Annotated in this window: 63 protein-coding genes and 1 tRNA gene (2 of these 64 running past the window's edge); 25 read left to right on the top strand and 39 right to left on the bottom strand. The window is 62.3% G+C overall.

Going from position 1 to position 54,243, the window contains the following annotated elements:
* Nucleotides 1-212 carry the 5' portion of a hypothetical protein gene (locus MHM97_RS12360; RefSeq protein WP_239322656.1) on the bottom strand. The gene continues 241 nt to the left of window position 1, outside the view, so only the first 212 of its 453 coding nucleotides appear in the window; its start codon is at nt 210-212; the stop codon falls past the left edge of the window.
* A 525-nt stretch (nt 213-737) separates the two neighbouring features.
* Between MHM97_RS12360 and MHM97_RS12355 the strand changes: the two genes are divergently transcribed.
* Nucleotides 738-1,550: a hypothetical protein gene (locus MHM97_RS12355; RefSeq protein ID WP_239322655.1), complete on the top strand. Its 813-nt coding sequence runs from the start codon at nt 738-740 to the stop codon at nt 1,548-1,550.
* Between the two features lie 299 nt (nt 1,551-1,849).
* On the opposite strand, the gene MHM97_RS12350 is transcribed toward MHM97_RS12355, so the two are convergent.
* The 5 genes from MHM97_RS12350 to MHM97_RS12330 form a co-directional block, all read right to left on the bottom strand.
* Nucleotides 1,850-2,584 (bottom strand): hypothetical protein, encoded by a 735-nt coding sequence (locus MHM97_RS12350; protein ID WP_239322654.1) that lies wholly within the window; start codon nt 2,582-2,584, stop codon nt 1,850-1,852.
* Nucleotides 2,581-3,165: a hypothetical protein gene (locus tag MHM97_RS12345; protein ID WP_239322653.1), complete on the bottom strand. Its 585-nt coding sequence runs from the start codon at nt 3,163-3,165 to the stop codon at nt 2,581-2,583. Before MHM97_RS12345 ends, MHM97_RS12350 begins: the two co-directional genes overlap by 4 nt.
* Nucleotides 3,166-3,336: 171 nt before the next feature.
* A complete protein-coding gene (locus tag MHM97_RS12340; protein WP_239322652.1) occupies nt 3,337-3,984 on the bottom strand; it encodes a hypothetical protein in 648 nt (215 codons plus the stop codon).
* Nucleotides 3,984-4,250: a hypothetical protein gene (locus MHM97_RS12335; RefSeq protein ID WP_239322651.1), complete on the bottom strand. Its 267-nt coding sequence runs from the start codon at nt 4,248-4,250 to the stop codon at nt 3,984-3,986. Before MHM97_RS12335 ends, MHM97_RS12340 begins: the two co-directional genes overlap by 1 nt.
* On the bottom strand, nt 4,247-4,570 hold the full coding sequence (locus MHM97_RS12330; protein ID WP_239322650.1) for a hypothetical protein: 324 nt from the start codon (nt 4,568-4,570) through the stop codon (nt 4,247-4,249). The genes MHM97_RS12335 and MHM97_RS12330 overlap by 4 nt, the downstream gene beginning before the upstream one ends.
* 304 nt (nt 4,571-4,874) lie before the next feature.
* Here MHM97_RS12330 and MHM97_RS12325 point away from each other — a divergent pair, with 304 nt between their 5' ends.
* From MHM97_RS12325 to MHM97_RS12305, 5 genes are all read left to right on the top strand, one after another.
* Nucleotides 4,875-5,138, top strand: coding sequence for a helix-turn-helix domain-containing protein (locus tag MHM97_RS12325; protein WP_065332141.1), 264 nt, complete (start codon nt 4,875-4,877; stop codon nt 5,136-5,138).
* A 311-nt stretch (nt 5,139-5,449) separates the two neighbouring features.
* The gene (locus MHM97_RS12320; protein ID WP_239322649.1) at nt 5,450-5,731 is read left to right on the top strand and encodes a hypothetical protein; all 282 of its coding nucleotides are present in this window, start codon (nt 5,450-5,452) and stop codon (nt 5,729-5,731) included.
* Between the two features lie 116 nt (nt 5,732-5,847).
* Nucleotides 5,848-6,255, top strand: coding sequence for a hypothetical protein (locus tag MHM97_RS12315; RefSeq protein ID WP_239322648.1), 408 nt, complete (start codon nt 5,848-5,850; stop codon nt 6,253-6,255).
* Nucleotides 6,256-6,562: 307 nt separating this feature from the next.
* Nucleotides 6,563-6,754 carry a hypothetical protein gene (locus MHM97_RS12310; RefSeq protein ID WP_239322647.1) on the top strand — a complete coding sequence of 64 codons (192 nt, stop codon included), beginning with the start codon at nt 6,563-6,565 and terminating at the stop codon, nt 6,752-6,754.
* On the top strand, nt 6,744-7,790 hold the full coding sequence (locus tag MHM97_RS12305) for a tyrosine-type recombinase/integrase (protein ID WP_239322646.1): 1,047 nt from the start codon (nt 6,744-6,746) through the stop codon (nt 7,788-7,790). Before MHM97_RS12310 ends, MHM97_RS12305 begins: the two co-directional genes overlap by 11 nt.
* A 56-nt stretch (nt 7,791-7,846) precedes the next feature.
* Here the strand turns inward: MHM97_RS12305 and MHM97_RS12300 are convergent.
* From MHM97_RS12300 to MHM97_RS12285, 4 genes are all read right to left on the bottom strand, one after another.
* A tRNA-Trp gene (locus MHM97_RS12300) sits at nt 7,847-7,922 on the bottom strand.
* A 251-nt stretch (nt 7,923-8,173) separates the two neighbouring features.
* On the bottom strand, nt 8,174-9,349 hold the full coding sequence (tuf, locus tag MHM97_RS12295; protein WP_239322645.1) for an elongation factor Tu: 1,176 nt from the start codon (nt 9,347-9,349) through the stop codon (nt 8,174-8,176).
* A gap of 113 nt (nt 9,350-9,462) precedes the next feature.
* The gene (locus tag MHM97_RS12290) at nt 9,463-10,059 is read right to left on the bottom strand and encodes a hypothetical protein (protein WP_239322644.1); all 597 of its coding nucleotides are present in this window, start codon (nt 10,057-10,059) and stop codon (nt 9,463-9,465) included.
* Between the two features lie 134 nt (nt 10,060-10,193).
* The gene (locus MHM97_RS12285) at nt 10,194-12,542 is read right to left on the bottom strand and encodes a DNA topoisomerase IV subunit A (protein WP_239322643.1); all 2,349 of its coding nucleotides are present in this window, start codon (nt 12,540-12,542) and stop codon (nt 10,194-10,196) included.
* A gap of 314 nt (nt 12,543-12,856) precedes the next feature.
* On the opposite strand from MHM97_RS12285, the gene MHM97_RS12280 reads away from it, so the two are divergent.
* From MHM97_RS12280 to MHM97_RS12255, 6 genes are all read left to right on the top strand, one after another.
* Nucleotides 12,857-13,501, top strand: a complete 645-nt coding sequence (locus MHM97_RS12280) for an SH3 domain-containing protein (RefSeq protein ID WP_239322642.1) — start codon at nt 12,857-12,859, stop codon at nt 13,499-13,501.
* A gap of 32 nt (nt 13,502-13,533) precedes the next feature.
* Nucleotides 13,534-14,364 carry an SDR family NAD(P)-dependent oxidoreductase gene (locus MHM97_RS12275; RefSeq protein WP_239322641.1) on the top strand — a complete coding sequence of 277 codons (831 nt, stop codon included), beginning with the start codon at nt 13,534-13,536 and terminating at the stop codon, nt 14,362-14,364.
* 69 nt (nt 14,365-14,433) lie between these two features.
* A complete protein-coding gene (locus MHM97_RS12270; protein ID WP_239322640.1) occupies nt 14,434-14,637 on the top strand; it encodes a twin transmembrane helix small protein in 204 nt (67 codons plus the stop codon).
* 3 nt (nt 14,638-14,640) lie between these two features.
* Complete coding sequence (locus MHM97_RS12265; protein WP_239322639.1) at nt 14,641-15,213, top strand: cob(I)yrinic acid a,c-diamide adenosyltransferase; 573 nt, start codon at nt 14,641-14,643, stop codon at nt 15,211-15,213.
* A gap of 273 nt (nt 15,214-15,486) precedes the next feature.
* Nucleotides 15,487-16,245, top strand: coding sequence for an electron transfer flavoprotein subunit beta/FixA family protein (locus tag MHM97_RS12260; RefSeq protein WP_239322638.1), 759 nt, complete (start codon nt 15,487-15,489; stop codon nt 16,243-16,245).
* Nucleotides 16,245-17,174, top strand: a complete 930-nt coding sequence (locus MHM97_RS12255; protein ID WP_239322637.1) for an electron transfer flavoprotein subunit alpha/FixB family protein — start codon at nt 16,245-16,247, stop codon at nt 17,172-17,174. Before MHM97_RS12260 ends, MHM97_RS12255 begins: the two co-directional genes overlap by 1 nt.
* A 105-nt stretch (nt 17,175-17,279) precedes the next feature.
* On the opposite strand, the gene MHM97_RS12250 is transcribed toward MHM97_RS12255, so the two are convergent.
* Complete coding sequence (locus MHM97_RS12250; protein WP_239322636.1) at nt 17,280-18,104, bottom strand: DUF6473 family protein; 825 nt, start codon at nt 18,102-18,104, stop codon at nt 17,280-17,282.
* A 168-nt stretch (nt 18,105-18,272) separates the two neighbouring features.
* Here MHM97_RS12250 and MHM97_RS12245 point away from each other — a divergent pair, with 168 nt between their 5' ends.
* Nucleotides 18,273-19,148, top strand: a complete 876-nt coding sequence (locus MHM97_RS12245; protein ID WP_239322635.1) for a 3-hydroxybutyryl-CoA dehydrogenase — start codon at nt 18,273-18,275, stop codon at nt 19,146-19,148.
* Between the two features lie 213 nt (nt 19,149-19,361).
* On the opposite strand, the gene MHM97_RS12240 is transcribed toward MHM97_RS12245, so the two are convergent.
* Genes MHM97_RS12240 through MHM97_RS12210 form a run of 7 tightly spaced genes read right to left on the bottom strand, consistent with a single transcriptional unit; the run spans nt 19,362 to nt 24,818 of the window.
* Nucleotides 19,362-20,270: a lysophospholipid acyltransferase family protein gene (locus tag MHM97_RS12240; protein ID WP_239322670.1), complete on the bottom strand. Its 909-nt coding sequence runs from the start codon at nt 20,268-20,270 to the stop codon at nt 19,362-19,364.
* A gap of 37 nt (nt 20,271-20,307) precedes the next feature.
* A complete protein-coding gene (locus tag MHM97_RS12235; protein WP_239322634.1) occupies nt 20,308-20,577 on the bottom strand; it encodes an HPr family phosphocarrier protein in 270 nt (89 codons plus the stop codon).
* The gene (locus MHM97_RS12230) at nt 20,578-20,985 is read right to left on the bottom strand and encodes a PTS sugar transporter subunit IIA (RefSeq protein WP_239322633.1); all 408 of its coding nucleotides are present in this window, start codon (nt 20,983-20,985) and stop codon (nt 20,578-20,580) included. It lies immediately after the preceding gene.
* Between the two features lie 9 nt (nt 20,986-20,994).
* Nucleotides 20,995-21,894 carry an RNase adapter RapZ gene (rapZ, locus tag MHM97_RS12225; protein ID WP_239322669.1) on the bottom strand — a complete coding sequence of 300 codons (900 nt, stop codon included), beginning with the start codon at nt 21,892-21,894 and terminating at the stop codon, nt 20,995-20,997.
* Nucleotides 21,878-22,330: an HPr kinase/phosphorylase gene (locus MHM97_RS12220; RefSeq protein WP_239322668.1), complete on the bottom strand. Its 453-nt coding sequence runs from the start codon at nt 22,328-22,330 to the stop codon at nt 21,878-21,880. Before MHM97_RS12220 ends, rapZ begins: the two co-directional genes overlap by 17 nt.
* 10 nt (nt 22,331-22,340) lie before the next feature.
* Complete coding sequence (locus MHM97_RS12215) at nt 22,341-24,077, bottom strand: sensor N-terminal transmembrane domain-containing protein (RefSeq protein WP_239322632.1); 1,737 nt, start codon at nt 24,075-24,077, stop codon at nt 22,341-22,343.
* Between the two features lie 39 nt (nt 24,078-24,116).
* Nucleotides 24,117-24,818, bottom strand: a complete 702-nt coding sequence (locus MHM97_RS12210; protein WP_239322631.1) for a response regulator transcription factor — start codon at nt 24,816-24,818, stop codon at nt 24,117-24,119.
* Nucleotides 24,819-25,205: 387 nt separating this feature from the next.
* On the opposite strand from MHM97_RS12210, the gene MHM97_RS12205 reads away from it, so the two are divergent.
* On the top strand, nt 25,206-26,804 hold the full coding sequence (locus MHM97_RS12205; RefSeq protein ID WP_239322630.1) for a phosphoenolpyruvate carboxykinase: 1,599 nt from the start codon (nt 25,206-25,208) through the stop codon (nt 26,802-26,804).
* A 100-nt stretch (nt 26,805-26,904) separates the two neighbouring features.
* Here MHM97_RS12205 and MHM97_RS12200 read toward each other — a convergent pair whose 3' ends face one another.
* Nucleotides 26,905-27,597: an SGNH/GDSL hydrolase family protein gene (locus MHM97_RS12200; RefSeq protein ID WP_239322629.1), complete on the bottom strand. Its 693-nt coding sequence runs from the start codon at nt 27,595-27,597 to the stop codon at nt 26,905-26,907.
* A 113-nt stretch (nt 27,598-27,710) separates the two neighbouring features.
* Nucleotides 27,711-29,408, bottom strand: a complete 1,698-nt coding sequence (locus MHM97_RS12195) for an acyl-CoA dehydrogenase family protein (protein WP_239322628.1) — start codon at nt 29,406-29,408, stop codon at nt 27,711-27,713.
* A 144-nt stretch (nt 29,409-29,552) separates the two neighbouring features.
* Between MHM97_RS12195 and MHM97_RS12190 the strand changes: the two genes are divergently transcribed.
* The 3 genes from MHM97_RS12190 (at nt 29,553) to dgt (ending at nt 32,829) form a co-directional block, all read left to right on the top strand.
* Entirely contained in the window at nt 29,553-30,320 is a 768-nt protein-coding gene (locus MHM97_RS12190; RefSeq protein ID WP_239322627.1) for a sulfite exporter TauE/SafE family protein, read from the top strand.
* A gap of 4 nt (nt 30,321-30,324) precedes the next feature.
* Nucleotides 30,325-31,239, top strand: a complete 915-nt coding sequence (locus MHM97_RS12185; RefSeq protein WP_239322626.1) for a cation diffusion facilitator family transporter — start codon at nt 30,325-30,327, stop codon at nt 31,237-31,239.
* Between the two features lie 213 nt (nt 31,240-31,452).
* Nucleotides 31,453-32,829, top strand: coding sequence for a dGTP triphosphohydrolase (gene dgt / locus MHM97_RS12180; protein WP_239322625.1), 1,377 nt, complete (start codon nt 31,453-31,455; stop codon nt 32,827-32,829).
* Between the two features lie 190 nt (nt 32,830-33,019).
* Here the strand turns inward: dgt and MHM97_RS12175 are convergent, their stop codons facing one another.
* Nucleotides 33,020-34,903 (bottom strand): PhoX family protein, encoded by a 1,884-nt coding sequence (locus tag MHM97_RS12175; RefSeq protein WP_239322624.1) that lies wholly within the window; start codon nt 34,901-34,903, stop codon nt 33,020-33,022.
* 322 nt (nt 34,904-35,225) lie between these two features.
* Between MHM97_RS12175 and MHM97_RS12170 the strand changes: the two genes are divergently transcribed.
* Nucleotides 35,226-36,152 carry a ricin-type beta-trefoil lectin domain protein gene (locus tag MHM97_RS12170; RefSeq protein ID WP_239322623.1) on the top strand — a complete coding sequence of 309 codons (927 nt, stop codon included), beginning with the start codon at nt 35,226-35,228 and terminating at the stop codon, nt 36,150-36,152.
* Nucleotides 36,153-36,175: 23 nt separating this feature from the next.
* Here the strand turns inward: MHM97_RS12170 and recO are convergent, their stop codons facing one another.
* The 14 genes from recO to folK form a co-directional block, all read right to left on the bottom strand.
* Nucleotides 36,176-36,901 carry a DNA repair protein RecO gene (gene recO, locus MHM97_RS12165; RefSeq protein WP_239322622.1) on the bottom strand — a complete coding sequence of 242 codons (726 nt, stop codon included), beginning with the start codon at nt 36,899-36,901 and terminating at the stop codon, nt 36,176-36,178.
* A gap of 3 nt (nt 36,902-36,904) precedes the next feature.
* Nucleotides 36,905-37,234, bottom strand: coding sequence for a DUF1491 family protein (locus tag MHM97_RS12160; RefSeq protein WP_239322621.1), 330 nt, complete (start codon nt 37,232-37,234; stop codon nt 36,905-36,907).
* A 211-nt stretch (nt 37,235-37,445) separates the two neighbouring features.
* Nucleotides 37,446-38,351: a GTPase Era gene (gene era, locus MHM97_RS12155; protein WP_239322620.1), complete on the bottom strand. Its 906-nt coding sequence runs from the start codon at nt 38,349-38,351 to the stop codon at nt 37,446-37,448.
* Nucleotides 38,348-39,034 carry a ribonuclease III gene (gene rnc / locus MHM97_RS12150; protein WP_239322619.1) on the bottom strand — a complete coding sequence of 229 codons (687 nt, stop codon included), beginning with the start codon at nt 39,032-39,034 and terminating at the stop codon, nt 38,348-38,350. The genes era and rnc overlap by 4 nt, the downstream gene beginning before the upstream one ends.
* 222 nt (nt 39,035-39,256) lie before the next feature.
* On the bottom strand, nt 39,257-40,093 hold the full coding sequence (gene lepB / locus MHM97_RS12145; protein ID WP_239322618.1) for a signal peptidase I: 837 nt from the start codon (nt 40,091-40,093) through the stop codon (nt 39,257-39,259).
* A gap of 345 nt (nt 40,094-40,438) precedes the next feature.
* Nucleotides 40,439-40,870, bottom strand: a complete 432-nt coding sequence (acpS, locus tag MHM97_RS12140) for a holo-ACP synthase (RefSeq protein ID WP_239322617.1) — start codon at nt 40,868-40,870, stop codon at nt 40,439-40,441.
* Nucleotides 40,871-40,889: 19 nt separating this feature from the next.
* A complete protein-coding gene (locus MHM97_RS12135) occupies nt 40,890-41,519 on the bottom strand; it encodes a LysE family transporter (RefSeq protein ID WP_239322616.1) in 630 nt (209 codons plus the stop codon).
* 23 nt (nt 41,520-41,542) lie between these two features.
* Nucleotides 41,543-42,169: a LysE family translocator gene (locus MHM97_RS12130; RefSeq protein ID WP_239322615.1), complete on the bottom strand. Its 627-nt coding sequence runs from the start codon at nt 42,167-42,169 to the stop codon at nt 41,543-41,545.
* 23 nt (nt 42,170-42,192) lie between these two features.
* Nucleotides 42,193-42,630 carry an ABZJ_00895 family protein gene (locus MHM97_RS12125; RefSeq protein ID WP_239322614.1) on the bottom strand — a complete coding sequence of 146 codons (438 nt, stop codon included), beginning with the start codon at nt 42,628-42,630 and terminating at the stop codon, nt 42,193-42,195.
* On the bottom strand, nt 42,627-43,385 hold the full coding sequence (locus MHM97_RS12120) for a pyridoxine 5'-phosphate synthase (protein WP_239322613.1): 759 nt from the start codon (nt 43,383-43,385) through the stop codon (nt 42,627-42,629). Before MHM97_RS12120 ends, MHM97_RS12125 begins: the two co-directional genes overlap by 4 nt.
* Nucleotides 43,386-43,559: 174 nt before the next feature.
* On the bottom strand, nt 43,560-44,264 hold the full coding sequence (locus MHM97_RS12115) for a DUF2062 domain-containing protein (protein ID WP_239322612.1): 705 nt from the start codon (nt 44,262-44,264) through the stop codon (nt 43,560-43,562).
* 31 nt (nt 44,265-44,295) lie between these two features.
* On the bottom strand, nt 44,296-46,428 hold the full coding sequence (locus tag MHM97_RS12110) for a RelA/SpoT family protein (protein ID WP_239322611.1): 2,133 nt from the start codon (nt 46,426-46,428) through the stop codon (nt 44,296-44,298).
* A gap of 36 nt (nt 46,429-46,464) precedes the next feature.
* Complete coding sequence (gene rpoZ / locus MHM97_RS12105; RefSeq protein ID WP_005615037.1) at nt 46,465-46,818, bottom strand: DNA-directed RNA polymerase subunit omega; 354 nt, start codon at nt 46,816-46,818, stop codon at nt 46,465-46,467.
* Nucleotides 46,819-46,931: 113 nt separating this feature from the next.
* Nucleotides 46,932-47,501 carry a 2-amino-4-hydroxy-6-hydroxymethyldihydropteridine diphosphokinase gene (gene folK / locus MHM97_RS12100; RefSeq protein WP_239322610.1) on the bottom strand — a complete coding sequence of 190 codons (570 nt, stop codon included), beginning with the start codon at nt 47,499-47,501 and terminating at the stop codon, nt 46,932-46,934.
* A 138-nt stretch (nt 47,502-47,639) separates the two neighbouring features.
* On the opposite strand from folK, the gene MHM97_RS12095 reads away from it, so the two are divergent.
* The 7 genes from MHM97_RS12095 to MHM97_RS12065 all read left to right on the top strand — a co-directional run bounded on the left by MHM97_RS12095 (nt 47,640) and on the right by MHM97_RS12065 (nt 52,316).
* The gene (locus MHM97_RS12095; protein WP_239322609.1) at nt 47,640-48,209 is read left to right on the top strand and encodes a LabA-like NYN domain-containing protein; all 570 of its coding nucleotides are present in this window, start codon (nt 47,640-47,642) and stop codon (nt 48,207-48,209) included.
* Nucleotides 48,210-48,369: 160 nt separating this feature from the next.
* Nucleotides 48,370-49,320: a 4-hydroxy-3-methylbut-2-enyl diphosphate reductase gene (ispH, locus tag MHM97_RS12090; RefSeq protein WP_239322608.1), complete on the top strand. Its 951-nt coding sequence runs from the start codon at nt 48,370-48,372 to the stop codon at nt 49,318-49,320.
* A gap of 139 nt (nt 49,321-49,459) precedes the next feature.
* A complete protein-coding gene (locus tag MHM97_RS12085) occupies nt 49,460-50,077 on the top strand; it encodes a LysE family translocator (RefSeq protein ID WP_239322607.1) in 618 nt (205 codons plus the stop codon).
* A complete protein-coding gene (locus tag MHM97_RS12080) occupies nt 50,077-50,535 on the top strand; it encodes a DUF3429 domain-containing protein (protein WP_239322606.1) in 459 nt (152 codons plus the stop codon). Before MHM97_RS12085 ends, MHM97_RS12080 begins: the two co-directional genes overlap by 1 nt.
* Nucleotides 50,532-51,131, top strand: coding sequence for a class I SAM-dependent methyltransferase (locus tag MHM97_RS12075; RefSeq protein WP_239322605.1), 600 nt, complete (start codon nt 50,532-50,534; stop codon nt 51,129-51,131). The genes MHM97_RS12080 and MHM97_RS12075 overlap by 4 nt, the downstream gene beginning before the upstream one ends.
* Complete coding sequence (gene rnhA, locus MHM97_RS12070) at nt 51,124-51,597, top strand: ribonuclease HI (RefSeq protein WP_239322604.1); 474 nt, start codon at nt 51,124-51,126, stop codon at nt 51,595-51,597. Before MHM97_RS12075 ends, rnhA begins: the two co-directional genes overlap by 8 nt.
* A 95-nt stretch (nt 51,598-51,692) precedes the next feature.
* Complete coding sequence (locus MHM97_RS12065; RefSeq protein ID WP_239322603.1) at nt 51,693-52,316, top strand: trimeric intracellular cation channel family protein; 624 nt, start codon at nt 51,693-51,695, stop codon at nt 52,314-52,316.
* Nucleotides 52,317-52,501: 185 nt separating this feature from the next.
* Here MHM97_RS12065 and MHM97_RS12060 read toward each other — a convergent pair whose 3' ends face one another.
* The 4 genes from MHM97_RS12060 to def all read right to left on the bottom strand — a co-directional run.
* Complete coding sequence (locus MHM97_RS12060) at nt 52,502-52,738, bottom strand: GlsB/YeaQ/YmgE family stress response membrane protein (protein WP_239322602.1); 237 nt, start codon at nt 52,736-52,738, stop codon at nt 52,502-52,504.
* A gap of 74 nt (nt 52,739-52,812) precedes the next feature.
* Complete coding sequence (locus MHM97_RS12055) at nt 52,813-53,049, bottom strand: hypothetical protein (RefSeq protein WP_239322601.1); 237 nt, start codon at nt 53,047-53,049, stop codon at nt 52,813-52,815.
* Nucleotides 53,046-53,972, bottom strand: a complete 927-nt coding sequence (fmt, locus tag MHM97_RS12050; protein ID WP_239322600.1) for a methionyl-tRNA formyltransferase — start codon at nt 53,970-53,972, stop codon at nt 53,046-53,048. The genes MHM97_RS12055 and fmt overlap by 4 nt, the downstream gene beginning before the upstream one ends.
* 168 nt (nt 53,973-54,140) lie before the next feature.
* Nucleotides 54,141-54,243: the 3' end of a peptide deformylase gene (gene def, locus MHM97_RS12045; protein ID WP_239322599.1), read on the bottom strand. Its footprint extends 395 nt past the window's final position; the window shows 103 of its 498 coding nt (coding positions 396-498); its start codon lies off the right edge, out of view; its stop codon occupies nt 54,141-54,143.

The raw sequence follows: 54,243 nt of genomic DNA, 5'->3' as shown, positions 1-54,243 counted from the left end.
GCACGCTTAGCATCCTCCGGAAATGCTGCTATGAGCTTCTCAAAGGCAGCCAAATCCTGATCGCGTGATCCGCCGCAGGCCCATTTGATGGCGATTGGCTGCAAGACGAAATCGAATCCAAAAAAGATATTCGGGGCCAGATTGGTCTGAGCTGATGCAGCCGAAACCATCAAACCAGAGAAGAGCATTACCTGCTTTGTGGTTCTGAACATTCTACACTCGATCAAGAAAGCGCCATTAAGGTCAAGTTGCTGCAGTTGAACCTCATTCGCAACCCCCGCGGGAAAATTGAGTTCCCCAGACCGGACGTTTGTCGAAAGCGCGGCATTGGTGGATATGGGCTCACTGCCGACTTGCGGCAGCGCGGCAGCGGGTTGGTGGGCTACCGCACCTGGTCTCCGCCGCCAGATGACGTCAGCCAGCCCAACTACGACATTTATGCGAGGCGCAGCGAAATCTCTTCTGCATGTGTGAAGGGTTCCCAAAAGATGCCATTCAGAAAGCGGCGGCTGCTCTTTCGTATGCTGCGGTCAGCACCAGGGGCGGTGAAGCGCAGATAGCGCCCTTCACAAAGTCAGCCACTCAGCAGGTTTTGTTGGCGCCCTTGGGGGCTATGATCATCTAGAAGTCCTCCTTTGTAGCAATGCCCCGGATGAGCTGTCGGTGGAAGTTTCGGTCGTTCACAATGCTCGTCTTCCACTGTACTCTCGCCCAAACTTTAGGATGAGGATGTTAGGATGTGGGGTTGGATTAAAATCAACTGGGAACGAAGCTTTTTGTTTTTGATCGCACTCGTGTTTCTGGCATTCAGCATCCGGTTTTTGATCATGAATGACGTAGCTGGAGCCACTGCAACCTTTGTCATGGCCTTTCTTTGTTTGGTTTATGGTAACGTCTCTCGCTTCAAGCGGTTCAAGGGATTGGGATTTGAAGCCGAGCTCTGGGAAGACAAACAGAAAGAAGCCGCTGATCTCATTGATCGCTTGAAAAACATTGTGCAAGTTTACACTCGTGAAATTGTGATGATGAAAGTAATGACCGGGAGGTTTGGGGGAGGCTCAGAATGGCCTGATCGCTGGGCCCTGTATGAAGAACTTGTCGGCCAGCACGACACGCTTGGTCAGAAGATTGACTTTCTTCCGCTAAAGGAAAAGGTCTATAGGGTGATGGTGTTTGATGCTGTATCTTTCCTGTCTGAAAGGATTCAGAGAACTCTCACGCCTGCGTATTCGAAAGCGCAAGACGCCATCACTGCAGAATTTGGCAACCCTGCAACGGATCAGGAGGGCCATAAAAAGCGCCGCGAGGAGCTTAAAGCGCTACATTTTGAAATGCGTGATCTATTCAAGGTTTCTGAAACGGAAAATGTTGCACACTATGTTCTAAGCAATGTAGAAAAAACTGCGAAGGGGCTGCGGGAAAATTTTGAAGTTGAAGTCGAATTGCCCGCCGACGCAATGAAAAATCTAAGGAAAATCGATGCGTTGTTTAGGGTTGGAGACTTCCACGCTGAACCAGAGCTAATGCAATGGGCAGATCGAGAAGGCTAAGCTCGCCACCGCCGATATGCTTCGTTCAGACAAATTTCCACCTCTTTCCCATCATAGGTGCGCTTGTATCGAGTGGCCGCTTTTCCTACTGCTCGTGCAACCTGGGGCCGCCGCTCCACAGGTCAAAATCACGACTTTGCAAAGCTCGCGTTCTGCGCTTTGCTGGCATCTGAGCTGAGCGCGGCATCGCCCTGGTCATCGGAGCCTTTCGAAGGTCGGCTCTCAGGAGATCGTTCGCGCTTGCAGCAAAGATATCGCTGCACCTTGCATGAGTGTCGTATTTGGGCTGATTTCAGCCCTCACCAAACCATCCGCTCCAACACCTCAGCCAAAGCCTGCCGCAACGCTCCTGAGGTCTGCCCCCGCACACTCCACCCATTTGCCCGCAATACCGCGCTGATCGGCTTGTCCTCCAGACACACCATATCCACCAGCCGCCGATCCGTGATGTTCACGCGTGAGCCACGCTTGGACGGGCGGATCTTGCGCACGGCCATGGCAGTGCCAGTGCCGATGCGCCTTTGGATCCACTCGATCTCTTCGCGATCCCGCAGCACTGCATCGATGAAGCTGCCACTGCCACCACCACCGCCACTGCGGATGGCTTCGACAGACGAACACCGGACACCGGCAGAGGCGTGGCGTTCGACCAGATCCCGATAATACCGCCCTGCGGCCACCTGCGCGCGGGTAAATGGCGCGGGCTTGCCGTTGCTGGCCGCTTTGGCCGTCATCACGTCGAACACATCCGCCCGCTGCATGGCTGACCGGCCACGGTAGCCCGAGGGGCAGGCTTTCCAGTCGTTTTCACCTTCAGGAAACAGGCTCATCGGTTGGAACACGCGGATCGCTCCCCGGGCCGGCGCCTCGGGGATGGCATCGCCGCAGACCTCCGGCACATAGCCCTGCTCTTTCACCGCCTGGATTCGGTCCTCCTCCGCCTGCAATCGCCGTTGGCGCGCCGCCATAAACTTTGCCACCGGGGTCAGATCCGCCACGCCATCGGGGGCCACGATCACAACATGCTCACTCATGCTGCTGCACCCCGCTGCGCCTGGTCTGCGATCTCGCGACATTTCTGCAGTGCTTCAGACCTGCGGGCGCGAAAGCTCTCATCCTCGGTCGACAGGTGATCCCCGCGCCCTGCCCGCATTTCGATGTCCGCGATCCGCCGCACCGCCTCATCCGCCTCATTGCGGATCTGGGTGATGGTGTAGCGACCCGGCCATTCCCGCGCGCCCCTCAGATAGCGCAGCAGCTCGGGCGCCCAGCCGCCGGCCATCGCCTCCTGCCCCAGCGGATGGCCGAATACCTTGAGCATCAGCGGCGATGGCCCGCTCTCCGGCGGTTGGATCTCGCGCGCCTTGTTCAGGATCTTGAGCCCAATCGGGAACCGATCCTTGTCCTTGCCACCGGGGTGCGCCTCAACCCAATCCCGCAGCACTGCGATGCTGGCGGGCGACATATACGCCAGCTTCTGGCGCAGCTCGCCCAGCATCACCGCAAACTGCGCCTTGGTCAGCGTCGAGGGCCGCGCCAGCCCCAGCGCCTCCAGCGGTGTGATCAACACCTCCTGCACCCGCGCCTCACCGGCGGCCTGTTCCTTTGCATCCATTTCTGCACCTCATTTCTCAGCAAATCCGAGTTATCCACAGCCGCCGACTTCAATGTGTCCGGCAACTGTCCTTCTGTTTTGTTATGTCTCTGTCTCTATCCCTGTCGTGCAGGACAGTCTGAGACTGTCCGAGACTGTCTTGAACTGTCCGCCGGACAGTCTTGGACAGTGTCAGGACAATGTTCGGTGAGTTCCGGAGCGCGCTTGGCCGAGGTCAAACATATGTGTCGACCAGGACTGCATCGCGCGTTCGATCCAGGTGGCGTTGCGGTATTCGCAGCCCTCCTGGACAAGCCATTCATCCATCCAGCGGATGGCGGCGTCATTCTTCGCGAGCTCGGCGTGATAGCCCGCCACGGTCGAGCGCAAGCGCTGCAAGCGCTTGGCCGCATTGGCCGCCTCGTGCTTGGCGCGATTGTCCTCTTTCCGCGACAGCGCCTCGGTCAGCGTGCGCAGCACCATCGGGTGCATCAGACGCACCTCGCCGCCCTCGCAGATACAGGGTGTCCATTTGTGCAGTGGGCCATAGTCCAGCTTGCACAGCGCACGAAAATGCCCGGGATCCACCAGCAGCAGCTTGGCCAGCGTCTCCAGATCCTGCGGCACCGTGCCGACCGGCGTCTGATCGTATGAGATATTGATCAGATCAAAGTAGAGCGCCCGACATTCCGGCGTGCCCTTGAGGCGCATATCCGAGTTGAGCCAGCGCCGCCGTTCCCAGGCCATGAAGTAATGGCTGTCGAGCCGATCCTCAGACCCCAGCGGATACTCCGGCAGATCATCGGTCGGGACCGGCTGCAAACCTGCTGCATTCAACATCAGGCCGCCTCCCCAAACAGAGCGGACAGCTCACCATCCAGCGCCTCGATCATCCGCGGGCCGCACTCTGCCGCGGGTCTCTGCGCCATTTTGCGATAGGCCCCGGCCCAGCCGCGATGGCGGCAGATCTGGGTGCAGGTGCGCATCGAAGCGCCGGTAAACTCCGCCATATCCCGCAGGGTGCATTCGCCGGCACTGTCCTGGATCAGCCACCAGATCTGATAGGCGATCCGCTCGATCCGGGGTGAGGAATTCTGCGCCATCATGCGGCCCTCGCCAATTGATCCTGAAAGAACGCCGCCGCGCCGGGATCGGTCAGGATCATCAGCAAGGCGGTATGGCTGGCGGGTGCTGTCATCGCGCCCCACCAGTTGAGCGCGGTCTGAAACGAGACATCGCAAAACAGCGCCACCTCGCGCGGGCTGTGAAACCGCGCGTGGAAATAGGCCGACCAAAGGTCAGGCGCGCTGACCTTCAGCGCATGAGGGTCCAACTGATTTGACCAAGACGCTTGGTCAGCTGACGTGCCAGGCTGGTCGCATGGCACATCATTGTTCACGATCAGGGTTAGACGCGGGCGGCTCATGCGGCTGCGTCCTTCTGCGAGGAAGGTCGCACCATCGCGAACCATGCGGTTTCGCATTTCACGCCCCGAGCCTCGCACAAGATCTTGATGCTCAGATACCAGGACGCCGGAAAGGCCCCCCGCGCTATCGCATTGCTCACGGCTGTAGGCCCAACGCTGACAGTATCTGCGATCTCTTTTCTGCCGATCATGTCGGCTATCTGGGAAACGTTCATCATAAGCGCAATATCCACGTTTTGTGGATTCACTCAAGTCCACATTTTGTGGTTTGCCCAAAATTCACAAAATGTGATCCAAAGAGCCTATGAACATAGCCAACAAATCCTACCCTGAGATCGCTGATCGCCTAGTCGCCATTCGCAAAGCGTTCGCTCCCGACGCGAACCAGAAGGAATGGGCTGCCAAGCACGGCTTCAACGCGACTCAAGTGAACAACTGGGAGAAAGGTCTCCGGCGAATCCCCGTAGAAAGCGCCGAGAGACTCTGTGAAACCTACGGTGTAACGTTGGATTTCATATACCGGGGCAGAAGGGATGGCCTCTCCGAGACTGCCTCAAAAGCCCTCTGATCGCTCCGGCCGATGTGCTTCACCACGTGATCCAGAGGCACGTCCAACTCGTCTGCAATCTCGATCATCCTGTCTAACCTCTTATCCACTACCTTCATACGCTCTTTTGCCTGTTGCGTGTTCCGTTTTTGTTCCATGAATAGAACTTCGTCCTAACACAGGTCAATCGATCTTCTGAGGTGTCGGGAACCCTCGCTTTGCAGAGCATTGAATCACTTGATGAAACCCGAAAATCCACAAATTGTGTTTTTAGTATTGCAATATCCACTTTTTGTGAATTATCGTTCGATCATCAACCGATGGAGGATTGAATGCAAGACAGACTGGAAACCGTGCTGCGGGACGCGCAGCAGATCGCAGGCTCACCCGAGGAACACCTCGACAGCCCGCACCTGTTCACAACAGCCTGGGCAACACTGAAGGCCGCACGCGGCCAGGGCTTTGACCCAGCACGCTTGCGCGCTGCGCATCTGATCGAGCGCCCGGCGCCGACGCCGGAACCGACCGAGCAGGTTCTCGACCGCGTCGGCCAGAAGGTCCGCCGTGTTATGGCAGATCGCCAGATCACCCCGCACGGCCCCCATGCGGCGTAAGGCAAGGCGCACCCGCAATGACAAACCCTATCTCTCACGCTTCCGCATCCATGGCGGACGCATCCCGAGGGCCCCGCCCCTCTGAGACCAATGAACACACGCGGCGCGTTCGAGGATTGCGCGCCGCCGACTGTCCCGAGGTTTCGCACCGCTCCTGCGGTGCGGATCTGGCGCGGGCGGATCAATCCTCCAAGTTGCCCACCGCCCGCGCATCATCTACCGAGATCAACACCCTCGCGCTCTATGCCGCGACGGAGATACTCAAGGCGACGCCGATGCATCAAAGGTCCGAACAGCTCTCAGACCTCGGCGGGCGCATCACTGCGCCCATGACAGATGCATGGACCCACGATGAGGCGCTCTGGCTGGTCGAGCTGATGGGCATTCAATGCACCGGCACGTCCCGCCAAAGCGCCCTGAGCAACTGGATCAAGACCGCCTCTGCGCGCGTGCCCCGCCGGGCCAGCGATGGCCGCCCGGATTGTCCCTACAACGGGCAATTGCCTGCGCCAGCACCGCGCTGACCACCACTCACACACACGCGCCGCACCCCAAAACGATGGATGTAGCAATGCCGCCTCTTCCGAAGCCGCTGCCCTGTACAGTGGCCGCCACTACACAGACACCGCCTCAGCCGAAGCGCAGAAACCAGCCATTTGGCCTAAAGGCCATGTGGCTTCATTTCGCGCAAGACGCGGAGCTGCGCCGACTAGCAAAGCTCCACGTGCGGATCGAACTAAAGAAAGCGAATCTGTCTGACCTCATCAGTGAGCGCCAAACAATCATGAACCGTTGCATTCGGAGAATGCGCAGATCTGAAGGGAAAAACTGATGGCCAGAAAACAGCAGTTCACCGCCGCACAAATTCAGCGCTTCATCAACGCAGCACGCACCAACGACCCCAGAGCAGTTGTGGAGATCGTGACCGATGCAGGAACTGTGCGTTTCCTGCCGGAAAATGAGCAAGCTGCGATCCCGGCCTCCCCCTTCGACGAATGGAAGACAAAACAACATGCGAGTTAAGCTAAAGGGCATCAACAAGGTTACGTCCAGATTGGCCAGCGGCGCGAAGGTCACTTACTACTACGCGTGGAAGGGCGGACCGCGCCTTCCCGGGAAGCCGGGCGATCCCGAGTTCATGGCAGCATACAACGACGCTGTTCAGCAGAAGGTGACGCACAACAAAGATAACCTTCAAGCCATACTCAATCAGTATCAAGACACACCAAAGTGGGCAGGCCTCGCGGAACGAACACGCCGTGACTACGTGGGACATATTCGGAGGATTGAGGAACGGTTTGGGGACTTTCCCATAAAGGCCCTCACCGACCGCAGAGCTCGAGCGGAGTTTTTGTCTTGGCGCGATGAGATGGCGCTCAAATCGCGACGTCAGGCCGACTATGTCTTCGCCACCTTTGCCTCGATTCTCGCTTGGGCGTATGATCGCGGCTTGACCGATGCCAACCCGTGCGAAAGGCCGGGGAAACTGTATCGCGCGAAACGCTCCGAAAGCATATGGACGCACGCCGATGAGGCGGCCTTCCTCAAAATAGCGCCGCAGAGGCTCTGCCTTGCGTATCTGATGGCCGTGTGGACCGGACAGAGGCAAGGTGACCTTCTACGGCTCACCTGGAGCGCCTACGATGGCACACACATTCGCCTGCGACAGAGCAAGACCCAGCGCCGGGTGGTTATTCCCATCGCAACGCCCCTGCGGGCGGCACTGGATGCCTTGGAAAAGAGCGAGACTGCCGAAACCATTCTGACGACCATTCACGGCACGTCTTGGACCAGCCAAGGCTTTAGCGCCTCATGGCGCAAAGCTGTCGCTAAAGCAAAGATCGTCGGGCTTACGTTCCACGACTTGCGCGGCACGGCTGTGACACGCCTCGCCATCGCTGGCTGCTCTGAAGCTGAGATTGCGACCATCACCGGGCACAGCATGAAGGACGTCGGCGCCATCCTGGACGAACACTATCTAAGCCGGGATTCGGAGCTTGCTGAATCGGCTATCAAAAAGCTGGAAATGTTCGGAAACAGCGGCAAAGTTCCCAAATGAACTCCCAAACGCAGGTGCTGCGCTCTCGGTCACTCGGCCTATGTCGTTGATTTTACTGGCAGGGGCAGCAGGGTTCGAACCCGCGACCTACGGTTTTGGAGACCGTCGCTCTACCAACTGAGCTATACCCCTGTAGTGCGGCAGTTCCTATGCCAGACGGACAGCCTGTGCAAGAGGGAAGTTGGCGTTCCGTGCAGGGAATTTGCCCTCAGCGCATGACGCAGCTCAGTGCAGCACCGGCGACCGGGCACAACACGTGGCAGGCTTCCTGACACCATAAAAAAGGGCCTCCCGTTGGGAGGCCCTCTCTATTCTCAGATTTTCGCGAGACTTACGCGAGGATCTTCGACACAGTCCGTATGGCGCGTCAATGCGATCCTGGCTTACGCCAGGATCTTGGACACAACGCCAGCGCCGACGGTGCGGCCGCCTTCGCGGATGGCGAAACGCAGACCGTCTTCCATCGCGATCGGCGCTATCAGTTCAACTTCGAACTTCAGGTTGTCGCCCGGCATCACCATCTCGGTGCCTTCCGGCAGGGTCACGGTGCCGGTCACGTCGGTGGTGCGGAAGTAGAACTGCGGACGGTAGTTCGCAAAGAACGGGGTGTGACGGCCACCTTCTTCTTTGGTCAGAATGTAGGCTTCTGCCTCGAATTTGGTGTGCGGGGTCACGGAGCCCGGCTTACACAGAACCTGACCACGCTCAACGCCGTCACGGTCGACACCGCGCAGCAGGGCGCCGATGTTGTCGCCGGCTTCACCGCGGTCCAGCAGCTTGCGGAACATTTCCACACCGGTGCAGGTGGTTTTCTTGGTGTCGTGGATGCCGACGATTTCGATTTCGTCGCCAACGTTGATCACGCCACGCTCCACACGGCCGGTCACAACGGTACCGCGGCCGGAGATCGAGAACACGTCTTCGATCGGCATCAGGAACGGCTGGTCGACAGCGCGCTCGGGGGTCGGGATGTAGTCATCCACGGCCGCCATCAGTTCCTTGATCTTCTCTTCGCCGATTTCCGGGTTGTTGCCTTCCATCGCCGCCAGCGCGGAGCCCGCGATGATCGGGATATCGTCGCCCGGGAAGTCGTAGGAGGACAGCAGTTCGCGGATTTCCATCTCGACGAGCTCCAGCAGCTCTTCGTCGTCGACCTGGTCCACCTTGTTCATGAACACGACCAACGCAGGAACGCCAACCTGACGCGCCAGCAGGATGTGCTCGCGGGTCTGGGGCATCGGGCCGTCGGCTGCGTTCACAACCAGGATGGCGCCGTCCATCTGCGCCGCACCGGTGATCATGTTTTTCACATAGTCAGCGTGGCCGGGGCAGTCGACGTGCGCGTAGTGGCGGGTCTCGGTTTCATATTCCACGTGGGCGGTGGAGATGGTGATACCGCGAGCTTTTTCCTCCGGTGCGCCGTCGATCTGGTCGTAGGCGCGGAAGTCGCCGAAGTATTTGGTGATTGCTGCGGTCAGCGTGGTTTTACCGTGGTCAACGTGGCCAACGGTGCCGATGTTGACGTGCGGTTTATTACGCTCAAACTTTTCCTTTGCCATTCCTTAGGCGCCCCTTTGAAAATTGGGGGGTCCGACCGGACCCGGTTTCCTCTGCGCGCGCGGCTTATTTGGTTTACGCGCAAAAATCAAGCGGTTCGTTCTTGACAAACGCGCTACTCGCTGGCCGGGGTCGCATCCGCCTGCGGCGGTGCCTCTGCGGCCTCCGGGGCATCGGGCGCGAACCAGCCGTTTTCCTGGTGCTGCTCCGCCATCCAGACCTCGATTTCCCTGACCGCGTTGCGCGCCAATCCCAGCATCTGTTCTTCGCGGGTGCGGGCATGTCCCGAGCCCACCAGGAAGCTCTCTCCCGAGGTGGTCTCGAACACGGTGAAGGTCTTCGGCTCGGCGTTCAGCTTCTGGTTCGCGGCGTCATCCCAGACGGTGACCTTCACGGCGAGCACCGATTTCGGGCTCAGCACCAGCGGCACGCCACCGGGCGCGACGAAATAGCCCTCCACGCTCAGGCCGAAGTGATAGAGCTGGTCGCCTTCGTACTGCGAAAAGCGCGCCGCCATCTCATTGGTCAGCAGATCGACCCATTCATCCGGCTCCACCTTGCGGGATCCGGGCACCATCTGCACCTTGGGGGCAACCACGATATTGTGGCCAAGCTTGAAACTGCCAAGATCACGCAACGCGTCATCGGGGCTGGGCGGGGTACAGGCGGCCAGCAGGGCGGTGACGGCCAGAAGCGCAAAGGTGCGGATCATCAACATTCTCTATCTCGCGGTCGGATCAGGGTCGCCAAGTGATAGACCGGGACTTCCCTGCCGGTAAACCCGCACAACGGCGAACCCCCGCGCGGTTGCGCGGGGGCCACATGTTTTCCGGCAAGTTGTTGCCGCTATTTGAACTTGTAGGACTTCGGGAACCCATAGGGCGGCCGCTTGCCAACCCCGGCCCGCTTGCCCAGCCATTGGCTGAGGTCGGTCTCGTGACGGGTCTTGCCGCCGCCCATCTCCCACTGAAGCCCTTCGTCCCAGTTGAACGTGGTGACATCGGCCAGCCCGCCGTCCAGTTCCAGCGCCCCCTGACGCCCGCGTGCCATATTGTATTTCTGCAGCCGCACGCCCTTGCCGCGGGTGAGCTCCGGCATTTCCTCGATCGAGAACACCAGGAATTTGCCATTCTCCGAAACCACCGCAACGTGATCGCCCGAGACCGGGATACAGATCTTGGCGCGCTCGTCGTCCTTGACGTTCAACACCTGTTTGCCGCCTCGGGTCTGCGCCACGATTTCCTTTTCGGCGCAGACAAACCCGTTGCCCGCATCCGACGCCACCAGCAGGCGGCCTTCGGGATTGTGGATGAAGAGATCGACGATTTCGACCTCGTTGGGCAGATCCACCATCAGGCGCAGAGGCTCCCCCATGCCGCGACCGCCGGGCAGATTGGCCGCTGACAGGGTGTAGAACCGCCCGTTGGAGCCGAACACCAGGAGCCGGTCGGTGGTTTCCGCGTGAAAGATGAAACGCGGGCCGTCGCCGTCCTTGAACTTCAGTTCGCGACCTAGGTCGATATGGCCCGTCATCGCGCGAATCCAGCCCATCTGCGAGCACACCACGGTGATCGGCTCGCGGTCGATCATCGCCTCAAGCGGCACATCCTCGACCTCGCCCGCCTCGGCAAACTGGGTGCGCCGCGCGCCTCCCGAATAGTCCTTGCCGAACTGTTTCTTGGTCTCGCGCAGCTGTTCGGTGATCTTCTTCCACTGCAGATCTTCGCTGTCCAGAAGCTCCGCAAGGCTCTTGCGTTCTTCACGCAGAGCATCGCGCTCGCGGGTGAGTTCGATCTCTTCAAGCTTGCGCAAGGAGCGCAGGCGCATGTTGAGGATCGCCTCGGCCTGCACCTCGGAGAGTTCGCCGTCGCCGGCAGCAGGCGTGACATATTCCGCCTCGGTAAAGGCGCGGGGATGTTCGCGATCCCAGTTTTCACGCATCAATGCCGCTTTGGGATCATCGTCATAACGGATGATGTCGATCACCCGGTCGAGGTTCAAAAACGCGATGATGAAACCGTCGAGCACCTCAAGCCGGTGGTCGATCTTCGCCATCCGGTGGCGCGAGCGACGCTGAAGCACATCACGGCGGTGATCGAGGAAGGCGCGCAGCACCTCTTTCATCGAGCAGACCTTGGGCGTGACCCCGTCGATCAACACGTTCATGTTGAGCGAGAACCGCACCTCCAGATCGGAGTTGCGATACATCAGCCCCATCAGGACCTCAGGGTCGACGTTCTTGGATTTCGGTTCCAGAATGATGCGGATGTCTTCGGCGCTCTCGTCGCGTACATCGGCGAGGATCGGCACCTTCTTGGTCTGGATGACCTCGGCAATCTTCTCGATCAGCTTGGACTTCTGCACCTGATAGGGGATCTCGGTGATGACGATCTGCCATTGCCCCCGCCCCAGATCTTCGATCTCGTGGGTGGCGCGCAGACGGAAAGAGCCGCGCCCGGTGCGATAGGCCTGGGCGATGTTTTCCTTGGGCTCCACGATGGTGCCCCCGGTCGGGAAATCCGGACCCGGCACATATTGCAGCAGCGTGTCGTCGCCCGCGTTGGGCGCCTTGATCAGATGGATACAGGCGTCGATCAGCTCGGCGATGTTATGCGGTGGAATATTGGTCGCCATCCCGACGGCAATGCCGCTGGCGCCGTTCGCAAGGATATTCGGAAAGGTCGCCGGCAGAACCGAGGGTTCCTGGAGGCGGCCGTCGTAGTTGTCGCGAAAATCGACCGAGTCTTCGTTCAGCCCCTCCAGCATCGCCTCAGCGATGAAGGTCATGCGCGCCTCGGTGTAGCGCGAGGCCGCCGGATTGTCGCCGTCGATATTGCCAAAGTTGCCCTGACCGTCGACCAGCGGGTAGCGGACCGCAAAATCCTGCGCCAGCCGCGCCATCGCGTCATAGATCGCCGCATCGCCATGGGGGTGGAAATCGCCCATCGTGTCGCCGGAGATCTTGGCGGACTTCAGAAAGCCGCCACTGGAGCTGAGCCGCAGGCGGTTCATCGCATAGAGGATGCGCCGATGCACCGGCTTCAGCCCGTCGCGCGCATCGGGCAGCGCCCGGTGCATGATCGTGCTCAGCGCATAGGTCAGGTAACGTTCGCCGATCGCACGGCGCAACGGTTCCAGAATCTCGCCTTCTTGAGGCATTTCGGGGGGAGTCGGATCATCTACCAGGTCGGTCATGTTCTCGTGATACTGCTCCCCTCGTCGAGCGGCAAGCGGCCTTGGCAGGTTATCAACAGATGAAAGCCTCGACCGGCGCGCTCAACACGCGTTGCGTCGCCTTTGGCCTCTGCGCGCGGCCTAAGGGGAGGAAACCGCCGCGGCTCCCCTCATTTTATGCTAAGATTGTGATGTATTGATCGCGTCACGGGCGATTCTCCCAACTGCCATTGGGACCCCGGCCGCCGTCCCCGACGTTGTCCAAGCGCGAGGGGAAGCCGTCGACACCGGGACCGCACGAGGTTTGAAGCGATCATTTGTAGGGGGTACGCGCCATGTCGCGGTTTTTGATTGTGTCCTTTGCCGGGTTGGCATTGGCGTTCTACGAATTGAGCGGTGGTGCCGATTTTGAGCCACCCGCACCGCCCGACAGCCTCATCCAGCGGCAGGAAACCCTCGCCGATTCAAAGCGAAACCGGAATCGCATTGTCAGCAGCCCGGCTGAAATCCGCCTCGGTGCGCCGGTGCTGACACCTTATCAGGGACCGCCACCTGCGGCGATCAAGACTGCATCCGGCAACCGCGACACCCCCGCGCCCGGCACCCCGCGCGGCACGGGGCTGAACACAACCCAGCACAGCACGCCCGAACCGCAGCGGATCTCGCTCAGCCTGCCGGCCACCGGGTTGCAGATCGGCGCGCTCGAAGGCGGATTGGCGTCGATCACCGCAGCCACCCCGCAGCCCGTCGCCACCGTTGCCGCCCCGGAGCCGGTCGGAGACTTACGCCGCGTGCGGGCATCGCGGGCCAATGTGCGGCTTGGGCCCGGAACCCGCTTTCCGGTGCTGGTGCAGCTCCTGGCTGGCGATCAGGTGCGGGTGCTGAACGACGATCCCTCGGGCTGGGCATTGCTCGAAACCCCCAAAACCGGTCAGGTGGGCTGGATTGCCGCTTCCCTGCTGAGCGCGAAAGGGTCATAACTCGGCCCCGGACCCTACTTCCGGAGCCCGACATGACCAAGACACTGCTGATCACAGGCTGTTCGACCGGCATTGGCTATGCCGCCGCCCGCGATATGCGGGCACGCGGCTGGCGCGTCTTTGCTTCCTGCCGGCAGGCCAGCGACTGTGACCGGTTGCGCGGCGAAGGCTTTGACAGTCCCCGCATCGACTACACCGACCCCGACAGCATCCGCAGCGGCCTGGCCGAAGTGCTGGACGCAACCGGCGGCACCCTGGACGCGCTGTTCAACAATGGCGCTCACGGCCTGCCCGGTGCCGTCGAAGATCTGCCCACAGACGGTCTGCGCGAAATCTTCGAGACCAACTTCTTTGGCTGGCATGAGCTGACCCGGCAGATGATTCCGGTGATGCGGGCACAGGGGCATGGCCGGATCGTTCAGAATTCTTCCGTGCTGGGGCTGGTCAGCTACCCCTGGCGCGGCGCCTATGCGGCCACCAAATTCGCGCTCGAAGGGCTGACGGACACCTTGCGGCTGGAATTGGCCGACACCGGCATTCACGTCGTGCTGATCGAACCCGGCCCGGTGACATCGCACATCCGACAGAACTCGATCCCGCATTTCGAGAAACACATCGACTGGAAGGCCTCCCCCATCCGCGCCCGCTACGAGGCGACGCTCCTGAAGCGGCTGTATCATTCCAGCGGTCCCGATACCTTTGAACTGCCACCTGCGGCGGTATCGCAAAAACTGGCCCGCGCGCTGGAGGCCCGCCGCCCGCGTCCGCGCTATTACGTGACCACTCCCACCTACATTGCCGGCACCCTGCGACGGTTTCTCTCGACACGGGCGATTGACCGCATTCTCCTGCGCTTTAGATAGTCGCATCACCTGTCGAGCGGCCCGGCCCCGACGCCGCGCGCCACCGGACAACAAAGGATCAGATCAACAATGGGCACACCACTTTACATCCTGGGCATACTGGCAATGGCGGCCGTGGTCATTGTCCTGGCGATCGGGATTGGCGGCTTTGGAATCGGAGGCGACTTCAACCGCAAGAATGCCAACAAGATGATGCGTCTGCGCATCTTCTTTCAATTCCTGGCAGTGGTTCTGCTGCTGGGCTTCGTCGCTCTCAGCGCAGGAGGGAACTGACCCATGGTGGTCCTGAACAAGATCTACACCCGCACCGGGGACAAGGGCGATACCGCGCTCGGCAACGGTGATCGCGTCGCCAAACACTCTGCCCGCGTCACCGCCTACGGCACCTCGGACGAGTTGAACGCCCAGCTGGGCGTGGCCCGCCTGGTTGCCGAGGGCGAGATGGACGCGGCGCTGGCGCGGATCCAGAATGACCTCTTTGACCTTGGCGCCGACCTGTGCCGCCCGGACATGCATCTGGACGCCGAAGCCGAGTACCCCCCTCTGCGCATGGCGCAAGCCCAGGTGGACCGGCTGGAGGCCGAAATCGACGTGATGAACAAGGCGCTGGCCCCTCTGCGCAGCTTTGTTTTGCCGGGCGGCAGCGCCCTTTCGGCGCATCTCCATGTCTGCCGCACCGTAGCGCGCCGCGCGGAACGGTTGGCAACCGAACTCGCCACCGACGAGGACGTCAATCCCTCGGTCCTGATCTACCTCAACCGCCTGTCGGACTGGTTTTTCGTGGCCTCTCGCGTCGCCAATGACAACGGTGCACAGGACGTGCTCTGGGTCCCCGGCGCCAACCGCTGAGCCGCGTGGCGTCCACCGCAACTCTGATTCGCGCATGTTTACGCAAACATCCCCCGCGTCACCCGGCGCGGGGGTCTTTCTTTGTGCCTCACCACGGGTTTCGTCCGCCAAATTTCCGCAACGAAATTAAACGTTCTTTTGGCGAACGCGACGTCCGCGGGCCAAAACGTGACGATTTTACCCTGTTGCCACGCCCGTCTAGCCGGTATCAACACCCCGAGAGCACTCATGGGGCCGCGCAAGCGAACCCCGATTGTTAAGGAGAAACGCCCAATGAAGGTACTCGTACCTGTCAAACGCGTGATCGACTACAACGTGAAAGTCCGCGTCAAAGCGGACGGCAGCGGTGTCGACCTCGCCAACGTCAAGATGTCGATGAACCCCTTCGACGAAATCGCCGTGGAAGAGGCGATCCGCCTCAAGGAAGCGGGCAAGGCCGATGAGGTCGTCGCCGTCTCCATTGGCGTCAAGCAGGCGCAGGAAACCCTGCGCACCGCGCTGGCCATGGGTGCTGACCGTGCGATCCTCGTGGTCGCCGCAGATGACGTTCACCAGGACATCGAGCCGCTCGCGGTCGCCAAGATCCTCGCCAAAGTTGTCGAGGAAGAGCAGCCGGGCCTCGTGCTCGCCGGCAAGCAGGCGATCGACAACGACATGAACGCCACCGGCCAGATGCTCTCCGCACTGCTGGGCTGGTCGCAGGCGACGTTTGCCTCCGCCGTGGACATCGAGGGCGACGACGCCAAGGTGACCCGCGAAGTGGATGGCGGTCTGCAGACCATCTCCGTCAAGATGCCGACGATCGTCACCGTGGACCTGCGCCTCAATGAGCCGCGCTATGCCTCGCTGCCGAACATCATGAAGGCAAAGAAAAAGCCGCTCGACGAGAAAACCGCCGCCGATTACGGCGTCGACGTCACCCCGCGCCTGACCGTGGTGGAGACCAAGGAACCCGAAGCCCGCTCCGCTGGCATCATGGTGGGCTCCGTCGACGAGCTGGTTGAGAAACTCAAAGAAGCGGGAGCTGTGTAATGGCTGTTCTTCTCCTTGCCGAAGTCACCAGTGGCGAACTGTCCCTTGACGCAACCGCCAAGGCCGTTTCCGCCGCAAAATCCCTGGGCGATGTCACCGTCCTGGCGGCAGGCGCCACAGCGGCTGCTGCCGGTGAAGCCGCGGCCAAGATCGACGGCGTCGCCAAGGTTCTGGTTGCCGAAGACGAAAGCCTCGGCCACCGCCTGGCGGAACCGACCGCCGCGCTGATCGCCGGTCTGGCCTCCGACTACAGCCACATCGTTGCGCCTGCGACCACCGACGCCAAGAACATCCTGCCCCGCGTGGCAGCCCTGCTTGACGTGATGGTGATCTCCGACGTGACCGCCGTGGTGGACGCCGACACCTTCGAGCGCCCGATCTATGCGGGCAACGCGATCCAGGTTGTGAAATCCTCCGACGCGAAGAAGGTCATCTCCTTCCGGACCTCGACATTCGACGCAGCCGGCGAAGGTGGTTCCGCCTCCGTGGACACCATCTCCGCAGCAGAAAACCCCGGTCTGTCGTCCTGGGTCGAGGACAAGGTCGCAGAGAGCGATCGCCCCGAACTCACCTCCGCAGGCGTGGTTGTCTCCGGTGGTCGCGGCGTCGGCTCCGAGGAAGACTTCAAGATCATCGAAGCTCTGGCCGACAAGCTGGGCGCGGCGGTTGGTGCCTCCCGTGCGGCGGTCGATTCGGGCTTTGCGCCGAACGACTGGCAGGTGGGTCAGACCGGCAAGGTCGTCGCCCCCGAGCTCTATATCGCGGTTGGCATCTCCGGCGCGATCCAGCACCTCGCGGGCATGAAGGACTCCAAGATCATCGTTGCGATCAACAAGGACGAAGAGGCTCCGATCTTCCAGGTTGCCGATTACGGTCTGGTTGCGGATCTCTTCGAGGCGGTTCCGGCGCTGACCGAAAAGCTCGGCTGAGCCAGCCCCGATCAGAAATGACAGGAGCCCACGCATTGCGTGGGCTCTTTTCTTTTGCGCTGACATAGCACGTGCCCGCCCCTCCGGTGGACAGCGGGCCGCGCATCAGGCCGCAGCCAGAACCCGCAGCAACCGCGAAGCCACCGCATCGGCAATCCGGTCATGTTCCTTTGGCCCCAGCATCAGTCGCGCCGCAGGCAGATCCATCGCGCCAAAGATCATCCCGGGAATATCCTGCGCCTGTTCGGCCGTGGCCACATCCAGTTCGATCACATCCGCAACACTGGGCCGCAGGACATCAAGCATCGAGGGCTCCACCAGCGTCGGCGACGGACCCAGCGTCTCTGCCGCGCCCATGTCATAGCGCAACCACAACAGCACAACGTCACCGTTCAGCATGCCGATCAGCCGCCCCATGCGGGTCAGCCAGGTCTCCTGCAGATCTGCACAGACACGCGCAAAGCGATCCTCAGAGATGGCCCGCAATGAGGTCAGCATGTGCTTGTTGAAATGGTAGTCGGTGAAGTCCACTTCGGGAAACAGATGCACAAGCGCATCATAGGGTCGCAGGAACCGGTCATTGCGGCGCGGGTGCACCTTGTAGAAACTGTTGCTGAGGTTCTGCGCCCCCATCACCTGCAGGATCGTCAATTGTCCGCCGGCGGCAATTTCCATCAGGCTGTCGTCATGCAGGAAGGCATCCACCCCTGCGTTCACACACCCGAGGTTGACGCAGGCTAGCCCCACCTGCCCTTCGACACCTTGCGGAAAGGGGCGTTCGATAAACCGGCCAAAAACCTCGGTCCCGCCGAGAAAGCTGATATAAGGATCGCGCAGATCGCGCTCTGGGCCCCGGACCCGAAGCCGTGACTCGCCGTAGCTGCACAGCTCGCTCACAAGCGCATCCGCGCTTTTGAGTTCATAGCTCATTTCTTCCACCACTTTTTCACCCAAGAGCCATATTGCAGCCCGAATCTTTCCAAACCGCTAATCGGCGAATTTGCTGAAAACGGCGTCGATCAGCCTTGTTTCTGCGGGCGCGAAACCATTAGTATCCGGCCGCAGGCACTGGGCAGGCACAAGGAAAGGCCATCCATCATGGACGTTAAAACAGTCGGGGTTATCGGTGCGGGTCAAATGGGCAACGGCATTGCCCATGTCATGGCGCTCTCCGGATTTCATGTTGTTCTCAACGACATAAGCCAGCAAGCGCTGGACAGCGCCCTGTCCCTGATCCAGAAAAACCTTGCCCGCCAGGCCAGCCGGGGCAAGATCTCGGATGCCGATGTCACCGCGGCGATGGAGCGGATCTCCACCACTCTGACCCTGGCGGATCTGGGGCAGACCGACCTGGTGATCGAGGCGGCAACGGAGCGCGAGGCCGTCAAGCAGGCGATTTTCGAAGATCTCCTGCCGCATCTGCAACCGCATACGATTCTCACCTCGAACACCTCTTCGATCTCGATCACCCGTCTCGCCAGCCGCACCGACCGTCCGGAGCGCTTCATGGGGTTCCACTTCATGAACCCGGTACCGGTGATGCAACTGGTGGAACTCATCCGCGGCATCGCCACCGACGAGGAAACTTTCCAGACCTGCCAGGCCGTGGTCGAAAAGCTCGGCAAGACGGCTGCCAGCGCCGAGGACTTCCCCGCCTTCATCGTCAACCGCATCCTGATGCCGATGATCAACGAGGCGGTCTATACGCTCTACGAGGGCGTGGGCTCCGTGCGCTCGATCGACGAATCAATGAAGCTGGGCGCCAACCACCCGATGGGCCCGCTGGAACTGGCCGACTTCATCGGCCTCGACACCTGCCTGGCGATCATGAACGTATTGCACGACGGGCTCGCCGATACCAAATATCGCCCCTGCCCGCTGCTCACCAAATATGTCGAGGCCGGTTGGCTTGGCCGCAAGACGCAGCGCGGCTTCTACGACTACCGCGGCGAAACACCCGTCCCGACGCGCTGAAACCCGGCTCTCGCTGCTGCTTCGGAGCCCTCGCCGCCTAAGCTCCAACGGGCAAGGCCGCGCCCGGGCCGCCAGACAAATCGCGGAGGCTCCGCGCCCCCAAGGGCGTGGAAACCGCTATTTTTCTTGCGGAATGGGGGTGGTTTTTCCAGGCCGGGATCAGGGGCGAGGGCTTCGGGGCTGCTGCTTTGGTGACTCAGAAGCCCTTCAACCTCAGTCTTTCTGGCCCAGGCTGAGCGTGTGCTCCCGCAGCCAGGCCATGAAACCGCGCGGATCGCTGTGCAGACGTTCCATCTGCGCCTCCGTCAGCGCCTCCCCTACCACAGGGGCCTGGGGTTTGTTGCAGGACCGCACGATCTCATGCAGCAGCAACCCCTGCCGCAGTATCGGCGAGACCTGACAGGCAATCTGATAGGCGCGCGAGTTTCGCCCGGGGAAGAACATCGGCACCACCTTGGCGCCGGACCGGCGGATCAGCTGTGCGGTGAACACATTCCACTCCCGCTCCACCGCCGGACCCCACCAGCTGTCAGAGGACATCACCACGCCGGACGGGAACAGCGCCACGACGCCGCCCTCCTTCAGATGGGCCATCGCCTTGGCGCGCATTTCCACCATCTTGCGCTGCGCATCCGGATCATGCGGGAAGGGCACCGGGATCATGAAAGACGTTGCGGCCTCGTCCAGCCCGGTCAGGACCGACCGCGTCAGGATACGATAGTCCAGACGCCTCCGACCAATCAGATCGGCAAAGATCATGCCGTCCACCATGCCGTGCGGATGGTTGGCCACGACCACCACCGGCCCCTCCTCGGGGATACGCTGGATCTGTTCCTCGGGCGTTTGCAGCTTGATGCCCATGACATCCAGCGCCCCGCGCCAGAACTTGTTGCCGCGGTAGTCGGCATTGCGCTTTTCGAATTTCGACACCATGCGCAGGATGGTGAACTTGCCCGTGACCCACTCCAGCGTACGGATCGCCAGCGAGGTCCAGCGATCATCGAAGGAATTGGCATAGGTCAGGGTGCGCCGATCATAGATCTCGCCCGTGGATGTGCCCTTGGGGGCCTGCGTGTCCTGCGGCGCGAGGCCGGAGTTGTTGTTATGCGCGGTGTCAGCCACTTTCACCCGTCCCGTCTTTTTGGACCGTTCCGACAGACTAGTAGCCTTCGCCGAACTTGTCAGCCACCAAGGCTTCGACGGCAGAGGCCAACGCATCCGCGTCCGGTCCCGAGGTTTCGACGTCAATAGTCGTTCCCTTGGACGCTGCCAACATCAAAAGCCCCATGATACTGTCGCCGGAGGCGGACATGCCGTCCTTGACCACTTCGGCAGATGCGTCAAAGCCCTCGACAACCTCCACCAGCTTGGCCGAGGCGCGGGCGTGCAGGCCCTTTTCATTTATGATTTTGAGTGTTTTTCGAGCCATTTATTCTGCCGCTCCCCCTTCGGGGTTCACATTTTGAGAATTGATATACTTGCGCCCCGCTTCCATTGCGTGACGCACCGCATCCGCCACCGGCAGATGGCGGGACTTTGCCAGTTTGATCAGCATGGGGAGATTGGCGCCGTAGAGAATCCGGCGATTGGCGGGTGCACAGGCGCGCAGGCTGAGATTCGAGGGGCTGCCCCCAAACAGATCCGTCACCACAACCACGCCGTCGCCGATGTCGACGGAGTTCGCTGCCGAACAGATCTCGTCCTGCTTGGCATCGCGGTCGTCTTCAGGGCCGATGGCAATCGCCATCAGCGCAGGCTGGCGCCCAACAACATGTTCAACGGCGGCCAGGTATTCCTTGGCCAAACCTCCGTGTGCGACGATCACGATCCCGATCAAGCGGCTCTCTCACTTCAATTGCTGGCCAGGCAGCTCGCGGTGCCTAATTGACACCTGCTGCCCCTCGCGCGCAAGGGCCTTTGCCAGTGTTTCCGCCAATGTGACGGAACGGTGTTGCCCACCTGTGCAGCCAAAGGCAATGGAAAAATGCGACTTCCCCTCCTCCCGATAGGCAGGGAGCAAACTCAGCGTCAGATCGAGGACCCGGTCAAAGAAGCCCTGGAACCGTGCATCCGCGCGCACGTGATCCTGTACCACCTGGTCCCGCCCGTCATAGTCGCGCAGCGCAGGGTCCCAATACGGGTTGGCGAGAAACCGGCAATCGAACACCATATCGACGCTGCGGGGGATCCCCCGTTTGTAGGAAAAACTGTGCAACGCCACGGCCAGCATGCGTCCCTTCGGCGCAAAGAGCTGCTCCACCTCCGCGCGCAGCTGGTGCACGTTCAGCTCCGACGTGTCCACCAGCATGTCCGCGCGATCCCGGATCGGGCGCATCAGGTCCAGCTCCCGCGCGACGCCCAGCTCCGGGCTTTCGGCGGGCGACAACGGATGCCGGCGTCGCGTTTCCGAGAAACGCCGCAGCAACACCTCGGGCTTTGCATCCAGGTAGAACACCGTGGTCTCGAAACTGCGGCGCGCCTTCAGCCTGTCGATCAGATCCACCAGCGCCTCGGTCGAGAAATCACGGTTGCGTGGATCAAGCCCCAGCACCAAAGGCCGATCTGCGCCGCCCGCATCCACCAGCCCCGGCACCAGCCGCAGCGGCAAATTGTCGATCGCCTCGAAATCCAGATCCTCCAGCACGTTGATCGCCGTGGTCCGCCCGGCCCCCGATGGGCCGGTCACCAGCACCAGAGGTGGGCGCGGCGAGGCGCCAGCAGGGGCCGTGTCAGGGCCGGTCTCGATCTCCGTCGGGGTCAATGGCTCCGCCTTTCAGATATTGGATCAGCGCCGCTGGAAAATGGCGCGCATCCACGCGCTTCAACAGGGGCAGCGTCACCCCCAGCATCTGTTTGGTTACGTGGCGTGGGAGCCGCTGCGTTTCAAGTTCATCCATGTCGACAATGAGATGGAGTTGTACCTCCGCCACGGCTGCCGCCTTCAAGAGACCAACACCACGCGCCTCGATCAGGCCCGAAATCGCCTCCGGTGCGCGGGCGAACAGCTGCGTTTGGGATCGGCTCACCTCGGTGCGATCATCCGCCACAAGCGCCGCGCCCCGCGACATCAATTCCAGCGCCAGCGTCGATTTGCCACTTCCGGACGTGCCACAAATCAGAACGCCGCGCCCATCGAGCGCGACGCAACTGGCGTGCAGTGTTGTTGCATCCTTGGCGCGCAGGGCCACCGGGTCAGACCGGCAGGCCGACCACGAAACGCGCGCCGAGGGGTTCCGAGGTCAGGTCCGCTTCGGTCGGGCGGATGTTCTCGGCCCAGATCACGCCCCCATGAGCCTCGACGATCTGCTTGGAGATCGCCAGGCCAAGGCCCGAGTTGTTGCCGAAATGCTCGTCCGGACGCTGCGAGTAGAAGCGTTTAAAGATCTTGGACAGCGCCTGTTCGGGAATGCCGGGGCCGGTGTCCTCGACCACCACCAGCACACGATTGTCGCGGCGGCGGGCCCAGACCCGGATCGCGTCGCCCTCTTCGCAGAAAGAGATCGCGTTGGTGATCAGATTCACAAAGACCTGCGCCAGCCGCGCCTCCAGCCCGCGAATGAGAATCGGCTCATTCGGCAGCTCGGTGATATAGTCGATGCCCTTGCCGCGCGCATCCTCGCCCAGATACTGGTTCAGATTCCCGAGCATGGTCAGCAGGTCGAAATCTTCCTCGTCCTCCTTCACCAGTTCGGCATCCAACCGCGACGCGTTGGAGATGTCACTCACCAACCGGTCGAGACGACGCACATCATGTTCAATCACTTCCATCAGCTTCTCCCGCTGGTCCTCCCGATGAACCATGCGCAGCGTGCCAACAGCAGACTGCAAACTGGCCAGAGGGTTCTTGATCTCATGTGCCACATCAGCTGCAAATTGTTCGTTACTATCGATACGATTATAGAGCGCTTTTACCATTCCGCGCAGCGCCCGGCTCAATCGGCCAATTTCATCGGGGCGGGCGGAGAGGTCCGGAATGCGGATGCGTCCCGGTTTGACCTTGTCGCTGTCACGATCCTTGCCCAGCTCTGCCGCCTCTGCCAGATCGGCCAGCGGGTTGGCGATCGTGGAGGCCAGCACCAGGCTCAGCCCGACGGAGACCAGCAGCGCCACCACGAACATCTGCAACACCCGTTCCCGCTCGCTGCGGACCAGCCGGTCGATTTCGCCGGTGGCCGAGGTCATGACCAGAACCCCCGCGGTGTTGCCCAAGTGCAGAATCGGAGTCGCCGCTGCATAGACAGTGCCCCCCGCCGTATCCGGCACCGCGCTGACCTGCGTGCCCTCTGCCAGGGCGCGCTGGGTCAGATCTGCCAATTGCGCTTCGGGTATTTCGATCACATCCGGAGGGGTCGCCGCGCGGTTGCCGCCGCCCAGCGCCGTCCAGATCGCGGTCAGCGAATCGGTGATCAGCGTGCGCCCTTCGTCGTTTTCATTCAGCCGGTTCAGCGCATCGGCGCGCATCACCCCCTGCTGTCGCCCCACCAGCGTCAGGTCGGCGTCATAGACAAAGACCTCGACCCCGCCGCGCAACGACAGGCTTTGCAGCGCCCCGGAGACATCAATGCCCTCGCCTGCCGCCAGGCTGACGGCACTTTCGGCGGGCAGTTCCGCTTCCAGCACATCCGACGCCAGCATCGCCTCCGACACCAGCGTGCCGAGACGTTGGTACACCAAGCTCTGACGGGAGGAATTCAGGTACAGGATGCCGGATACAAGAATGATCAGGGCAATCAGGTTGAAGGTGATGATCTTGCGGGTCAGCGGCGAACTGCGCAGGGAAAACAGCCCTCTGCGGGCCCGGCGCGCCTGCATCTCCCGTCCGACCGTCTGCTCCGGGGCGACCCAGTCATCGCCCAGTACCACATCACCATCGCGGCGTCGGTCCCGGCCCGAAAGCCGGTCATTGTCAGTCACGCTCGAGTCGCGCATGCGCGCCTATCTCCGCCAAAGCTCCCGACCACCGGGACCTTACTCTTCGTTATAGCGGTAGCCGATCCCATAGAGGGTCTCGATCGCCGCGAAATCCGCATCGGCGCTGCGCATCTTCTTGCGCAGACGCTTGATATGGCTGTCGATGGTGCGGTCGTCCACATAGACCTGATCATCATAGGCCACATCCATCAGTTGATCGCGGCTTTTGACAAATCCGGGACGTTGCGCCAGCGCTTGCAACAGCAGGAACTCGGTCACGGTCAGGGACACGTCCTGGCCTTTCCAGCTCACCGCGTGGCGCAGCGGGTCCATCCGCAGGTGGCCGCGCTCCATCACCTTGGTCTCCGGCGCCGTGCCGACCTCATCGGTGGCGACGGCCTCCTGGCGGCGCAGCAGCGCCCGGATGCGTTCCACCAGAAGCCGTTGCGAAAAGGGTTTCTTGACGTAGTCGTCCGCCCCCATGCGCAGGCCCAGAACCTCGTCGATCTCGTCATCCTTCGAGGTCAGGAAGATCACCGGCATCTGACTTTTCTGCCGCAGACGCTGCAACAGGTCCATGCCATCCATGCGGGGCATCTTGATGTCCAGAACTGCCATATCCGGCAGTTTCTTGTTGAACGCGTCGAGTGCCGCCTGCCCGTCATTATAGGTTTCGACTTCGAACCCTTCGGCCTCCAGTGTCATCGACACCGAGGTCAGGATGTTCCTGTCGTCATCGACCAAAGCAATCTTTGACATCGGATTTGCCCTTATCTGCTCATTATTCGTTTGTTTTGCGTCCTTTGTCGCGTGGAAGACGCCCCGAATCAATCCCTGATTAACGAATCAGGCAAAATCTTGGCGCCCATTGACGCAAAAATGTCTTAGCAATCGTTAAAGACGCGGTCGTGAAACATCAGTGACACGCGTGTGAAACAGCATCGTTCACTATGCGAAACTTCTGGTGGCGCTAAAGGTTTGCGTGGTTGCGCTAACGTCGCCAAAGCGTCCTGTTCTTCCTGCAAAACCTCATGTTAAGACCCGGGCAAGAGGTGCTATTATTGCGCCTCGGCGCCGTTCGGCGCAGCGAAAGTTCCATGCGGCCGCAATCCTACGCAACAGGCCGACACCCAGGAGAGACACAAGATGACATCTGGACGGGTCAACCCGCACTTCCGCCTCGAGGATCAAGGGATCGAGGGTCTGGGCAATGTCTATTACAACCTCATGGAGCCTGCGTTGGTCGAAGCGGCCCTGGGCCGCGGCGAAGGCACTCTCGGCAAGGGCGGCGCCTTTCTGGTGACCACCGGCAAGTTCACCGGCCGCTCGCCCAAGGACAAACATGTCGTCAAGACCGACAGCGTTGCAGACACCATCTGGTGGGAGAACAACGCCGAAATGAGCCCTGCGGGGTTCGACGCACTCTATGAAGACATGCTGGAGCACATGAAGGGCCGCGACTACTTCGTGCAGGATCTGGTCGGTGGCGCCGATCCGGTGCATGCGATCAACGTGCGCATGGTGACCGAACTGGCCTGGCACAACCTGTTCATCCGTCACCTTCTGCGGCGTCCCGACCGCGAGGATCTGGATGATTTCACCTCTGATTTCACCATCATCAACTGCCCCAGCTTTCAGGCGGACCCGAAAAAGCACGACTGCAAATCGGAAACCGTCATCGCGCTGAACTTCGACCGCAAGCTGATCCTGATCGGCGGCACCGAATATGCAGGCGAGAACAAGAAGTCCGTCTTCACCCTGCTGAACTACCTGCTGCCGGAAAAGGGCATCATGCCGATGCACTGTTCCGCCAACCATGCCAAGGGCAACCCGGTCGACACGGCCGTGTTCTTCGGCCTCTCCGGCACCGGCAAGACCACCTTGTCGGCAGACCCCGACCGGGTGCTGATCGGCGATGACGAGCATGGCTGGGCCTCCAACGGCACCTTCAACTTCGAGGGCGGCTGCTACGCCAAGACCATCAACCTCAACCCCGAGGCGGAGCCCGAGATCTACGCCACCACCGAGAAATTCGGCACCGTGATCGAGAACATGACGTTTGATCCGGAGACCTTCGATCTCAACTTCGATGATGACAGCCTGACCGCCAACATGCGCTGTGCCTACCCGCTGCATTACATCTCCAATGCCTCCGAGTCGGCGCGTGGCGGCCATCCGAAGAACATCATCATGCTGACCTGTGATGCCTTTGGCGTGCTGCCTCCGATCGCGCGGCTGACACCTGCACAGGCGATGTATCACTTCCTGTCCGGCTTCACCTCCAAGGTGGCCGGGACCGAGCGTGGTGTGACCGAGCCGGAGCCGACCTTCTCCACCTGCTTTGGTGCGCCCTTCATGCCGCGCCGCCCAGAGGTTTATGGCAACCTGCTGCGCGAGAAGATCGCCGCCCATGGTGCGACCTGCTGGCTGGTGAACACCGGCTGGACCGGCGGCGCCTATGGCACCGGCTCCCGCATGCCGATCAAAGCCACCCGCGCCCTGCTGACCGCAGCGCTGGACGGCTCCCTCGCCAATGCGGAGTTCCGCAAGGATCCGAATTTCGGCTTTGACGTGCCGGTGGCTGCGCCGGGCGTGGCCGAAGTGCTGCTGGACCCGCGCCGCACCTGGGATGACAAGGATGCCTATGACACCCAGGCCGAAAAACTGGTGCAGATGTTCTCTGACAACTTTGAGCAGTACCTGCCCTATATCGACGACGACGTGAAGGCTGCCGCGATCTGTTGATCCCGCCGCTGTCGTGAAGTCAGTAAGCCCTCGCCTCGGCGGGGGCTTTTGCGTTCCAAAAATTCGGGCGCTGCCTGTCCGATCTGACGGACCGAAGTACTTACTGAGATTTAATGGGATCAGGCGCCAACCGAATGACCTCTGCCACCCTGCCGCCGATGATCCGGCTGGCCTTGGGCGAAGGGTGGATGCGATCAAGCGCATGAAAGCTCAGATCGCCATGAGGCACCAGGTCGGCCGCAGGCAGGAAGGTCACGGCTGCGTCTGCTTGGGCCAGTCTCAATAGACGGGCATCCAGCTCATCGCCTTCGTCACGACAGCTCTCGATCGGGGAGGACCGGCCCGGAGTGCGCAAGTAGCCCAGCAAGATCACACGCGCGCCGTCCTGGCGGATGCGGGACACAAGCTCCGGGAAGGCCCCGGTCGTGGTATCTTCGGAGATCAGCCTATCCATCTTCCGGTCACACTGACCGCAGCCGCACCCCAGCCACAGATCGTTGCCGCCACCGCTGAGGATCACCCAGTCCCAAGGGCCCGCGCGATATTGCTTCGGGATCGACAGGCCCGCGGCACCGCTGATCGGCAGGCGGTAGATCATCCGCGCGCCCGACACGGAACGATCAACGACGGGCTCTCCCAACTGATCCGCGACAACATCCGGGATCGACTGTCCGCCAAGGCTGTTCCACGCCATCATGGAATCGCCCATAGCGAGAATGCGGGCCTCGCGCCCAACGGGGCTATCGCCGCAGGCACTCAGGAAGAGCAGGCAGAGGAAAAGGAAGCGCATCATACCGGAGCGATATCACAAATCTCTCCAGATGCGCCGGGCAATTTGACGAAAATGCTCGACGTCCCCACGGGAGGGGGGCCACCCATGGCCAGGCGCAGTGCTATTTGCGTCTTCTAGGCCAGCAGTCGCCGCGCGATCACCTGCGCCTGGATCTCTGCCGCACCTTCAAAGATATTCAAAATGCGCGCATCACACAGCACGCGGGAAATCTTGTATTCCAGCGCGAAGCCGTTGCCGCCATGGATCTGCAACCCGTTGTCCGCCGCCGCCCAGGCCACTCGTGCGCCAAGGAGCTTTGCCATCCCAGCCTCCAGATCGCAGCGGTGGCCGTTATCTTTTTCCCATGCCGAGAAATACGTGAGCTGCCGCGCCACCATGATCTCGGCCGCCATCATCGCCAGCTTCGACGACACCCGGGGGAAGTTGATCAGCGCCTTGCCGAATTGCTTGCGGTCCTGCGCGTATTGCATGGAGATATCCAGCGCCGATTGCGCCACCCCGATGGCCCGCGCCGCGGTCTGGATGCGGGCGCTCTCAAAGGTCTCCATCAGCTGTTTGAAGCCCTTGCCTTCTTCGCCGCCCAAGAGGTTCTCGCCCTTCACGTGGAAGCCATCGAAGGCCAGTTCGTATTCCTTCATGCCGCGATAACCCAAGACCTCGATCTCACCACCGGTCATACCCTCGGTCGGGAACGGGTTCTCATCCGTGCCCGGCACCTTCTCCGCCAGGAACATCGACAGGCCGCGATGGTCGGTGGTCTCCGGATCGGTCCGCGCCAGGAGCGTCATCACATGGGTCCGCGCCGCGTGGGTGATCCAGGTCTTGTTGCCGGTGATCGTGTAATCGCCATTGTCATCCTTGACTGCACGGGTGCGCAGAGAGCCGAGGTCAGACCCCGTGTTCGGCTCGGTGAAAACAGCGGTCGGCAGGATCTCCGCGCTGGCGATCTTGGGCAGCCAGTTCGCTTTCTGGGCGTCGGTGCCCCCGGCGAGGATCAACTCGGCGGCGATCTCGGACCGCGTACCAAGGCTGCCCACCCCGATATAGCCACGCGACAGCTCCTCGGAGACCACGCACATCGAGGCCTTGGACAGGCCAAAGCCGCCAAACTCCTCCGGGATGGTCAGGCCAAAGACCCCCATCTCCGCCAGCTCCTCAATCACCTCGATCGGGATCAACTCGTCCTTGAGGTGCCAGTCATGGGCAAAGGGCTCGACCTTCTCCTGCGCGTAGCGGCGGAACTGGTCGCGGATCATCTCCAGCTCCTCGTCCAGACCGGAGGTGCCGAACATGGTGCTACCAGATTGCTGCTCCATCAGTTCGACCAGACGCACGCGCGCTGCCTGCGTATTGCCGGACTGCGTCAGCGTCATCACCGCCGGTGCCATCATCGCGCGCTGGTCATCCTGGCTGAGACCCAGATCCTGCAGGCGCAGAACCTCGCCCTGATTCATCTGAATGCCGCCGTAGATCTGCCAGAGGCATTCTCCAAAGGCGATCTGGTGGATCAGCTGCTCCATCTCGCCAAACTTGCCCGCGCCCGAGAGCGCCTCGGCCCAGCGGTGCATTTGACGCAGGGCGTAGACATAGGTGGCCAGCCACGCGAGCCCATGGGCAGCGTATTGATTCTGCTCGACCAGAGCGCCCGACACGCGCCCGCCATCGCTGACGGTCTCACGCACCCGCGATGTTGCGATCTCCAGCAGCGCATCCAGCGGCGCCAGAGCGCCCTCGGTCAGCGACAGAAGGTCTGGCAGCAGCGGCGTCGTGGGGGTCATATCCTGTCCATCCAATTGTCCATCATGGGGCATGAGCGTCCTCCTCAAAGCTGCACTGGTGATAGGCTATTTCGCAGTTGCAGCGCAACATTAAATCCTGAATGGTCGAAATAATGTTCTATTGTTACTCTGTCGTTTTGCGCGTGCAGCACGTGCTGACTGTGCTAAACGCAGGGCATGACGGAGTTCTTTCCCTTTCTTGCCCCTGCCGGGTTTGTCCTCGCCTTTGCCGTGGCGCTGCTTGCCGGCACCATCAAGGGCCTTGTGGGTTTTGCCATGCCGATGATCATGGTGTCGGGTCTCAGCTCGATCATGGCACCGGATCTGGCGCTGGCAGGGCTGATTCTGCCCACACTGGTGACCAACGGGTTTCAGGCGCTCAAACAGGGGCCGGGCGCCGCCTGGGAGTCGATGAAGCGTTTTCGCGCCTTTTTGCTGGTGGGCGGGCTGTTCCTCCTGCTGAGCGCGCAGATGGTGCGGGTTCTGCCTGCTCAGGTGATGTTGTTGATCATCGGGGCGCCGATCACACTCTTTGCGCTGACGCAGCTGATGGGCAAACAGCTGGTGCTGCATGAGGCCTCGCGCCGCATGGAAATCGGCATTGGTGCCTTTGCCGGGTTCATCGGCGGGTTCTCCGGTATCTGGGGGCCGCCCACGGTGGCTTATCTGACGGCGCTTGGCACTGAAAAGAAGGAGCAGATGCGCATACAGGGCGTAATTTACGGCCTTGGGGCGGTGGTGCTGTTCTTTGCCCATATCGGCTCAGGCGTGATGCGCCGTGAAACCTTGCCGTTCTCGGTCCTGATGATCCTGCCTGCGGTACTGGGGATGTGGATCGGCGGCCGGTTGCAGGATCGCATCGAGCAGAGCACTTTTCGCCGGGCGACCCTGTTTGTCCTGCTGATCGCCGGCCTCAACCTCTTGCGCCGCGCCTGGGTGAGCTGAGCGGATGTGCTTTGGTTTGGAGACCCGCCTCACGGCTCGGCAGGTTGCAGGTGGCACCATTCTTGTTTCCGTGCTGGTTCTCGCCCTGAAACTCGGGGCCTGGGGGCTGAGCGGATCGGTGGCCCTGTTCTCCGACGCGATGGAGAGCCTCGTCAACGTATCGGCGGCGGTCCTGGCCTGGTTTGCCATCCGCTACGCGGAACGTCCCGCTGATGCCGGACACCCCTTTGGCCACCACAAGGCAGAATATTTTTCCGCAGTGATCGAAGGCATCATGATCATCCTGGCCGCCGCCCTGATCCTGCACGAGGCCTACGGGGCGCTGCTTGGCATGACCAAAGCGGCGCTGACACCGCTTGCGCTGACCGTAAACTGCCTCGCCCTGGGGGTGAACCTGATCTGGGCGCAAGTCCTGCTGCGCACCGGGGCACGCCTGAACTCCCCCGCCTTCAAGGCCGGAGGACGGCATCTCATGGGGGATGTCTGGACCTCCTTCGGGGTCATTTGCGGGTTGGTTCTGGTGCTGCTGACGGGGTGGCATATGCTTGACCCGGTGATCGCGCTGCTGGTGGCCCTAAACATCCTGCGCGAAGGCCTGCATGTCGTCTCGGACTCGGTCGACGGGTTGATGGACAAAGCCGCAAGCGCCGAGGAACAGGAGAAGATTCAAGCGGTCATCCTGGGCTCCGGCGGCGGCGCGCTCCAGATCCACGACATCAAGACCCGGCGGGCGGGCAAGGCGATGTTCGTGGAATTCCACATGGTCGTCGACGGTGACATGTCCGTTGCCGAAAGCCATGTGATCTGTGATCGGCTGGAGGCGGAGATCGAAGCCGCCCTGCCCGGCGTGCATGTCACGATCCATGTGGAACCGGACCACAAGCTCGAGGACAGCGGATTGGAGCCACCGGCTCCCTAGTCCCCCCACACATCAAGATCGGGCGAACGGTCAGAGGTTTTGCGCTGCGCCAAGCGCATCGCGCGGGGGCGGGTGGTGCAGATGGGCGGGAGCGCCCCCCGCTCCCCAATTGCCTGCTCCGTTCCCGTTGGGTGTCCTGCTATAGACCGGTTGCATTTCGCCCCCCGACAGGCTTTCTAGGCACCACCCGACGGACTGGCACAGGAGAGCCCCATGGACTGGACGCAACTGCTGAACCCGGGACGCCTGTGTCGACCGGATTTCCCCGATGCGCCTGATCGTCCTGCCTATTTGCAGGATTATGACCGCATCCTGTTTTCGGAACCCTTCCGGCGGCTGGCGCAGAAAACCCAGGTGCACCCCCTCTATGACCACGACCATGTCCACCACCGGATGATCCACTCGATGGAGACCTCTTCGGTGGGGCGGTCGCTTGGCATCCAGGTCGGTCAGGCGCTGGTCAAGGAGGGGCTTCTGGCCGAGGGGCTCCAGCATGTGATGGCCGGGACGGTGCAGGCGGCCTGTCTGGTCCATGACATCGGCAATCCCCCCTTCGGCCACTCCGGCGAGGCCAGCATCGGTGCCTGGTTCAGCCGCCAGTTCGCCGCCAATGGAGGTCAGGGCACAGGCATCGCGGCGGGCATCCCTGCCCGGCATCGCGGCGAGTTCGAAGCCTTCGAGGGAAATGCCCAGGGGTTCCGCATCGTTGCACGCCTGGAAATGGCGCGGCGCGCAGGCGGTATGCGGCTCTCCTACGCAACGCTGGGCGCCTTTGCGAAATACCCCACCACACGCCACGCCGCCCGCGAGGCGATGGAGGCAGGAACCGCATATGTCGGCCTCAAGAAATTCGGTTGTTTTGCAGCTGAGGAAGAGCTATTTGCCGAGGCCGCCACGGCGCTTGGCCTGCCCGAGGAGCGCACCCCGCAGGGCCAGCGTTGGTGGCGCCGGCACCCGCTGGCCTTTCTGGTCGAAGCGGCGGATGACATTTGCTATCGCATTCTCGACCTCGAGGATGCGGCAACTGTTGGTGATCTGGACAATGAGACCGTGTCCGGCATCCTCGAAGAGATCACCGGCAAACCCAACCGCGCCGACGATGCGATGATGACCCGTCGCGACAGGGTCGGCATGCTAAGGGCCATGGCCATCGGGGCGTCGATTGACAGCGCGGTGCAGGCGTTTCTGGAGAACTACGACGCCATCATGGCGGGAACATTCAATGACGGGTTGATGGAGGTTTCCACCAAGGCACGGGCCTTTGCTCAGCTGAAGGAGATCTCAAATGCGCGGATCTTCACCGCGCGGCGCAAGACCGAGCTGGAGGTGGTGGGGCGGCACGTCATCTTCACGATCCTCGACGAATTCCACGGGCTGTTCGACGCGCTGAAGGCCTGTGACTGGGACCCCGAGCGGTTGCTGGAGCAGCACAGTTACTGGGCGCAGCTGGTGCGGGCGGTGGATCTAGACCTGCGCGGGGTGGTGGACGACCACACGGCAGCTCATGCGCTCACGGATTTTGTGTCCGGCATGACCGACCGCTACGCGCTGCGCGTACGGGACATGATTACCGGCCAGGTTCCAGGATAGGTCCAAGATGACATCAGCCCGCCTGTCCTGTTGCCCCTCAAGCGCAACCTCCGGTCAGAACGCTGACATATCACCCTGACAGTATTGAATAAAGTCAACGAACGACCCCACAGACGCCCACTGCAACGACGTCAAAGCAAAAGCCCCCTCCATCCGGAGAGGGCTCTGCTTGGTTTGTACGCGCCGAAGCTTAGCCGATCGTGGCGCCGTCTTCGCGCCAGACGGCAACGATGGACGACCGCGGTTTTCCTTCGCCATCGGGCCAGGCACCACCGGGATGCTGGACGCCGACAAAGGCGACTGTCTTGTCGAGCGACCAGCACAGGCCGGTGACTTCGGCGCCGTTCGGCACCGTCATGAAGCGGGCAATTTCACCCGATTCCGGATCGCCGACCAGCATCTGGTTGTTGCCCTGGCCCTCGAACTCGCCTTCGTTGTCATCATCGCCATCGGTCTGGATCCAGAGCATGCCGTCCGAAGAAAACGCCATGCCATCGGGCGAGTTGAACATATTGCCTTCGTTGATGTTGGCAGAACCCGCATAGATGTTGTCATAGACCTTCGGATTGCCCGCCATCACGTAGAGATCCCAGGTAAACCCCGCGCCGGCGTGGTTGTCCTCGGCCGGGGTCCAGCGCACGATCTGACCAAAGTTGTTGGTCTCGCGCGGGTTCGGCCCGTTGACGGAGGTGTCATCGCCGCCGGCATTCGGCTTCACGCCGCGGTTCTTGTTGTTGGTCAGCGCGCAATAGCCTTCGGCCTTGAGCGGGTTGCAGGCGACCCATTCCGGACGGTCCATGGTGGTGCCGCCCACCGCCGATGCCGCCATACGGGTGAAGCAGAGGATCTCTGCCGCCTCCATGCCGGTGGCCTCCGGCGTCAGGGCCAGCCATTCGCCGGTCTGATCGTCGTTGAACTTCGCCACATAAAGCTGACCGTCGTCCAGCAGACCGTCGGTCGGCTCGCCTTCGGCCCAGGTGTTGGTGGACACGTATTTGTAGAGATATTCGCCCCGTTCATCATCGCCCATATAGACCACGATGCGCCCATCGGCGGCGTGGACCATTTCCGCATTCTCATGTTTGAAGCGACCCAGCGCGGTGCGCTTGACAGGCGTGGAGGTCGCGTCGGCGGGGTTGATTTCGGTCACGAACCCATGGCGGTGCGGCTCGTTCGGCTCTTTCGACAGATCATAACGCGCGTCGAATTTCTCGTAGGCGTAGCGCCCCTCACCCCCGATGCCGTAGCGGATGTAGCCTTGGCCCTCGGGCATCTCGCCGGTGGCGCCGAAGTAGCCGTTGAAGTTTTCCTCGCAGGTCAGATAGGTGCCCCAGAGGGTCTTGCCCGAACCGCAGTTGTTCATGGTGCCCTTGACGGTGCGGCCCTCGGGATCGGCATTTGTCTTGACCAGATCGTGCCCAGCCAGGGGACCGGCAAGGGTCATTTCGGTTTCATGGGTGATGCGGCGGTTGTAGGGGCTGTCCTTGACCACCTGATAGCCGCTGTCGCCCTTGGCAATCTCCATGACGGTGACACCCTGCAGGTTCTTCAGCAGCATCACCTCTTCGGCGGTCTGCGGCACACCTTCGGAGGCGGCGGGCAGGTTGATCTTGGGGTTCACATACTCGGAGTTGACGGTGATGATCTCACGCCCGTCGACCTCGAACAGTTCCATGCCGTCGGTGTTCTCACCAAAGACCTTGTCGGACATCTCGGGCGACACGCCGGTGTCGGCGGAATAGGCACCATCGGCGTCAGACCAGAGCGCATCCCCCCAGCGCACCAGAACCTGGGATTTATAGCCTTCGGGCACGTGAACCGCGTGGTCGGTGGCGATGTCGATCGGTTTGAACGCAAATTTTGCATGTCCCTCCGCGCGCGATGCGGTGGTGGAGGACATCAGCCCGGTGCCAAAGACCGCCGCACCGGACCCAAAGGCCAGCGCACCGCCAAGGAACCCGCGACGCGACACCGCGCGTTCGACCACGGCATCGAACTCATTCGACGCCGGGCGCGGATCGCGGTGTTCGTCAAAATCGTCCCAGGAGAGATCGAGGAGCGTCTTATCAACCATGTTCATTCCTTCCTTGCTGATAACCACCTTGGTGGCGTGTGCTGGGAAAGACCGCGGGCAGCGGCGGTCCCATTGTGAATCGCCGGCACTATCTTTGCCCGAGGTATCAACACTGTGACGGTTTCCGCATCGCGGCTGGCGCGATTGTCCCGAGGGCGGTCCCTGACGGCAAAAACCCGCGCATTGGCCCGCGCAGAGGAGAGGATTACCTCTTCGTCCGCTTCGCGCCCATAAACCACCTCAGGTTGTTCGCGACCCGCATTAAAGACTCCTTAGATTGTTTGTCTGCCTAATCGTGCAACCATAAAAGGAGTATTGGTTCGTGTTTGATCTTTTCCATCCCATCCCCCGGCTCTGCCGCTTCCTCTGTGTTGTCGCGTTCTCCCTACCTGCGACATCGGTCATGGCGCAGGACAGCACCTCACCGACCGGCGTCATGGTGATCAATGCCCCCGACGACGACAGCCGGGTCTGCCTCGGCGTCAAGACCCAGCCACCCGTGGCCGGTACCGCCGTTGTCGGCGTCGCCTGCGACAGCGACGCGCCGCGCTGGCATGTGTCTGAAACCACCGCCACGCCGCAGCGCATCGTCTTCGGCACCCCCGGGCAGCAGGATCAATGCCTCGACGTGGATACCGCGCATCCCGGCCAAGGCACCAAGGTGCAGGTCTGGAACTGTGTCGGCAGCACCGATACCAACCAGCTTTTCACCTGGACGGGACAGGGGGCGCTGACGCTGGCATCCAACCAGTGGTGCATCCAGAGCGATCTGCAAATCGGCGATCAGGCGGAAATCGCCGCCTGCGGTGCGGAGGATGATGTCACCCTCTTCGCGCCGGTGCCGATCGACCTGGAACCGTTCCAGAGCGGCACCAGCGGCGGTCACCTGGCGGTCTTCATCCAGGGCGCGCAGACCTCGGGCTATACCCAGCGGCTGTCGTTGTTCGGTGACGGGCTGAACTACGTGCAAAAAGACAGCGCAGGCGGCGCAGCGGGATCGCAATATGCGCTGGACCACGTCACCATCTCCACCACCGAAGGGGTGCCGGAACAGCTGACCTATTTCGGCAATGTGCAATACTACGACAACGATGTCTGGCAGCGGTCGCCCATCGTGGTGGCCACCCAGCAGATGGATGTGGCCGCAAACGGGCTGGCGACCATGCTGGCCTCCAACGACGGCGGCTCGGATGCGGATAACAACGATACGATGGTGTTGTTCTCGGTCTGGCGCAACACCACCGACTGAGCGTCAGGCGGCCCGAGGCGTCGCTAGACGCGCCGGGCCAGAACGTCAAGGAACCGCCCCCGCGCCTGCGGCAGGGGGCGGTTCCCCAGCGCCGGGGCCAGTTTAGTCTCGAGAAAGTAGCCGGTGGTGCCGAGCGCGGTCACGATCTCGCTATCCGCCGCCGCGCCCTGCCCCAGCATCACCGGCGGCAGCGGCAGCAGCCGATCGGCCCAGTCCCCCGCCCCGGCGGCAGACACGGCGCGGCCAGTCTTGGGGGAGACATACGCCAGCCCCTCGGTCGCGCCGGTCACCGCGCAGGCGGTCAGATCAAGGCCATAGCCCAGCTCCTCGAGCAGGCCCAGTTCCCAGCGCAGATAACCCAGTGGCCAGAGGTCGGCATTGTCGAGCAGCTGCAGCAGCGCCTCGCTGCGCCGGTAGAGATCCGGATGTGGTTCGCGATCCGGCAGCGCAAAGGCCAGCAGCGCGCAGACCGCATTGAGCCCGGCCAGCGCCAGCCGCCCCGACATCGCCAGCGCCGCGCGGCTGCGCAGGGGTTCGGCCTTGTAAGTGCCGAGGTGATCTTCGAGCCGCGCCGACCAACCGAGATCCAGTTGCGCCCCCGGTTGCAGATGCGGGGCCATCTTGCGGCTGGCGCCGCCCCGCACAAGCCCTGCATGCCGCCCGTGATGTTCGGTAAAGACCTCGATCAGGGCGGAGGATTCGCCATGCCGGCGCACCGTCAGCAGAATGCCGTGATCGCGCCAGTCCATCGCCTAGTCCAGCCCCGGCTCATCCAGCAGGTGGCGCCCTGCGCGGTCTTCGACCTCGATCACCCAGAGGTCGCTGTCGAACTGGCGCTGCCGGGCGATGGAGGCCTCGGCCTCGGCATCCGCGCCTGCGGTCAGTTCGACCCATTTGCGGTCTCCCGTCATCAGGTCAAACGAACGCTGATAGACCCGGGCCTGCCCGTCGAGCGTGTTGAGCTTGACCAGCACCGCACCGGCAGTGTCATCGCCATGGGCGGTGACAAAGGCGGGGATGTCCTGAAACCGCAAGCGGGCCAGGTAGGCATCAACCCAGAAACGGGCGGTAAGGCGGGGCATGGGCGCTCCTGCTGCAATGGCGGCCTGCGGGGCATCCCATGGGCGCCTCCGGCGGGAGTATTTAGGGAAAGATTACGGCACGGCGCAAGTGCCGCAGAAGGCGCGCCGGACGCAGCGGGGGAGCCTCCGGCGGGGATATTTTGGAGAAGATGAAGATGCTCTCGTGATCGCCACGGGGTGCGGCGGCGCGATGTCAGAGGCCGGGGCGGCGTCAGTTGCCGTCCTTGAATTCCAGGCCCATTTCCGAATAGCGCTCGGATTCCTCGAGCCAGTTCGGGCGCACCTTGACCTGCAAGAAGAGGTGGATCTTGCGATCCAGAAACTCTTCCAACTCGGCGCGCGCGGCTTGGCCCACTGCCTTGATCGTCTCACCCCGTTTGCCCAGAACGATGCCCTTGTGACCGTCGCGCACCACATAGACCACCTGATCGATGCGGGCGGAACCATCTTTGCGCTCTTCCCATTTTTCGGTCTCGACGGTGAGCTGATAGGGCAGTTCCTGATGCAGGCGCAGGGTCAGCTTTTCCCGGGTCATTTCCGCCGCGATCATCCGCAGAGGCAGATCGGCGATCTGATCCTCGGGATAGAGCCAGGGGCTTTCGGGAAGTTCCGCTGCCAGCCAGCTGCGCAGATCGTCGGTGCCGTAGCCCTTTTCCGCCGAGATCATGAATGTCTCGGCAAAGGGGAACCGGTCGTTCAGGTCCTTGGTGAGGCCAAGGAGCACATCGGACTGTACCCGATCAATCTTGTTGATCGCCAGGGCCACGCGGCGGTCTTGTGCGACTTCGCCGAGGTTTTCGATGATACGCTCAACGCCTTCGGTGACACCGCGATGGGCCTCGATGAGCAGCACGATCACATCCGCATCCGCGGCCCCGCCCCAGGCGGCCGCGACCATGGCGCGGTCAAGCCGGCGGCGCGGCTGGAACAGACCGGGAGTGTCGACAAACACCAGCTGGCTGTCGCCTTCCATGGCCACGCCGCGGATGCGGGCGCGGGTGGTCTGCACCTTGTGGGTCACGATGGACACCTTCGCCCCCACCATGCGGTTCAGGAGCGTGGATTTGCCGGCGTTGGGCTCGCCGATGAGGGCGATGAAGCCTGCGCGTGTGGTCATGTCTCTTGCTCCAGTTTGGCCAGCAGGGCCTTGGCGGCAGCCTGTTCCGCAAGGCGTTTGGATCCTGCGGTGGCCTGTTCTTCGGTGCCATCCTCGAGCCGGGCGGCGATCGTAAAGATGGGTTCGTGATCGGGGCCTGTCCGGGCAACAAGCACATAGGCCGGAGGCGGCTGGCGGCGGGCCTGGACAAATTCCTGGAGCGCGGTCTTGGGGTCGCGCGCGTCGTCCTCGACGGTGCCGATCCGCTTGCCCCAGAGACGCAGGATAACACTCTGCGCCGCCTCGAAGCCCGCGTCCTTGTAGATCGCGGCGATCACCGCCTCCATCGCGTCCCCCAGCAGCGCCTGTTTGCGCCGCCCGCCCGAGAGCATCTCTGAACGGCCCAATTTCAGAACCGCACCGATATCGATCTGACGGGCGACATCGGCGCAGGTTTCCTTGCGCACCAGCGCGTTGAACCGCGGGGCCAGCTGGCCTTCGGTGGCCTGTTTGTCATGCTCCAGCAAAGCGGTCGCCATCACCAGCCCCAAAACCCGGTCGCCGAGGAATTCCAGACGCTGGTTGTCCTGGCGGGTGGGCGACGACACGGAGGGATGCGTCAGCGCGCGCAACAGCAGCTCCGGGCTGGCAAAACGGTAGCCAAGCCGGTCCTGAAAAGCGAGCATATCGCGGGAAAGCTTCACGTGTGGTCCTCGAACAACGGTGGGGCACGCTGGCCCCGGTGGATTTGTTCCATATCCCACCACCGCGAAAGAGGAAAGCACCCCGCGCGGGATCCTGCCTTGCGTTTGCGGTAAAATCACCCCGGTCACGCTTGGCACGACCAACCCGGAGCGCCCCGCAACGCAAAGAGCCGCAGGCGGGGATGCCTGCGGCTCTCGCCAGGAACGATAGGACGGGAAAGATCAGTAGATCCCTTTGAAGAAGCGGTCCCCGCGCCAGGTCCAGAAGAACAACATCGACCGACCGGCAGAAGAGAACATGATCCGGTCGGCGCGCCCGATCAGGTTTTCATAGGGCACATAGCCGACACCGCCCACGGCCTGCGGCACGCGACTGTCGGCAGAGTTGTCCCGATTGTCCCCCATGAAGAAGTAATGGCCATCGGGGACGTGATAGATGCCGGTATTGTCACTGCCCTGCATGCCGATATTGATCACGGCATGGGACGTGCCACCCGGCAGGGTCTCGATCCGGCGTGATTTCTCGCAGGTGCCGCCCTGCCCGACCGGATCGTTTTCGCAGCGGGGAAAGGTCCCCTGCGGCCCCTGGCGTTCCATGGTTTCTTCGAACACGCCATCATCCATCAGCCCGACGGCGGTGCCATTGATGTGCAGCACCCCGTCTTTCATTTGCAGCTTGTCTCCCGGCAGCCCGACCAGGCGCTTGATGTAGTCGGTGCCATTCACGGGGTGGCGAAAGACGACCACATCGCCCCGCTCCGGCGTGCCGCCGAGGATCCGGTTGTTGTCGCCATCAAGAAAGCCGCAGATGTCCTTGGCATCGATATTGACCCCGATCGCCCCGAGGCGGATCGAGGGGCAGGACGCGTAAGAGTATCCATAGGCCATCTTGTTGACGAAGAGAAAATCGCCGACCAGCAGCGTTTCCTTCATCGAGCCGGACGGGATCCAGAAAGGTTGAAAGAACAGGGTGCGGAAGACACCGGCAATCAGCAGCGCATAGACAATGGTCTTGATCGTCTCGACGATTGAATTCCCAGCAGTGGTTTTCGACGCCATCAGGCTCTCCGGTCGTTTGTGGGCGGGTCCGGGCGTACATGCGGGGCCGCCCGCCGCAAGTCAAGCGGTGGCGTTGGCACGGGCATGATGTGGCGCAGCAAGGGACGCGGCGTCGCAACGCAAGGCTGGTGCCGCCAGCGGGCAATATGGGCTCCGCGCAGCCGCGGTCTCTCCGGGCACCGATCCGGTTGCGGCCACCGGCAACGTCGACAGGCGGGGTGCTTGGGCTGGCCCGTTGGTCTTGATCGGGCGGGCGCCGCACCGCAGGTGCGGCGCCCGCCCCCCGCGCGATGCGCGTGGCGCAGCGCAACCCCTCTCTGCACCGGTGGCGTAATGCATCTGGGGTTAAAGGTGATCCGGAGATTGCGTCGACCCGGCCGCCACCGGGCGCGCTTCGATCAGCACGATCGCCTGGGCCCAGGGATGGTCGTCGGTCAGCGTCACATGGATGACCGCTTCATGCCCCGGCGGTGTGATCTCGGCCAGCCGCGCTTCCGCCCAGCCGCTCAACTGCATCACCGGCTGGCCGCTGCGCAGGTTCGACACCGCCATGTCCTTCCAGGCAATTCCCATCCGTAGCCCGGTGCCCAGCGCCTTGGAACAGGCCTCCTTGGCGGCCCAGCGTTTGGCATAGGTGCCAGCCACATCGCGACGGCGTTCCGATTTGGCCTGCTCCACATCGGTAAAAACACGATTGCGAAACCGGTCGCCAAACCGGTCCAGCGTCCGCTGGATACGGTCGATATTGGCCAGGTCGGTGCCAATCCCCAAAATCATGCGCGCATCCTGTGAGACATCACAAGGCCAACCGCAACGTCAGGATCTTGAGGCTCGCGGCACCAAACAGGAGCCCGAAGGCCAGTTCAAACCCACGACGCGTGCGGGCATAGGCACGACCGATCACGGCAACCGAAAACAGCAACGCATAGCCGACAAACACCATCGCGGAGACACAGATCAGCAGGCCATAAAGCTGCCAGACCGCCGCCGCCGGCGCCCCGGGCGCCAGTGCAATGGCATAGATCGCGCCCCAGGCGAGAACGGCCTTCGGGTTGGTCAGATGCAGCAGCAGCCCCTTGACAAAAAGCACCCCATCCGCCGCCGGAGGCGCCCGCCGTGCCTGCCCCCGCCAGGCCGCGCGCAGCGACTTTACCGCCAGATAGAACAGATAGGCCGCCCCCGCGTAGCGGATGACCTCGAACATCCAGACATTGGCCCGCATGATCGCTGCAAAGCCAAGCGCCGCGACCAACCCCCAAAGTGCCGACCCGCTCAGCACCCCCAGCGCCAGCACCACGGCAGCCCGCCGCCCCTGGGCCATGGCAGTGCCGGAAATGGTCAGCGTCGCCGGTCCGGGGCTGCCGCCTGCCAGCACCCAGCCCAGGACAACAGTCGCAAGCGGCAACAGAAAATGTGACGTCTCCATCCTTACGCTCCTTTGCAGCGATTTCAGCGATCCAGGATCGCGCGCAACAGGCCCAGCCCGGCGATAGCAAACAGCCCCGCCACCGCCCACTCGATCCAGCCGCGCATCCGATCATAGGCGCGCATGGCGGGTCTGGTGGAAAACACCACCGCCCAGAGCAGGTAGTTGACCACTCCGAGACCCATGCAGAGCAGCGCCGCCAACAACATCGGCCCCAGACCGTCCTCTGCTTCAAGCCCCATCGAAAGCGCCGCCATCCAGGCAAACACCGCTTTGGGATTGGAGAGGTTCAAGATCAGCCCGCGGCGAAACCGGCTGCGCCCCGAGACAGGCAGAACCGGTGGCGTGACCCGTGTCGCGGATCGGGCCGCATCCATCGCCAACCACAGCAGATACGCCGCACCGAACAGTTTCAGCACCACCAGCGCGCCTTCGAACCGGCTCAACAGGGTTCCAAGTCCCGCCACCGCCGCCAGCCCCCAGGCAGACAGCCCCAACGCCAGTCCAAGCGCCATGCGCAGTCCCGCCCTGCGCCCCTCGGACATCGCCACCGCCGCGCAGGCCAGATTGGCCGGGCCTGGCGAGGCCGTGACCACAAGGAACGCCAGCGCGATCAGGCCAAAGGACGCTGCGGGTGTCTCAAGGATCATTTGCCGTTTCGCCCCCTCCTTATCTAGCTCCGGTCACCCTTCCGGCTTGCGGCCTTAAGCGCAGATTTTGCGCCACTCGCCAGAAACAGACGCATCAGGAAGAACGACACCAGCGTCTGAAACAGGATCGCCAAAAGTAGCAGCACCGCCCCGTTCGGCTGGCGCAGCATATAGGCGATCTCCGGCACCGCGATGCTGAAGACCGCAGCCGACATCATGGTGAGACCCAGAACAATGACCGAGGCCCGCCGCGCAAAGCGCCACATCTCCGGGCTTTCGGGCAGGCGGTTTTCGGCGCGGGCGAAGGACTGCCCTTCGACAAGCGCCGCCACCATCGCCGGGATAATCGCCATGCCAGAATTGCTGATATCGAACCGGGCGATCGCCTGCACCAGAAGGACGATCACCAGCATTCCGACAATGGTCGCCAGATAGACGACGGCAAACCGACCCAGCTTCATTGCGCAGCGCCCTCCCGGGCCAGATCCATCAGGCGGCGCATCTCCTGCACGGCCGGTGTGAGGCCGCGAAAGATCGCCTCGCCGATCAGGAAATGCCCGATGTTCAACTCCATCACCTCCGGGAAAGCCGCCACCGGCTGCACGGTCTCATAAGTCAGACCATGCCCCGCGTGCACCTCGAGACCGAGGGAATGCGCAAAGCTGGCCATCTCCCGCAGCGCTTCCAGCTCCGCATCGCGGGCAGCCAGATTGCCCTCGGCGTGATGGTCGCAATAGGCGCCGGTGTGCAGTTCGATCACCTCCGCGCCGATGCGATGGGCAGCCTCGATCTGTTTGCGGTCCGCAGCGATAAAGATCGACACGCGACACCCCGCATCGCGCAGCGGAGCAATGAAATGCGCCAGCCTGTTTTCCTCGCGCGCCACCTCAAGCCCGCCCTCGGTGGTGCGCTCCTCGCGCTTTTCCGGCACGATGCAGACGGCATGCGGTTTGTGGCGCAGCGCGATCTTCTGCATCTCGTCGGTCGCCGCCATTTCAAAATTCAGCGGAACCGAGAGCGCCTCCATCAGACCATCGATGTCCGCATCGGTGATGTGGCGGCGATCTTCGCGCAGATGCGCGGTAATCCCGTCCGCACCCGCCTCTTCTGCCAGCTTGGCGGCACGGATCGGATTCGGGTAGGCACCACCGCGGGCATTGCGCACCGTGGCCACGTGATCGATATTGACGCCGAGGCGCAGGGAAGTCTTGGACATGAGAGAAGCTCTTTGTCGTTTCTGTCTTTGAGCGCGAGCCTAGCGGGCCGCGGCGCAGAGGCAAGGCGCAAGGCGGCAAGTGATACAATTCTCCGTCACCCCCGCTGACCCGTCGCGCGGGCCACGCAGCCGTCCCGCAGGGGCACGCAGGTCGCGCTTGGGTGACGCGCCCCTTTAGTCCGGACGCAGAACACGCGACGTGCGGCCGGGCGGCTTGGTCCCGCTGGGGGCATGCGGGCTGTTGACCGCTTCCAGTTCGGCGCGTTTCTTGATCGCCTCGAACTTGGCCTTGATCTTGCGGCGGCGGCGATGCTGATAGGTGCGAATGACCGGCACCGACAGGATATAGCCAATGGTACCCACGACGATCCCCGGGATGACCCCGCCGATCATATAAGGATAAAAGACCTCGTCATAGAAAATCTCCAACCCCGACCAATCTGTCGGCATGCCGGTGGCAATGGCATAGACGTTGTACCAAAGGTCCGACCCGGCGGCGAGGAACTTGTCGGTGAGCGTGGCATCCACCTCGGCAACCGGCTGGCTGCCCAACACCCAGTGGCCGGTCTGGAGCGAAATCACCCCGATCGGCACATAAGTCAGCGGATTGCCAAAAAAGGTTGCCGAAAGCGCGGCCAGCAGGTTGCCGTTCATCAACCGCGATAGCACCGCGGCGACAATGAAGTGGACCCCGTAAAACGGCGTGAACGTGGTGAAAAGCCCCGCCCAGATCCCGCGCGCGATGCGTTCCGGGCTGTCTGGCAGCCGGCGAATCCGGTGTTTGACATACAGGAATGCCCGGCCCCAGCCCCCACGGGGCCAGAGAAACTCCGCAACCGCCCTCAGCGGCGGGCGTCTGTCTCGGCGCCTGAATACCAAAGGATCGTCCCTGTGCTTGCTGCCAAAGAGGCTAGATCGGACGGTGTTGCGTTCCAGGCTGTTCCCGGTAGCGCGCGACCGCAGCGACGTCGCTTTCAGCTTCCAATGTCAATATCAACGAGTGCAACTGTTCCACATCACGCAATTCCACATTGATCATCAAGCGGTAAAAGTCGGGTTTCCGGTCAACGAATTCAAGATTGGAGATATTGGCCTTTTTTTCACCGATCAGCGTGCAGATGCGGCCCAGGACACCGGCATCGTTGCCGATCGTCAGTTCCAGCGTGGTGCTGTAGACCGCCGGATGGGTGCCGGAATGCCAATGCACATCCACCCAGCGCTCCATCTGGTCCTCGAATTCTCCGAGGCGGTCACAATCGGCCGTATGCACCACCACACCATGCCCGCGCGAGGTGATCCCGATGATCCGCTCGCCCGGCAGCGGTTCGCAGCAGGAGGCGCGCTCGAACTTCTGTCCCGGCTCCAGCCCGATGACCGCGCGGCGGGGGGAGACCTCCTCGCCTTCCTTGTCGGTGAGTTCGGGATAGACCGACTGTACCACATCATGGGCGGTGATCACCGCCGCGCCAAGTCGAGCGAGCAATTCGGTCACATCGCTCACCCGCAGGGCGCGGGCGGCGGTTTCCAGCGCCTTGTCGGTGGCTTTCTTGTTTACATGCTCAAAGGCGGAACGGGCCAGTTCATGCCCGAGTTTCACAAAGCGTTCGCGGTCCGCCTCGCGCAGGGCCCGGCGAATGGCGGTACGGGCCTTGCCGGTGGTGGCGATTTCCAGCCAGCTGACCTGTGGCGTCTGACCTTCGGCGGTGATGACCTCGACCGACTGCCCGTTGCGCAGTCGCGTCCACAGCGGCACGCGGATGCCATCGACCTTGGCGCCCACGCAGGCATGGCCGATGCGGGTGTGGATGGCATAGGCAAAATCGATCGGTGTTGCGCCCTTGGGCAGCTTGATCACGTCGCCCTTGGGCGTGAAGCAGAACACCTGATCCGAATACATCTCCAGCTTGACCGCTTCGAGAAATTCGTCGTGATCGTCCTCGCCGTCGAATTGTTCGGTCAGCGAGGCGATCCACTTGGCCGGATCGACGGCAAAGGGGTTCTCGGTACGCACGCCGTCGCGATAGGACCAATGCGCGGCCACGCCCGACTCGGCCACGTCATGCATCTGGCGGGTGCGGATCTGCACCTCCACCCGCTTGCCATCACGCCCCGACACCGTGGTGTGGATCGAGCGATAGCCGTTGGATTTCGGCTGACTGATGTAGTCCTTGAACCGCCCCGGCACCGCGCGCCAGCGCTGGTGGATGGTGCCGAGGGTGCGATAGCAGTCCTCTTCGGATCGGGTAATGACCCGGAACCCGTAGATATCAGAAAGGCGGGAAAAGCCCTGGTCCTTTTCCTGCATCTTGCGCCAGATCGAATAGGGTTTCTTAGCGCGGCCAAAGACCTCCGCCTCGATACCGGCCTTTTCCAGCTCGCCGCGCATGTCGCCGGTAATCCGGTGGATCACATCGCCGGTTTCGCGCTGCAGGGTGACAAAGCGGCGGATGATCGACTGGCGACCTTCGGGGTTCAGCACCTTGAAGGCCAGATCTTCGAGCTCCTCGCGCATCCACTGCATGCCCATGCGGCCCGCCAGCGGCGCGTAGATATCCATAGTCTCGCGCGCCTTCTGGGCCTGTTTCTCGGGCCGCATGGCGCGGATGGTGCGCATGTTGTGCAGACGGTCGGCGAGCTTCACCAGAATGACCCGCAGGTCCTTCGACATCGCCATGAACAGCTTGCGGAAGTTTTCCGCCTGTTTGGTCTCGCGCGAGGACAGTTGCAAGTTGGTCAGCTTGGTGACCCCATCCACCAACATCGCCACCTCCTCGCCAAAGCGCGAGGAGACCTCTTCATAAGAGGCCTTGGTGTCTTCGATGGTGTCGTGAAGCAGCGCGGTGATAATGGTCGCATCATCCAGCCGCTGTTCCGTCAGGATCGCGGCCACCGCTACGGGATGCGTAAAATAGGGTTCTCCCGAATGCCGGAACTGCCCCTCGTGCATGTCCTCGCCAAAGGCATAGGCATCACGCAGGCGTTGTTCATTTGCCTTCGGGTTGTAGTCGCGGACCAGGGAAATCAGGTCATCAGCAGATGTCATTGCCGGTCCGCAACCTCTCGTTTCATGCAGCCCGGATCAGCCTTGACCCTGAGCCTCCATCAGGGCCCGCAGGAGCTTTTCTTCGCTCATGTCGTCTTCTTGCGGCTTGTCGGCTTCGCCACCCATCAGAAGCGCCATGGAATCCTCTTCCGGCTCGTCCACCTCGATCTGAGACTGGTTGCTCTCGATCAGGCGTTCGCGCAGGGCGTCGGCGCTCTGGGTTTCCTCGGCGATCTCGCGCAGGGAGACGACCGGGTTCTTGTCGTTGTCGCGGTCCACAGTGAGTTCGGCACCGGCAGAGATCTCACGCGCACGATGCGCGGCCAGCATCACCAGCTCAAATCGGTTGGGAACCTTGTCAACGCAGTCTTCGACCGTCACGCGGGCCATGGGCGACTCTCCAATACAGTTCTGGGTCCAGAAGACGTGCTTCTATGATGAATCACCGGACTTGACAAGTCGACAGAGTTCACAATTGCAGGAAAACCTCGCGTGATTGCCCGCTAGAGCGCCTGCACCTCGGCCAGATCCGCCGCATCACAGTCCGCCAGCATCTGCCCGACGCTGCGGTTCAGGATCGGATGCACCCAGTCGCGCGCCACATCCGCCAGCGGTACCAGCACAAAGGCGCGGTCCTGTATCCTCGGATGCGGCAGGACCAGCTGATCCGGAGCCTCCTGGCGCTGACGCTCTGCTGGCAAGGTCCGCCAGGTCTCGTAGGTCTGCACATCCGGCAGAATCCGTTGCTCTGCCGCCAGCAGGTCCAGGTCCAGGGTCCGCATGCCCCATCTCTGCGTCCGGGTGCGTTGAAACTGTGCCTCAATTTTGTGCAATCGCGACAGAACCTCCGCCGGTGAGAGGCTTGCACGGAGTTCAACCGCCGCGTTGACATAGTCGGGCCCCGCTCCGGCCGGGAAACACGGGGTGCGATAGAAGTTCGAAATTGCAATAACTTGCAGCCCCGCCGGGGCGAATTCCGCCAGGCAAGCCTGTACAGTCTCCAGCGGTGTGGTGCCCGCGTTCTGCAGGTTGCTGCCGAGTGCAACCAGAAATGACGACCGGATTTCGGCCATGCTTGACCCCAATTCCATAAGAGCTAACACTTGCGGGGAGTGCCAAATAACCTAAATTAAGTCCACCCGCAGGATCGGCATTTATTTCACTCACTCACGGACATCCGGTCCCTGCGACACCAGAAGGACACATTTAAAATGTTTTACAAGGACGAACGGCTCGCGCTGTTCATAGATGGCTCGAATTTATATGCCTCTGCCAAGGCATTGGGATTTGACATCGACTACAAGCTTCTGCGCCAGGAATTCATGCGGCGCGGCAAGCTTGTTCGGGCCTTCTACTACACCGCGTTGCTGGAAAACGACGAGTATTCACCGATTCGCCCGCTTGTGGACTGGCTCCATTACAACGGGTTCACCATGGTGACCAAACCCGCCAAGGAATACACCGACAGCATGGGCCGTCGCAAAGTCAAAGGCAACATGGATATTGAACTGACCGTCGATGCCATGGAACTGGCACCGCGCGTCGATCATATCGTGCTGTTTTCCGGCGACGGGGACTTCCGCCCTCTGATCGCCAGCCTGCAACGTCAGGGCGTCCGGGTTTCGGTCGTCTCGACAATCCGCAGCCAGCCGCCAATGATCTCCGACGAGTTGCGCCGTCAGGCCGACAATTTCATCGAGCTTGAAGAGCTGCGCGAAGTCATCGGCCGACCACCGCGCGAAGTTCCGAGCGAGACACGCTCTGCCTCGACAGGCAGCTGAGCCCTTCACAACCACTCACATGGAAAGCACCCGGCCCCCAACCGCCGGGTGTTTTCTTTTGGGCGCTTGCGATGCCGCTGGCACTGGACCTCGCAGGCCACAGGCCTTACCTCTGGGGCACATCCTGCCTGTCCTCCGCCTGCCCCGGGAACGTCGATCCATGACCGAGAAACCACCCCTGACCCTCTATCTTGCCGCGCCGCGCGGGTTTTGCGCCGGCGTCGACCGGGCCATCAAGATCGTAGAGATGGCGCTGGAGAAATGGGGCGCGCCGGTTTTTGTGCGTCACGAGATCGTGCACAACAAATTCGTTGTCGACGAACTGCGGGCCAAGGGCGCGGTGTTTGTCGAGGAACTGGAAGAATGCCCCGATGACCGGCCGGTGATCTTTTCCGCACATGGTGTCCCGAAGTCCGTCCCTGCCGCCGCGCAGGCCCGCGAGATGGTCTTTGTCGATGCCACCTGCCCGCTGGTCTCCAAGGTCCATATCGAGGCGCAGCGCCATGCCGAGGCGGGCTTGCAGATGATCATGATCGGTCACAAGGGCCACCCGGAAACCATCGGCACCATGGGCCAGCTGCCCGAGGGCGAAGTTCTGCTGGTCGAGACCGTCGAGGATGTGGCCCACGTCGATGTGCGCGATCCGGAGCGTCTCGCTTTTGTCACCCAGACCACCCTGTCGGTCGATGACACCAAGGACATCGTCGCCGCCCTACAGGAGCGGTTTCCCGCCATCATCGGCCCGCACAAAGAAGACATCTGCTACGCCACCACCAACCGTCAGGAGGCGGTGAAGGCGGTGGCGCCGAAATCCGACGCCCTCCTGGTGGTGGGGGCGCCGAATTCCTCCAATTCCCGGCGCCTGGTCGAAGTGGGGGCGAAGGCCGGCTGCACCTATGCGCAGTTGGTACAACGCGCTGAAAACATCGACTGGCGCGCGCTCGACGGCATTCGCTCCATTGCCATCACCGCCGGGGCTTCGGCACCGGAGTTGCTGGTCAACGAGGTCATCGACGCCTTCCGCAGCCGCTATGAGGTCACCGTGGAACTGGTGGAAACGGCGGTGGAAAACGTGGAATTCAAGGTCCCACGCGCCCTGCGCACCGCCTGATCCCACTGTGTGATCAGGCTGCGTGATCCGGCTCTGCACGACCGCAATCGTCGCAAAGGCTTGCGATCCGGGGCGCTGCGACTACCTTGAGGAGGCATTTGTTCTTGCCGCCTCATTCGCATCATAAGGAACCGGTTCATTGATTTCCCTGCAATTCCTGCTGACGGCCTTTGTTGTCGTTCTCGCACCGGGCACCGGTGTCATCTACACGCTGGCGCTTGGTCTTGGTCGCGGGCGACGGGCGGCGATCTGGGCCGCCTTTGGATGCACCATCGGCATCCTGCCCCACCTGGCGGCGGCCACCCTCGGACTGGCGGCGGTGCTGCATTCCTCGGCACTTCTGTTTCAGGGCGTGAAGATCGCGGGCGTGCTCTACCTCCTGTATCTCGCTTGGCAAATGCTGAAATCCGATGGCGCGCTGTCGGTTTCCGCCGCCAAACCCGACCCGCAGCCGGGGATCAAGATCGCCCAGCGCGGCGCGCTCATCAACATCCTGAACCCGAAGCTCTCGGTCTTTTTCCTGGCGTTGATGCCGCCGTTCCTGAGCGGTAACGCAGCCAGCACAACCCAGGAGATGGTCAGCCTCGGCGCGGTCTTCATGGCGATGACCTTCGCGGTGTTTGTCCTCTATGGCCTGTTCGCCGCCCAGGCCCGCAGCCTGATCCTTGGGTCGGACCGGGTGGTCAAATGGCTGAACCGCAGCTTTGCCGCCATTTTTGGCGCTCTGGCCATACGCCTGGCGATGGAGCGCGCCTGATGCTGCGCGGCATTCCAACCGCACCGCTGGTCCTTGGGCTGGCCGGGGTGATCCCCTTTGTCTGGGGCGCGTTGACGCTGCTGATCCCCTCCCTGCAAAGCTGGGGCAGCAGCGCCCTCGGCCCGCGGTTTGTCGGCCCCTATGTGCAGCTTTTCTATGGCTCGGTCATCCTCAGCTTCATGTCCGGCGTGCTTTGGGGCTATGCCACCCGCGCCTCGGGTCGCCTGCAATCGGCGGCCTGCTACGCCCTGTCGGTGATCCCGGCACTCTGGGCGTTTTTCATGACCGGCGGCGGGCCGGTCAGTGCGGGCATGAACCTGATCTGGGGGTTTCTCGGCCTGCTGCTGCTGGACATGATGTTCAGCCTCTGGCGGCTGACGCCGGGCTGGTGGATGCGGTTGCGCGTGCTCCTGACCGCCATTGTCGTCCTGTCCCTGTCCGTCGGAGTATTCCTATGAGCGATGAAGAAACCATGGCCGTCTATGCAAAGGCCGCCGAAGACTATGCCAAGGGATTTGCCCGCGCCAAGGACACCGACCACGAACAGGATTACGGCGCCTTTGTCGCCGGGCTGCCCGCGGGCGGCACTGTCCTGGATCTAGGCTGCGGCCCGGGCCATTGGGCGGCGCGATTTCGCGATGATGGCTATCGGGTGGCGGCGGTGGATGCCTCGCCCGAGATGGCAGCCTATGCGCTCGCCACCTACGGGGTCGAGGTCAGCGTGGCCGAGTTCGAGGACATCGCCGTCGAAGGTGTGTTCGATGGCATCTGGGCCTTCTTCAGCCTTCTGCATGCCCCGCGGGACGATTTCCCCACCCACCTGATGCGCCTGCGCCGTGCCCTCAAGCCCGGTGGCCGCCTGGCCCTTGGCATGAAGCTGGGCGAAGGCGAAGGTCGTGATGACCTGGGGCGGTTCTACGCCTATTATCGTGAGGAGGAACTGCGGGATATTCTGGAGTTCTTCGGCTTTACCATCGTCAACGTGTCGCGCGGAAATGGCCAAGGATTGGCTGGCGCCGAGGAGACCTTTGTCGTACTGACCGCCCATGCCTGATTTGTTTGCCTATACCGACGGAGCCTGCTCCGGAAATCCCGGCCCCGGCGGCTGGGGCGCCCTGTTGCGTGCCATGGACGGCGAGACCGTCGTCAAGGAACGCGAACTGAAGGGCGGCGAGAAAGAAACCACCAACAACCGGATGGAGCTGCTGGCCGCGATCCATGCGCTGGAAAGCCTCGCCCGGCCGTCAAAGATCACCGTGGTGACCGACTCAGCCTATGTTAAGAACGGCGTCACCGGCTGGATCTTCGGCTGGAAGAAGAACGGCTGGAAAACGGCGGCCAAAAAGCCGGTGAAGAACGTGGAACTGTGGCAGCGCCTCGATGCGGCACAGGCGCGCCATGATGTCACCTGGGAATGGGTCAAGGGCCATGCGGGCCACCCGGAAAACGAACGTGCGGATGAACTGGCCCGCGCGGGCATGGCGCCGTTCAAATCCTCCGGCAAGGCGCCTGCGGGATAGCGATCACGCTGCGCGGGCCAGAGCCTGCACTGTGATCGACCGCAACGCAGCCTTCCGGGGCATTTGCGCCACACCGTCACACAGGGGATCACCGCATGAGCTTTCTGACCCTTCTCGATTACGCATCGGTCATTGTGTTCGCGGCCTCCGGGGCGATGGTTGCCAGCCGCGCGCAACTGGACATCGTCGGCTTTGCCTTCATCGCCTGCCTGACCGCCGTGGGTGGCGGCACCGTGCGCGATGTGCTGCTTGATCGGCATCCGGTCTTCTGGGTCGGCGATCCGATGCCCATCCTGCTGGCCTCCGGCGTTGCCGTTCTGGTGTTCTTCACCGCCCACCTGGTTGAAAGCCGCCTGCGCTGGGTGATCTGGCTCGACACCTTTGCCCTGGCGATCGCGGTGCCGGCCGGCACCGGGGCGGCGATGGAGCTGGGCCATGGTCCGGTGATCGTGGTGTTGATGGGCATGGCAACCGGCAGCCTCGGCGGACTGTTGCGCGATGTGGTCTGCAACGAGCTTCCACTGGTGTTGAAACAGGGAGAGCTCTACATCTCCTGCGCCATGGCCGGGGCGATCGTGGCGGTGACGCTGATCTGGCTCGGGCTGGCACCAGGCTCCGCCCTGATCGGATGCGCTGCGGTGACCTGGGCAACCCGCGCCGGATCCCTGGCCTTCGGGTGGCATCTGCCCGTTTACAAACCCCGGCCGCCGCGCCGATAGCGCACCCCTGCCCGTGTCGCACCGCAGCCCCGTCGCAACCGCAGCAGCAAACGGGACACAGGCCCTCGAGGCCCCAAGCGCGGCGGCGCGCCCGCAAGGGCGCGCCGCCGCGCTGGTCGTTTCGGGCAAAGCCCGAAGCGAAACACCTTACCGCCGGAGCAGAGGCGTCCCCCGCATCCGGGGCCTCACCTGTTCTGAATTTTCTGCCACAGATAGATCAACGCAAGCGCGCCCAACACGGCCCCCACCAACCCGGCAAGCAGCCCCATGACCGCCAGCAGGGTGCGCAGCACCAGCCCCCCGATCAGGGCTCCCGCCATGCCGATGCAAATCGTGGTGATGACATCCGTCTCGATCCGCATGATGCGCGTGGCGAGGAACCCTGCCGCCGCGCCGATGATAATCAGGAAAACAACCGACATTCTTCTGCCTTTCTTTCCGGCCCGTCTTTGACCGTCTGAAGGGAGCCAGCCTGGACAGCAGGCCCCGAATACAGTCAACGCCGCCAGTGAAACGGCACGATGATCAGCGCCCCGACCGACGACAACACGGCATTCCAGCCCGGCGCGTGAAAGCCGATGCCGAACATCAGCCGCAGAAAGAAGAACAGGAATGCTCCGCCAACACAAATGATGATCGACTGGATGATCCCGTTGTGGGTGAACCCGCTGCGTTCCGCCGCATAGCCAACGATCCCCGCGATCACCACTGTTCCAAACAGGGCCAGCATCATGCCTCCTCCTCCTTCGACCCCAGCCGCGCCCCGATGGCAATCGGGAACCCGCGCAGGAAGGTCTCCCGGTCCTGCACCCCCTTCCCGGCCCGCTGGAGGCGCAGCAGTTCCACCGCTCCATCGCCGCATGCCACGGTCAGGGTTTCATCCAGCACCGTGCCGGGGGCCCCGCTGCCCGGCGCGACCCGCGAGGCCAGCACCTTGATCCGCTGTCCCTCCACCTCGCACCACGCCCCGGGAAAGGGCGACAGCCCGCGAATCTTGCGATCCACCTCGATGGCCGGCGCATGCCAGTCGATCCGCGCCTCGGCCTTGTCGATCTTGGTTGCATAGGTGACGCCCTGATCCGGCTGCGCCTCCGGCACCAGATCCGGCAGGGCCGAGAGCGCGTTGACGATCAATCCCGCCCCGATTTCGGACAGCCGGTCATGCAGCTCAGAGGTCAGCTCCGAAGCGCCGATCTCCGTTTCCTGACGCAGCAGGACAGGCCCGGTGTCGAGACCCGCCTCCATCTGCATGATGCAGATGCCTGTGCACGCATCGCCCGCCATGATGGCGCGATGGATGGGCGCGGCCCCGCGCCAGCGCGGCAGCAGGCTGGCGTGGATATTGAGACACCCGAACCGGGGCGCATCAAGAACGGGCTGCGGCAGGATCAGCCCATAGGCCACCACCACGGCCACATCCGCATCAAGCGCGGCAAATGCCGCCTGCTCTTCCGCTCCCCTCAGGGAAACCGGATGGCGCACCTCCAGGCCCAGCTCGATGGCGCGCGCATGCACCGGTGTCGGACGGTCCTTCTTGCCGCGGCCGGCCGGGCGCGGGGGTTGGCAATAGACAGCAGCGATCTCGTGACCGGCATCGACCAGCGCCTCCAGCACCGGCACCGAAAACTCCGGTGTTCCCATAAAGATAACCCGCATGACCCTGCCCTTTCGCCCCGTTTGTTCGCTACTGGCAACAGGCTTAGCGCAGGTGATCAAGCGGGACCAGAGCGGACGCGCATGCGCGCGCCAGTCTCAGCCTGCCCCTGCCGGGCAGGCCGGGTCGCTGAACGAAACCCTCTGACACGAACGCGGACCCGAGGCGGTTCAGCGCGCCAGTTTGCGGGCCTTCTTGATCAGCATGTCGCGCTTCATCCGGGACAGGTGGTCAAAATACATCTTGCCGTTCAGGTGATCGATCTGGTGCTGC

This window comes from Epibacterium sp. Ofav1-8, from assembly GCF_022348185.1.
Taxonomy (GTDB): Bacteria; Pseudomonadota; Alphaproteobacteria; order Rhodobacterales; family Rhodobacteraceae; genus Epibacterium.
The sequence above is the reverse complement of the archived record's forward strand: the minus strand, read 5'-3'. Positions and strand labels throughout refer to the sequence as shown.

Excerpts from the sequence above, each read along its gene's own strand:
- MHM97_RS12355 (WP_239322655.1), top strand. The coding sequence starts at position 738 with ATGTGGGGTTGGATTAAAATCAACTGGGAACGAAGCTTTTTGTTTTTG.
- MHM97_RS12350 (WP_239322654.1), bottom strand. The coding sequence starts at position 2,584 with ATGAGTGAGCATGTTGTGATCGTGGCCCCCGATGGCGTGGCGGATCTG.
- MHM97_RS12345 (WP_239322653.1), bottom strand. The coding sequence starts at position 3,165 with ATGGATGCAAAGGAACAGGCCGCCGGTGAGGCGCGGGTGCAGGAGGTG.
- MHM97_RS12340 (WP_239322652.1), bottom strand. The coding sequence starts at position 3,984 with ATGTTGAATGCAGCAGGTTTGCAGCCGGTCCCGACCGATGATCTGCCG.
- MHM97_RS12335 (WP_239322651.1), bottom strand. The coding sequence starts at position 4,250 with ATGATGGCGCAGAATTCCTCACCCCGGATCGAGCGGATCGCCTATCAG.
- MHM97_RS12330 (WP_239322650.1), bottom strand. The coding sequence starts at position 4,570 with ATGAGCCGCCCGCGTCTAACCCTGATCGTGAACAATGATGTGCCATGC.
- MHM97_RS12325 (WP_065332141.1), top strand. The coding sequence starts at position 4,875 with ATGAACATAGCCAACAAATCCTACCCTGAGATCGCTGATCGCCTAGTC.
- MHM97_RS12320 (WP_239322649.1), top strand. The coding sequence starts at position 5,450 with ATGCAAGACAGACTGGAAACCGTGCTGCGGGACGCGCAGCAGATCGCA.
- MHM97_RS12310 (WP_239322647.1), top strand. The coding sequence starts at position 6,563 with ATGGCCAGAAAACAGCAGTTCACCGCCGCACAAATTCAGCGCTTCATC.
- MHM97_RS12305 (WP_239322646.1), top strand. The coding sequence starts at position 6,744 with ATGCGAGTTAAGCTAAAGGGCATCAACAAGGTTACGTCCAGATTGGCC.
- tuf (WP_239322645.1), bottom strand. The coding sequence starts at position 9,349 with ATGGCAAAGGAAAAGTTTGAGCGTAATAAACCGCACGTCAACATCGGC.
- MHM97_RS12290 (WP_239322644.1), bottom strand. The coding sequence starts at position 10,059 with ATGATCCGCACCTTTGCGCTTCTGGCCGTCACCGCCCTGCTGGCCGCC.
- MHM97_RS12285 (WP_239322643.1), bottom strand. The coding sequence starts at position 12,542 with ATGACCGACCTGGTAGATGATCCGACTCCCCCCGAAATGCCTCAAGAA.
- MHM97_RS12280 (WP_239322642.1), top strand. The coding sequence starts at position 12,857 with ATGTCGCGGTTTTTGATTGTGTCCTTTGCCGGGTTGGCATTGGCGTTC.
- MHM97_RS12275 (WP_239322641.1), top strand. The coding sequence starts at position 13,534 with ATGACCAAGACACTGCTGATCACAGGCTGTTCGACCGGCATTGGCTAT.
- MHM97_RS12270 (WP_239322640.1), top strand. The coding sequence starts at position 14,434 with ATGGGCACACCACTTTACATCCTGGGCATACTGGCAATGGCGGCCGTG.
- MHM97_RS12265 (WP_239322639.1), top strand. The coding sequence starts at position 14,641 with ATGGTGGTCCTGAACAAGATCTACACCCGCACCGGGGACAAGGGCGAT.
- MHM97_RS12260 (WP_239322638.1), top strand. The coding sequence starts at position 15,487 with ATGAAGGTACTCGTACCTGTCAAACGCGTGATCGACTACAACGTGAAA.
- MHM97_RS12255 (WP_239322637.1), top strand. The coding sequence starts at position 16,245 with ATGGCTGTTCTTCTCCTTGCCGAAGTCACCAGTGGCGAACTGTCCCTT.
- MHM97_RS12250 (WP_239322636.1), bottom strand. The coding sequence starts at position 18,104 with ATGAGCTATGAACTCAAAAGCGCGGATGCGCTTGTGAGCGAGCTGTGC.
- MHM97_RS12245 (WP_239322635.1), top strand. The coding sequence starts at position 18,273 with ATGGACGTTAAAACAGTCGGGGTTATCGGTGCGGGTCAAATGGGCAAC.
- MHM97_RS12235 (WP_239322634.1), bottom strand. The coding sequence starts at position 20,577 with ATGGCTCGAAAAACACTCAAAATCATAAATGAAAAGGGCCTGCACGCC.
- MHM97_RS12215 (WP_239322632.1), bottom strand. The coding sequence starts at position 24,077 with ATGCGCGACTCGAGCGTGACTGACAATGACCGGCTTTCGGGCCGGGAC.
- MHM97_RS12210 (WP_239322631.1), bottom strand. The coding sequence starts at position 24,818 with ATGTCAAAGATTGCTTTGGTCGATGACGACAGGAACATCCTGACCTCG.
- MHM97_RS12205 (WP_239322630.1), top strand. The coding sequence starts at position 25,206 with ATGACATCTGGACGGGTCAACCCGCACTTCCGCCTCGAGGATCAAGGG.
- MHM97_RS12200 (WP_239322629.1), bottom strand. The coding sequence starts at position 27,597 with ATGATGCGCTTCCTTTTCCTCTGCCTGCTCTTCCTGAGTGCCTGCGGC.
- MHM97_RS12195 (WP_239322628.1), bottom strand. The coding sequence starts at position 29,408 with ATGCCCCATGATGGACAATTGGATGGACAGGATATGACCCCCACGACG.
- MHM97_RS12190 (WP_239322627.1), top strand. The coding sequence starts at position 29,553 with ATGACGGAGTTCTTTCCCTTTCTTGCCCCTGCCGGGTTTGTCCTCGCC.
- MHM97_RS12185 (WP_239322626.1), top strand. The coding sequence starts at position 30,325 with ATGTGCTTTGGTTTGGAGACCCGCCTCACGGCTCGGCAGGTTGCAGGT.
- dgt (WP_239322625.1), top strand. The coding sequence starts at position 31,453 with ATGGACTGGACGCAACTGCTGAACCCGGGACGCCTGTGTCGACCGGAT.
- MHM97_RS12175 (WP_239322624.1), bottom strand. The coding sequence starts at position 34,903 with ATGGTTGATAAGACGCTCCTCGATCTCTCCTGGGACGATTTTGACGAA.
- recO (WP_239322622.1), bottom strand. The coding sequence starts at position 36,901 with ATGGACTGGCGCGATCACGGCATTCTGCTGACGGTGCGCCGGCATGGC.
- MHM97_RS12160 (WP_239322621.1), bottom strand. The coding sequence starts at position 37,234 with ATGCCCCGCCTTACCGCCCGTTTCTGGGTTGATGCCTACCTGGCCCGC.
- era (WP_239322620.1), bottom strand. The coding sequence starts at position 38,351 with ATGACCACACGCGCAGGCTTCATCGCCCTCATCGGCGAGCCCAACGCC.
- lepB (WP_239322618.1), bottom strand. The coding sequence starts at position 40,093 with ATGGCGTCGAAAACCACTGCTGGGAATTCAATCGTCGAGACGATCAAG.
- acpS (WP_239322617.1), bottom strand. The coding sequence starts at position 40,870 with ATGATTTTGGGGATTGGCACCGACCTGGCCAATATCGACCGTATCCAG.
- MHM97_RS12135 (WP_239322616.1), bottom strand. The coding sequence starts at position 41,519 with ATGGAGACGTCACATTTTCTGTTGCCGCTTGCGACTGTTGTCCTGGGC.
- MHM97_RS12130 (WP_239322615.1), bottom strand. The coding sequence starts at position 42,169 with ATGATCCTTGAGACACCCGCAGCGTCCTTTGGCCTGATCGCGCTGGCG.
- MHM97_RS12125 (WP_239322614.1), bottom strand. The coding sequence starts at position 42,630 with ATGAAGCTGGGTCGGTTTGCCGTCGTCTATCTGGCGACCATTGTCGGA.
- MHM97_RS12120 (WP_239322613.1), bottom strand. The coding sequence starts at position 43,385 with ATGTCCAAGACTTCCCTGCGCCTCGGCGTCAATATCGATCACGTGGCC.
- MHM97_RS12110 (WP_239322611.1), bottom strand. The coding sequence starts at position 46,428 with ATGACATCTGCTGATGACCTGATTTCCCTGGTCCGCGACTACAACCCG.
- rpoZ (WP_005615037.1), bottom strand. The coding sequence starts at position 46,818 with ATGGCCCGCGTGACGGTCGAAGACTGCGTTGACAAGGTTCCCAACCGA.
- folK (WP_239322610.1), bottom strand. The coding sequence starts at position 47,501 with ATGGCCGAAATCCGGTCGTCATTTCTGGTTGCACTCGGCAGCAACCTG.
- MHM97_RS12095 (WP_239322609.1), top strand. The coding sequence starts at position 47,640 with ATGTTTTACAAGGACGAACGGCTCGCGCTGTTCATAGATGGCTCGAAT.
- ispH (WP_239322608.1), top strand. The coding sequence starts at position 48,370 with ATGACCGAGAAACCACCCCTGACCCTCTATCTTGCCGCGCCGCGCGGG.
- MHM97_RS12080 (WP_239322606.1), top strand. The coding sequence starts at position 50,077 with ATGCTGCGCGGCATTCCAACCGCACCGCTGGTCCTTGGGCTGGCCGGG.
- MHM97_RS12075 (WP_239322605.1), top strand. The coding sequence starts at position 50,532 with ATGAGCGATGAAGAAACCATGGCCGTCTATGCAAAGGCCGCCGAAGAC.
- rnhA (WP_239322604.1), top strand. The coding sequence starts at position 51,124 with ATGCCTGATTTGTTTGCCTATACCGACGGAGCCTGCTCCGGAAATCCC.
- MHM97_RS12065 (WP_239322603.1), top strand. The coding sequence starts at position 51,693 with ATGAGCTTTCTGACCCTTCTCGATTACGCATCGGTCATTGTGTTCGCG.
- MHM97_RS12060 (WP_239322602.1), bottom strand. The coding sequence starts at position 52,738 with ATGTCGGTTGTTTTCCTGATTATCATCGGCGCGGCGGCAGGGTTCCTC.
- MHM97_RS12055 (WP_239322601.1), bottom strand. The coding sequence starts at position 53,049 with ATGATGCTGGCCCTGTTTGGAACAGTGGTGATCGCGGGGATCGTTGGC.
- fmt (WP_239322600.1), bottom strand. The coding sequence starts at position 53,972 with ATGCGGGTTATCTTTATGGGAACACCGGAGTTTTCGGTGCCGGTGCTG.